The organism is Kribbella pratensis, assembly GCF_004365355.1.
Lineage (GTDB): Bacteria > Actinomycetota > Actinomycetes > Propionibacteriales > Kribbellaceae > Kribbella.
In genome coordinates, this window is record NZ_SODP01000004.1 from 283754 (window position 1) to 340696 (window position 56943).

Genomic DNA, 56943 nt, shown 5'->3' on the forward strand with positions numbered 1-56943 from the left:
GCTGGATCGGGTGGACCCACACGCCACCAGGTGGTTCCGCTTCCCCGGCGGTTGCTACGACACCACCGCGCTCCACGAACTGGCCCCGGCCGGCGTCACCGCGGTCGGCCTCGACGTCCCAGGCGCAGACGGCTTCGCCAAGTCCCCCCAACCCATCATCAAACAGGTCCTGGACCACGTACAGAACGGCTCCATCGTCGTCCTCCACATGCACGGCGGCGACAACGCCCCCTACACAACCCAAGCCGTAGGCCCAATAGTCCGCCAACTCCGGGCGCGGGGCTATCAACTGGTCACAGTGACCGAACTCGTCAGTCACTGACTCAGGGCAGCCGTCGCGCGGCATTGAGGTCGGAGAGCGAACGGAGCTGCAGCGATCCGTCGTCACCCTGCGCCGCGCGGTGCAACGACTGGTAGTCAGGATCACCGATCAGGTGCGCAGCACCCTCGCAGACGGCGAAGTACTCCTCGAGGAAGTCGGCCACCAGCGACCCGTCCACCTTGGGTTCAGGCGCCGAGTTCGTGATCAGTAGCAATCCCTCGACCCGGGGCGTCGTGGGCCGGAGCGACGGCTGGAAGTACGGGAGCGGGAGGAGTCGCCATCCTTCGCGTTGGTAGAAACCGATTCGGCGGGCCGGATCGCCGTACGGTCCGGGCTGGTGGCGTCGTGGATCGTCGATCTCTGCCAGGACCAGCCGTCCCTTCGCAGCGGGGCTGGACGGTGCGATCGTCGCGAGCAGCTCGGAGCCGAGGCCGTGGCTGCGCATCGCATCGGCGACGACGATGTAGGCGAGCAGCAGCACCCGGCCGTCGAGGTAGGGCTCGGTGACGATGCCACCGACCGGCCGGCCATCGTCGAGCAACATCGTCCCGTCGGCAGCCAGATCCGCCAGCTCCGACCGGAGTTCGGCGTACGTCATCAACTCGGCCGGCGGGAACATCGGAACCATCAGCTCCGCGTGGAATCGCGCGAGCGTGGCGTCGTCGACGTCGCGCAGCGACAGCGCGGTCAGGCCGGGCAGGGACATAGCTCGATCGTGCACCGACGGGGCGTTCCTGACCAGGCCCCGGGTGCTGGACGGCCGCGACTCCGGAGCGCATTCTGGGAGGGGGGTTTCACGGGGCCGGAAAAACGGGTGCCCCCTGTACCAGGGGGGTAGGGGATTGTGTTTGTTGTGCCACGGTCCGAGATCGAGGCCGGAATCTTGACAGTCGACAACGAGCGACGGATCGGCATCCTGGCGGGGGTAGCAGGGGCCGGAAAGACAACGGTTCTGGCCCATCTGCTGGCCAAGCCGCGCGAGAATCACAAGCCCCAGCGGGTGTCGCTGGAGAACTACGATCCCGGACATCACGGTGAGCGGGGCCCGCGCGCATCGGTCGGCGCGGTGCAGGGCAGTTTCCAGCAGTACCGCGCATTGCTCGAGAAACTGCTGGTCTGCTACGCGCCGGGCGCTGTCGACGATTTTCGCCGAGAGGCGATGGGCGCCCGGAACAGCGAAGTCACCAATGCCCGGATCTCGACGCTCGAAGACAGTATGAAAGAGCTCAGCGCTCCGCTCCGGCCGACCGACCTCGCGGACGCCTGGCGGGCAGCGGCCGCGGTGATCGGTGACTGCTTCTTGCGGCACTGGAACGCAGATACCGGCGACAGCATCCGGCTGCTGCTGCTCGACAACGCCGACGCGATCGCCGACCAGGACATCGGCGACTGGCTCGGGACGCTCCTGCCGCAACTCGAGAAGACCATCGTGGTGGCCACCCAGCAGCCGGACGCGAAGATCATCGGCGAGTCCTCGGACGACATCCTGGCCGAGCGGATCAAGCAGCCCTCCGCTTCGGGCCTCCGGGTCAGCGCGCTGGACAACTTCGAGCAGTCGACCGTCATCAAGGAGCTGGCGCGCCTGGGCGTCCGGGGGCAACTCGCGCAGCGGGTCTTCGACGTGAGCGCCGGCCATCCCGCCACCCTGTCGCTGGTCTACGAACTGCTCTGGAGCGATCGGGCCGTCCGCCCGGACAATCCCGAATCCCTACTGACCGACCTGCCGGAGCCCCAGCACGAACGAATCGCTGTACTGGTGGATCGACTCGTCGAGCGGTCCGGCCGGCCGGTGCTGCGAACGGCACTATGGGCCGCGGCGGTCCCGAGGACCTTCGATGCCGACCTGCTGCGGCACCTTCTCGACGGTCAGTCGCTGAGCGCCGATGAACAAGCCGCGATCTTCGAAGACCTGGGAAAGATGTCGCTGCTTGTCGAAGACGTGTCCGCGGATGACTCGAGCGAAGCCCCACGGCACTCGTTGCGGCTCCACTCCTACATCAGAAACGCGATTCTGGACCGCATGACGAGGCTCCACAGCGACCTTTTCACCGACCTGAATCGGAAGGCCGCCGAGTATTACCGGCAGCAGGTTCTGGAATACAAGTCGTCGACAGCCACCTACTCCGACGCCTCGGTTTACGAGGACACCACGTGGCAGGGCTACAAGCGGGAATGGCTTTATCACAACGGACTTGCCGTCACCAGCGCCGACAAGGAGGATGCGCTGGTTGAGTTCGCCACCGTGTTCGCGGAAGCGCACTGGTGGTGGGCGAACTACATCCATTTCGACTTCTGCGATGAATACCTGACCGACCTCGCCCAGCTCGCCGTACATCGCGGCGACAAGCGAATCAAGCAGACGTACTGGCCGGAACTCGGCGTTCTCTACGATTCCTTGCGGCTGGTACTCCGGGAGTACCCACCACGCTCGGTGAAACCGGCCGACGCCGATTGGCAGGGTATTCGCGACGCGTTGGCAATGGTCGAGGACGTGTGCGGCCTGACCAGCAAGCCGGCTGGATCGCTCAGTGAGCGGCAACAGCGACTGGCCGGTCTGCTTGCCTTGTTCACCGCTCACACGTGGCGCTACCCGCCCACCGACAGATCACAGGCGGACCCGTGCTACGTCCAGGCAGCCGCGGCGCTCGCCGACCCGTGGGACGTCGCCTGGGTCGAGTACGAGCGCGCGGATCTGCATCTGGAGTGCGGTGAGCTGACCGCTGTGCAGCTCCCGTGGGAGAAGGCGGCGGCCTTCGCGCAACCCGGCGACGAGCCGCAGTCCGCCCCGGACGACGAACTGATCAGCAACCTCCACCGAGTCCGGGCCGACTATTGCTGGACGATCGGTGACTACCCGCGCGCCGCGGCGTCGTACGGCAAGGCGGTGCTGCACGCCTATCTGTTCCATCTCGCTGGTCCGGCGCCAGATGAATACACGTTGCAGTTCTACGTCGACGTGCGCGCACGGGCACTAAGCCGGTTGTTCGGGCTGGATCCTGATCAACGGCCGAACGCACTGAAGTACGCCGCGATCATGGCCCGAGCAATGCCCATCGTTGTGAGTGCCGACCCCTCACCGGCTCAGGTCCTCCGGTCGACACTCGAGGACGACGACGGCGTGCCCCGGGCGGAGGAGGCGATAGGCCGGCTGCTCGACAGACAGCAACCGCTGCTGCTCGCCCAAGAACTCTTCCCGCGCGGTCCTCAGGTGGAAGAGCTGCACATGCGCCGGTCCGACTTCAGCATCGAATGCCGCAGGTACGTCGCGGCCGTCAAGCGCACTGGCATTCTGACCGACCTCACCAGCGAGGTATGGCCGTGAGCAGCCCGATCCGTCCGAGATGGCAGAAGGTCGCTACCGCCATCTCGCGGTACCCGACGGTCTGGATCCTGCTGCTCACCATCCTGGTGATCATCGCCATCTGGCCGGTCCCTACCCTGCTGGTCCAGAGCGGCCGGCTGAGCGAGACCGACCGCCTCAAGGCGGTGGCCGACACCAGATCCGGCGTTATCGCCACGCTGACGGCGCTCGCCGGGGCCGGCGGTCTGGCCTACACCATCGCCACCTACAGACTCGGCGTCGCGGATCGTCTGATCGAACGCTTCGAGAATGCGGCCGCACAACTTGGACACCGGAACGAAACGATCCGGTTGTCCGGCCTGCTTGCGATCGCGCAACTCGCGGACGAGTCCCGGCATCAGCGACAGGCTTGTATCGATGTCATCTGCGCACATGCGCGGCTCTCCTCGTCGCGACAATCCTCGTCGCCGTCCCGAGCGGCGGCTCTCCGCGTCATCATCGACCATCTCCGTTCCGACGCGCGGGTCAGCTGGTCCGGCCACGACTTCGACCTGTCGAACATCGCTGTGGTGGAGGCCGACTTCCACGGTCTCGATCTGACCGGGGGTTCGTTCAGCTTCGACGGCGCGACGTTCGCTGTCTCCGGTCCGGACATCGAGCCCTGGCTGGACGAGACCGTCTCGTTCGCCGGCACGAAGTTCGCCGGCGCCAACGTCACCTTCCGCGGCGCAACCTTCGGGACGGAGTGTCGTATCAACTTCGACGAAGCGGAGTTCACCAGGGGGCGGGTCTGCTTCGACCACGCACGATTCGAGGCCGGTGCGGTCTCGTTCCGGGCCGCGAAGTTCGGTCCCGGCTGCGCCGTCACCTTCGACCACGCGACGATCCGTGACCAGGCCGAGCTCAGCTTCACCGATGCCGATGTGACGGGCCCGGGCCTGTCCTTCGCGTGGACAGACTTCGCCGAGAGTCAGAGCGCCGGCAAGGTCGCGTTCCAGCAGGCGACGTTCCGTGGACCGATTGCCTTCGACCACGCGATCGTCGATCGCGTCATCGATCTGAGCCGGGCCGAGTGGGACGACGCGACGATGCGGCTCGACCATGCCGAGTTCCGGTCCGGCCAGCTGGATCTGCGGTTCGCCCGCGGGACAGGCGCCACGATCTCGCTGACCGACGCAGAGCGGGGCGCCGGTCAGATCATGCTCTCCGAGGAGTCGGCGTCGCTGTTCCGCACCACTGGTTACGCCCGGCCCGCGGACTTCTTCGGGAGCGACGTGTGGCCGCCGACCGCTCTCTCGACGCCACAGGCAACATAGAGCAACCACCGAGAAGGTGAACGCAATGGAGATCGTGTTGTTCCACATCCGCACCAAACCCGGCATCGATCAGGACGCGTACCAGAAGGCTTTCGAGCGGATGCTCGAGCTGGTCTCGGCGATGCCCGGGTTCGCCGGGATCGAGGGTTTCGCCGGAGAGGACGGCAGCGAGTTGGCCGTCGCCCGGTTCGAGTCCCGCGAAGCGATCGAGGCGTGGCACCAGCAACCCGAGCATGTCGAGACCCAGGACCGCGGACGCGAAGAGTTCTTCGACGGCTACGACATCACCATCGCCACTGCCTGGAAACATTACAGCTGGCCCAGTTCGGCCTAGAGACTGACGGCGACGTACTTGAGTTCCAGGTATTCGTCGATTCCTACTGTGCCGCCTTCGCGGCCGAGGCCGGATTGTTTTACGCCGCCGAAGGGGGCGGCCGGGTTGGAGACGATGCCCTGGTTGAGGCCGATCATTCCGGCCTCGAGGCGTTCGGAGACCCGGAGGGCGCGGCTCAGGTCCTTGGTGAACAAGTAGGAGACCAGACCGAACTCCGTGTCGTTCGCCATCCGCACGGCCTCGTCCTCGGTCTCGAACGCGGTCAGCGGCGCGACCGGTCCGAAGATCTCCTCCTTCTGCAGCCGCGCAGTGACCGGTACGTCGGCCAGCACGGTCGGCTGGAAGAAGTATCCGTTGCCCTCAGCAACGGAGCCACCGGTCAGCGGACGCGCACCCTGGGCGATCGCGTCGGCGACCAGGTCGGCGACCTTGTCCCGTTGCTTGCCGTCGATCAGCGGACCGACGTCGACACCGGCCTCCGTACCGCGGCCGACCTTGAGCGCAGTCATCCGCTCGGTCAGCCGGGACGAGAACTCTTCCATCACGGCCGAGTGCACGTAGATCCGGTTGGCCGACGTACAGGCCTCGCCGCCGTTGCGCATCTTGGCCAGCATCGCGCCGTCGACCGCCTTGTCCAGGTCGGCGTCCTCGAACACCAGCAGCGGCGCGTTCCCGCCGAGCTCCATGCTCGTCCGCAGTACCTGGTCGGCCGCCTGCTCGATCAGCTTGCGGCCGACCGAGGTCGAACCGGTGAAGGACAGCTTGCGGGCCCGGCCGTCGCGGATCAGCGGCTCCATCACGCCGCCCGCATCGTTGGTGGTGACAACGTTCAGCACCCCTGCCGGGAGACCGGCCTCGGTCATCAACTCGGCCAGCTTGAGCATCGACAGCGGCGTCTGTGCGGCCGGCTTGATCACCATCGTGCAGCCGGCGGCGACAGCCGGTCCGATCTTGCGCGCACCCATCGCCGCCGGGAAGTTCCACGGGGTGATCAGCAGGCACGGCCCGACCGGCTGGCGCATCAGCAGGAAGCGGCCTGAGCCGTTCGGTGCGATCTGGTACCCGCCCTCGATCCGGACCGCTTCCTCCGCGAACCACCGGAAGAACTCAGCTGCGTAAGCGATCTCGCCCTTGGACTCGGCGACCGGCTTGCCCATCTCGAGCGTCATCAGCAGCGCGAGGTCGTCGGCCCGCTCGGTCATCAGCTCATAGGTACGGCGCAGGATCTCGCCGCGCTCACGGGGTGGCGTGGCGGCCCACTCCGCCTGCGCAGCAACCGCTGCGTCGAGCGCTGCCTTGCCGTCGGCCGGACTGGCATCCGCCACGTCGCAGAGCGTCGCACCGGTGGCCGGGTCTTCGACGGCGAGGGTCTCGCCGCCGTCGGCCGCTACCCACTTGCCACCGATGAACAACTCGGTCGGACACGCCTCGACGACTTCCCGCTCCGATGACATGGATCCGCCTCTCGTCTGGTTCGCAGTACCCAGATTAGGCGGTGGCTATCAGCGGGGGTGCGCTCCTCGGGACGGTACGGACGATGCGGGTCAGGCCGGCTGCGACGGTGCGGAGGATGGCCGAGCGGATCAGTCCGTCGAAGGCCAGTGGGACCAGCATGACCTCGTCTGCCGTCGTACTCGCGACCAGTTCGCCCAACTGGGCCGCCACCGTCGCACGGGAGCCGACGACGTACCCGTGGTCGTCCATCAGCCGTTCTGCGCGGCCACGCTCGCGACCGGTCAACGGCGGGTCCAGAAGCGCTGTCAGCTCGGCCGACGTGACACGTGGTCCCGCGGCGGCCAGCCGGGTCTTCACTCGGACGTACTCCGCGAACCGAGCCATGGCCTCTTCCTCGGAGTCAGCTGCGACCACGCCGGCCGTGACAGCGAGGTACGGCCGCACCTTCGGCCCTGTCGGCTGGAAGTGCTCGCGGTAGGCCTCGACCGCGGCAGACGTCGCCGCTGCTGCGCAGTGGTGCGCCAGGAACAGAGGCAGTCCGCGTACGGCGGCGGTCACCGCAGTGCGCGGGTGATCGGCCAGCACGAACACCGGCGGCGGCAGTCCGGCCAGTGACAGCCGTACGTCGCCTACCGGCACCCGACCGGGCGTTCCGTCGCGCAAGAACCCGCACAGCTCGTCCAGCCGCTGCGCGAACGAGTCACGTGCCCCGCCGGCGAGTGCTGCCGCAGTACTAGGTGCGACCGTGCGCTGCTCTTCGACCCCAAGGTCGATACGACTCGGGTACGCCGCTGCGAGTGCGGCGAACTGCTCCGCGACGACCAGCGGTTGATGGTTGGTCAGTAGGACCCCGCCGGCCCCCAGGCGGATCCGGTCGGTCCGAGCGGCCAGCACTGCCGCGAGTACTGCCGGTGCTGCCCCGCCGACGCCTCGGACACCGTGCTGCTCTCCTAGCCAGAACCGGCGGTATCCGAGGTCGTCGGCAGCGAGTGCTACCTCCGCCGTTTCCCGGAGCGCGGCCGCAGCCGACTGACCGGGCAGCTGCGGTACAACGTCCAGCACAGAGTGGGCTGAGACGGGAAGTCCGGGAGCGACAGTGAGCACGCGCCCACCGTGACAGTGCGGACACGGTTCACGCATGGGGATTCCGCACCCAAGTTCCGGGCGGCGTGCCCCCATCCTCGACGGGCCCGCCGACACCCGAAAATGGGGGTTCGGAGCCCTTGCCCGGCCCGCTCCGCCACGGGCATCGTTCCCGGCGTGCCGACGGCCTTCCACCAAGGGCCGGCCGGCCCGGTCCGCTGTCGCGGGGTCGTCAACCCCCCAGTCGTCACCCCGCGGCAGACACCGATCGACACTCAGCTACGCCGACCCGGAACGGCCAAGAATATGGGGGCTGAGTACCCATGCCCGGGCCCTGCCCCCGATGGCAGCCTGAGCCCGTGCTCAACTCAGCGACCGCGGGAACGGCCCGGATCAACCAGCGCAAGAGCTGGTGGTCGGCGGGCGTTCGACCGCACGAGTTGACCCACTCCGCGCCGGCCTGGGCCGAGTACGTGGAGCGCAGTACCTCTCTCCCACCGAGCGCGCCTGCCGCCGGTCGAGACCCTGCAGGGACCGGTGTCATTGGCGGCTACACGTCAGGTGGAGCGGCCGCGGCAACGGATGGGTCCGGCACGGACTGGCGGCAGGCGCTCATGCGTTGCCTGGAACCGCTGCTGGACTCGGCTCGCCGGGATCTGGCCGCAGCCGGGCACACCGGCGTACTCGCCGAGCAATTCCTGCAGCGGTTAGGACTCCGCCTGGTGAAGCTGGCCGCCCGCACGCTGGTCCTGGAGCTCGCCCGGGCCAGGGACCGCGGCGAGCTGGCCGGCGACACCCCGGCCGCAAGGTTCCTCGACTTCACCCACCGGCTCGTGGGAGGGAGCGAGCTGGCGGAGTTCCTGGCCGCGTATCCGGTGCTGGCCCGGGTTCTGGGCGAGTCGTGCCGACAGGGCGTCGAGGGTCACCTCGAGCTGCTGGCCCGACTCGCCGAGGACCGTGAGTCACTCGTCACCGGACTGCTCGACGGCCGCGACCCCGGCACGCTGACCTCGATCGACCCCGGAGGCGATCCCCATCGGGGCGGTCGGTGCACCGCGATCCTCACCTTCGCGGACGGCCGGCGGCTGGTCTACAAGCCCCGGTCCCTGGAGCTCCACCAGCACTTCAACGCCTTCGTGGACTGGCTGAACGCAAAGACCGCAGTGGACATCCGCACGGCCCGCCTGCTGACCCGGGACGGTTACGGCTGGCTCGAGTATGTCGTGCACGAGCCGTGCGCGGACTTCGCCGGCGTACGTCGGTTCTACCAGCGACAAGGTGCTCTGCTGGCGTTGCTGTACGTGCTCGACGGCACCGACATGCACTTCGAGAACCTGATCGCTGCCGGCGACCAACCGGTGCTGGTAGACGTCGAGACGCTGTTCCACCCCAGTCGCCTCCCGGCGACGGCGTCGAGCCACGATCCGGCCGACCGCGCACTGGTTGCCTCGGTGTACCGCACGGCGCTCCTGCCGCTGCTCGTGCCAGGAGAGTTCGGCGTCGCGGATGTGTCCGGTCTCGGCGGTGGGTCGACCGCGCCGATGAGCGTGGTCGACTGGGCCGACGCCGGACTGGACTCGATGCACCTGGTACGTCGTCCCGGACAGACGCCCATCGCCGCCAACCGGCCGATGCTGGACGGTGCGACGATCGAGCCGCGCGAGCACGAAATCGCTGTGCTGACAGGGTTTCGGGCCGCGTATGAGGCGATCGCCCGGCACCGCGAGGAGTTCCTCGGACCGGACGGAATGCTGACGCAGTGCGCCTCGGACGAACTCCGGTTCGTGCCGCGCAGCACGTCGCTGTACAAGGGTCTGCTGGACGAGTCGACCCACCCGGACGCACTGCGTGACGCGGCCGGCCGGAGTCAGCTGCTGGACCTGCTGTGGGACGCGGACGAGTCGCTGCACGCGATCGTCCCGCAGGAGCTCGCCGACCTGTGGGCAGGCGACGTACCGCTGTTCACTGCTCGCCCGGACAGCACCGACGTGTGGGCGTCGGACGGCACCCGGATCGCCGATGTCCTCGCAATGACAGGGCTCGCGGCGGTCGAGGCGAAGATCGCAAGCCTCAGCGACGTGGACGAGCATCGGCAGACCTGGCTGATCTCCGCGTCGCTGGCCACCCGTCCGGAGCCGATCAAGCACGCCAGTACGAGGACGAGGCAACATGTCGGCACGACCGAAGCCGACCCCGATCAGCTCCTCGCCGCGGCTACCGACATCGCCGACGAGATCGTCGCGCAGGTGATCGGTGAAACCGGCGGCGCGGCCAACTGGCTCGGTCTCGAACTGCTCGACGACCACCACTGGGCTGTGCGTCCCATGGGCGCCGGCCTGTCCAACGGTTACACCGGTGCGGCGCTGTTCCTCGCACAGGTCGGCGCACTCACCGGAGCCGGCAAGTACTACGAGTTGGCCCGCGACGCGATCCGTCCGATCCCGCTGCTGCTCGAAGCGCTGGCCGGTGACCTGGAGTCGGCTCACTTCGTCGGACCAGGCTTCCACGGCCTCGGCGGTATCAGCTACGGCCTCCACCGGCTGTCCACCCTGCTCGGAGACTCCGGGCTGACCAGCTGGCTGGCAGCGTCGCTGGAGCTCACCGAGCAGCTCACGACGGACCCCACCGAGTTCCCGTCGTACGTCGAAGGCGCGGCCGGCGGACTGGCCGCGATGCAAGCAATAACAGGACTTCCGGCCGCCGGCCGACTGGCCGAGCGGTACGCGGATCACCTGGTCACCACAGTCGAGAGCGGCCTCCGTGGCCGGGTAGCAGCGGAACACGGCTTCGCTCGCGGCTTCCAGGGAATCGCATGGACCCTCGGGCAGTACGGCGTACCTGGAGACAGGTACCTGGATGCCGCCCGGACGGCAGCCGACCTGGACCGGCGGAACGCACCCGCCGGCCACGGCTGGTGTTCGGGCGACGCCGGGACAGCGCTCGCCCGGGCGGCGGCCGGAGTACCAGCGGATCTCGACAGCTATCTGAGGGCCGCGGCAGAACGCCCGGTGCTCGCCGACCTCAGTCTGTGCCACGGCGAGCTCGGCGCGGTGGAGTCACTGATGTGGCTCGCCGCACGTGAGTACCCAACTGCAGAGGCGGCACGGCGACGTCGTGCCGGGTTGGTGCTCGCGGCAGTACAGCAGTACGGACCGCAGTGCGGAACACCACGCGCCGTACCGTCTCCAGGCCTGCTGACCGGCCTGGCAGGGATCGGGTACGGGCTGCTTCGTCTTGCGTACCCCGAACGGGTTCCGTCCGTCCTGTTGCTCGAACCAACCGCCGGGTCGAGGTGTGGCACAGCGCCAAAGCCCACACTGTGACAGGAGAGCAGCATGACCGCCCAGCACCACGATGTTCAGCACGAAACTCCGGCAGACGAGCACTTCACTGCGCCGGACCACACCGACCCGATCACGATGCCGAAGCGGTACCGCGTCGTCGCCCGGGTGATGGGCCTGATCGGCGTCATCGGCGTGAGCACGATGGCGGCTGCCATCGCCGTGCCCAACGGCAGCCCGTGGGTCGTCGGCGGGTAAGCAGCTTGCCGGCAGCAGCGAACGTTTGATGGAGTGACCGGCCGCCCGTTGCGGGCGGCCGGTCCTCGGTCGGGCTCCTGCGGCGACAAGCATCAGTAGTTACAGTTGGCAATCATGCAGACCCGTTCGCCTACCGTGGTCGGCAGAGCGCGGGAGATCGAGAGCCTTCACCGCCTGCTGGCCGGAGCCCGCGGCGGACGGGGTGGTGCGATCTTCCTCGTCGGCGAACCCGGCATCGGGAAGAGCCGGCTGGCCGCGACCGCCACCACGCAGGCCCTCGATGCGGGGATGACGACACTGCGCGGACGGGTCGGGGCGATCGGCACGATGGTTGCCTTCCGCCCGTTCACGGAGGCGCTTCTGTCGTTGATCCGGCGCGGTGAGATGCCCACGACCGAAGGTCTCGGCCCGTACCGGCACGTGCTCGGCCGCCTCGTTCCGGACTGGGACGACGGCACCGCACACGACACCGCTGCGTCACCGGTCGTGCTCGGAGAGGCAGTACTGCGACTGCTGGCCCTGGTCGGCAGGGACCGCGGCTGCCTCCTGGTTCTCGAGGATCTGCACGGCTCCGACCCGGAGACGCTGGCCGTGATCGAGTACCTGCTCGACAACCTTGACGAGCAGCCGATCGCGCTCGTCGCGACGATGCGCGCCGAGACGTGTCCGGCGTACGAACTGGCACGGTTGTCGGCACAGCGAGGGATCGCCGAACTGGTCGAGCTGCCACCGCTGGAGCGGAGCGAGGTCGCCGAACTCGCCGCGGGCTGCCTGGAGGTTCCGGCCGACAACGTACCGGAACAGCTGACGGACCAGCTGTGGAACGACAGCGCCGGAATCCCTTTCATCGTTGAGGAATTGCTGCAGGAGGCGAACCGCAGCGGGCAGCTGGTGTCCGGGCCGGACGGCAGCGTGGAGGTCGTCGACGACCTGCACACGATCGTCCCGGCCGCGGTGGTACGCAGTATCAGCAGCCGGACCGCGCAGCTCGGGCCGCAGTCGCGGGACATCCTCGTGCTGGCCGCGGTCATCGGGCACCGGTTCCCGCTGAGCATCGTCCGCGCGGCGACCGGGACCGACGAACGGTTGCTGCTGGCCACACTGCGGGCCGGCGTGGCCGCCCAGCTGGTCGGTCCGGACGAGCCGGCGCCGGACTGGTACGCGTTCCGGCATCCACTGACCGCCGAATCGCTGCTCGCCGGGCTGACGCCGACCGAACGCTCCGCCATGGCCCGCCGGTGCGCGGACGCCGTCGAGGAACTGCATCCGGGACTGCCCGGCGAATGGTGCCCGATGGTCGCCGAACTCGCCGAGTCCGGTGGCGACACCATCCGCGCCGGCCAGTTGTTCGCCCTCGCCGGACGACGATCGTTCGACGACGGCTCTACCGGCTCGGCGGCCAATCTGCTGGACCGCGCGAACACCCTGCTGGCAGCCGATCCCGACATCGGCCACCGGGCCGATGTGCTCGGTGCCCTGCTGCTCGCACTCACCGCGACCGGCGGCTTCGAGCAGCTGGCCGTCCACACCGCGACCGTCGACGAACTGGCCGACCGCAATCTCGACAGCCGCAAGGTCGCCGCGCTGCACGTCAAGCTCGCGGACGCCGAGATGGTCGCCGGCCGTTGGGCGGCCGCGCTCCAGCATGTCGCGACCGCCCGGTCGCTACTCGGCAGCGACGCCGGCGACGCCGACCTCGCGCCGATCGACGTGGTCGCCGCCAACCTCGAGTTCGCCCGGACGAACCCCGGCCGGCTGAAGGCGGCCACCGAGCTGGCCACCCGCGCCGCCGCGGCGGCCGAACGCGCCGAGCTGCCCGAGGTGGCCTGCGAAGCCCTGCAGCTGCTGGGCATCCTGGCCCGCGAGCACGACCTCGACCGGTCGATCGACTACTTCCATCGGGCCCGGCAGATCGCCGAGGACCACGGGATGGCGCTCCAGCGGGTCACCTCGCACATCCTCCAGGCGGTCAGCCTCTACCTCGCCGACGGAAGCATCGTCGAGCTGGAGCGGTCCCGGCAGCAGGCGCTCCGCATCGGCGCCATCTCGCTGGTCTACGACGTGGACGGCATGCTCGGCCAGCAACTGATCCTGCAGTCCCAGTACTCGCGGGCCGCCGAGATCATCGACGAGTGCGTCGAAGTCACCCGGCGGATGCGGCTCGGCCGGTCGGCGACGTTCTTCCTGGCCACGAAGGCGATCCTGGAGGCGCACCAGGGCCGCCGGCCGGCGATGGAGGCGACGCTGGCCGAGATCGCGAACTGGGGCGGCGAACGGGCGTCGTACGAGTTGCCGTACTCGTACGGATTGGCCCGGACGTTCTGCGCACTCCTGGAGGAGAACCGGGAGCTCGCCGACTCCGAGTTGGCGCAGGCGCTCGCGTACGACGCGCAGAACCCGACCACCTTCCAGCTCTCCGGGAAGAACGGCCTGGCGCTGCTGCTCGGCGTACTGTCCGGCCGCAACGGCTGGGCGCACTTCGAGGCGGTCACCGCGACCGCTGCGAGCGGGATGCGGTGGAACAAGCAGTTCGTCCAGCTCGCAGAGGCCGTACTGCTCGGCCGGGACGGTCGGGTCGAAGCGGCCAACGCCAAGGTGCAGGAAGCGACGGAGACCGCGTCGCTGTTCCCGATGGCGCGGCACCTCGGTCTGCGCCTGGTCGCCGAGCCTGCCCACGCGGACGGCTGGGGTGATCCGGTCGGCTGGTTGCGGCTGGCGGAGGACTACTTCCACACCGCGGGCATCTCGCCCGTGGCGAGTGCCTGCCGCAGTCTGATGCGGCAGCTCGGTGCGACCGTGTCACAGCGCCGGAACGGCTCGGAGCAGGTGCCGGCGCATCTGCGGCAGCTCGGGATCACCACCCGTGAGTTCGAGGTCTGCCAGCTGCTGGTGGACCGGATCGGGAACAAGTCGATCGCGTCCCGGCTGCACATCTCGCCGCGGACGGTGGAGAAGCACGTGGCGAGTCTGATGACCAAGACCCAGCAACCGGATCGGGAGGCACTGAGCAGTTTCGCCCGCACCGCACTCCAGGGCTGAGCCTGGAGCCGACCCGATTCCGGGCAGCGATGCGTGTGCTGGAACATCTGGCACCTGTTGGGTGATAGTTGTCGACTCACGCATCGGCATCCGCCACCCGACGCGGCCAGTGGACAGTATTTACGAACGCTCGCTATCTATACTGTGCGAGTGGCAGGCAAGGGGTCGGACATGAGCAAGGGAACGGTCGGCGGCGGCGGTACGACGATGCTGCGGCGGATCAATGTCGCCTCGGTCCTGGATGCGGTCCGACGATCCGCGCCGGCACCGTTGCGCGTCGCTGAACTGGTCGAGCGGACCGGTCTGGCCAGGCCGACGGTCGCACAGGCTGTCGACGAGCTGCTCGACGCCGGTTGGCTGCAGCAGCACGGCCCTGATTCCGCGGACCGATCACTGGGTCGTCCGGCGATCCGCGTCTCGCTGCGCGGCCGCGCCGCGCCCGTGCTCGGCCTCGATGTAGGCCCGCACCGCGTGACCGTCGGCGTCTCCGACCTGGCCGGCCGCAAGCTGTCCTTGGTACGCCGCTCCGGACCGGGCTGGACCGCGCAGGAGCTGCTCGGCGTCATCGGTGAGGTGATCACCGAGGCGCTCGCGGAGGCCGAGGTGCCGGCCGAGGATGTGGCCGCTGCGGTCGCTGCGAGCCCTGGCATCGTCGACGAGCACACCGGACGGGTCCAGCTTGTCCCCAGCGTGCCGGGCTGGTCGGCGATCGACCTGATCAAGCACGTGCGCGGGCTGCTCGACTGCCCGGTCATGCTGGACAACGACGCCAACCTGGCCGCGCTCGCGATCGCTGCCGCGCGAGGCGGCACTGGCACGCTGCTGGCCGTCCAGTGGGGTGAACGGCTCGGCGCCGGCATCGTGATCGACGGCCGGCTGCACCGGGGCACCGGAGCGGCCGGCGAGATCGGCTTCATCGCCACAGGTCCGGATGACGTGATCAACCCCGAGGACAGCCGCGGACCGCTCGAGCGTGCCGTTGGCTCGGAGGCGATCGCAGCACTCGGACGTCAGGCCGCGCTGGACCACCCGGAGTCGCGTCTGGCCGAGCTGGGCGGTGACCAGCTCGACACCGCGGACGTGTTCGCGGCTGCGGCGGATCGTGACCCGGTCGCGCAGGCCGTCGTACAGCAGGTCGCGCGATCGTTCGCGCGCGCTCTGGCTCCGTCCATCCTGGTGCTGGACCCGACCGCCGTGGTCATCGGCGGCGGTGTCGCGCGCGCCGGCGCCGTACTGCTCGATGCGATCTCCGACCAGCTGCGCCTACTGACCCTCAACCACCCGAAGCTGGAGCTGTCCGCGCTGGCCGAGGACGCCGTAGTCACCGGCGCGATGCGCATGGCCCTGGACGAGGTGTGGCAGCGCAAGCTCCCCACCCCCGCCATGACCAGCACTACCTAGGCCCCTTCACTACCTTCGCCCCGGGCGCACCACACCAACAGGTGTAGGTGAGCTCGTACAACACGTGCCCCGCCAGGTCGATCCGGCGATCCAACCCGTTCACCATCGTGAGCGGCAGCAGCGATCGCCGGTCACACACCGAGCAGGTGATGACGATCATCGCCTGTCCCACGTGTACATGCGGCTGGCGTAGAGCCGCCAGATCAGGCGCGAGTGTTCCCGCACGTCGTCGAGGAACCACCGCCACCGCAGACTGCGGCTCACCTGCATCTGATCGCTCATTGCGCACATCCGCCACGGATCGTTACTGCCACGACTGTTTCAGTAGAATGAGCGTAGAGCATCCGGTCCGCGGAGTGGAAGGGGTTTACCGCAGTACGGCGGCGGCGACCGCGTCCGGGCGGTCGAGGTGGACCAGGTGGGCCGAGTCGGGCAGCACCTCGACAGTGCCGCCGAGCTTGTCGGCCAGGCGGCGCTGGCCCGCGAGCCAGCGGGTGGCGGTGAAGCGGGAGCTGCCACCGGTGGCGACGAGCAGCGTCGTCGGAGCCAGCGCGCCGACCGGTCCCGCGACCAGCTTCTGCACTTCGGCGGCCAGCTCCCAGCTGCCCGCCAACTCGTCCCAGAACAGCAACCACGACGAGTCCGCGCCGTACCTGCTCCTTGCCGTTGCCTTCGACAACAGCTCGTGGTTCGACATGCTGCCGACGCGGACGCTGAGCCGGCGCAGTCCGGTGCCGATGACGCTCGGCAGGCCGAGCCGCCCGAGGAACCGCGCCAGCGCCCGCACCGCCCGGTCACCACGCGTGCCCGGGTAGAACGCACGCCATCCCGTCTCCGAGGTCAGACTGGTGTCGACCAGCACCAGCCGGGTCACCTCGAGCGGCCGGGTCAGCGCCCACCGCAGTACGGCGAGTCCGCCGATCGAGTGCCCGATCAATCCGATCTCCGCGTTGGACGGTACGTCGGCAGCCGCGCGCAACGCATCCACATCCGATGTGATCGGCGTGAGCCACGGGTCGATCACGCGGACATCCTCGTCCGGCAACAGCTCGACGACCCGGCCGAACTCCTCCGGAGTCTCCGCCAGGCCGGGCACCACGATCCAGATCACGCTCATCGAGACAAAGCTTGCCTCAGACCTGGTAGCAAAGTCCCCAACATTAAGCAGAACAGCACGGTAGAAGCGCGTTGCAGGATGCCCGGCGCAGTTACCTCCTGGCCACTCAGCGTCTCGTATGCGACCACCGACCCGAGCCAGACCTGCGTGACCAGGACTCCACCAGCCAGTACGGCGAGCAGTTTGCTCAACCAACCGCCCCAGCCACGGCGGCGCAGTGCCATCAGAGCGAAGACGGCCATGGCAATCGTGCCGGCGCCGGCCATGGTCGAGGTGGCCTCGTGTAACACCAACGCGGCACCGGCCTGCCCGTTCGCCTCGCTCGCACGGCACGCGGCACTCGCCGACGGCGCGCAGTCCATCGGCGAGAACGAGTCGAACATCGTCCCGACTGCGAAGACCGCCGTGCTGATCAGCAGCCATCTCAGCTCACGACTCCGGCGGGCCAGGACGACGGCGAGCAGTGTCAGCACGCTGCTCGACAGGTCCATCGCCCGGCCGTACAGGCTGGTCGACTGGTCCCGGGCGCTGAGCTCGCTGAGGAACGACGTATGGACGTTCAACGGGAACCCGGCCGCCGCCTCCAGCAACAGGCTGCAGTAGAGCGCGGCCGCGGCCAGCAGCAGGTTGCGGACCGGACGGTACGGGACGGAGTCCATGCCAGTCAGCGTGGCATGACAACCAAAGTATCGGCTGTGGCGTCAGGGGTAGGGTCGAGGTAGTGCTAGGTCGACCGAAGTCTCAGCGAACTAATGGGATGATCGGCTGGTGCGGTCGGAACAAGCAGTAGCGATACCGGTGTGGCAGCACCGAGCCGCGGTCTGGGTCGGCCGCGCCGTTGTGCTCGCCTCGGTGTGGTCCTTCGTTGCCATCCCGTTGCACATCGGAGCGCCGGTCCTCGTCAAACACGTGGACATGGCGTTCGATTTCGTCGGCATCCCGGCCGGCCACACGTTCTTCTCCGCCGTCTACCTCGCGGTGGTCGGCAGCGCCTTGCTGCGCGGTAAGCGAGCCGCGCTGCTCTGGGTGCTGTGGGTCTTCGAAGCGCTGTGGCTCCTCGGCCTGACCACCTACATCGCGTTCAGCTTCGTTCGCCTGAGCAGTCCCGGCGGCGCCGAGTGGCTGTCCGACCTGGACCGCACCACGGTCGCGGACGTCGAGTGGGCCATCGTCCAATGGGTCGTCGTCGCCGCGATCATCGTGTTGTTGTGGAAGATCCGCGGTGCTTTCCCGGCCCGCCTCGCACCCGGGACGCGCCGGCTCGCGGTCGGCGCGCTGGTCTTCGGCATGCTGATCTCGATCGCGGTCAGCATCACGCTCACCCAGATCTTCCCGCGGACGCTGGAGGGTCAGCGACAGAAGATCGGCTGGGCGATCATCGCCGCCCTCGGCCAGTCCCGGAGCAAGCTCGGCGGGCACGAAGGGCACGGCTGGGTCGGCCTGACGGTCGGCGCGATCTCCGCGGCCTCGCTGGTGATCGCGTTCTGGATCTTCCTCCGCTCGGTCCAGCGCGTCCGGTACCTGACCCAGGCCGAGGAGCTCGAAGTACGACGACTCCTGCTGCTGCACGGAGAGCGCGACTCGCTCGGGTACTTCGCGACCCGCCGCGACAAGGCGGTGGTCTTCTCGCCGGACAACGACGCCGCGATCGCCTACCGGGTGGTCAACGGCGTCAGTCTCGCGAGCGGTGATCCACTGGGCGATCCGGTCGCCTGGCCGGCCGCGATCCAGCGCTGGCTCGCCGAGGCCCGGCTGTACGGCTGGTCCCCCGCCGTCCTGTCCGCGAGCGAGGAGGCGGCCCAGGCGTACGTCGACGCGGGTCTGCGCGCGTTGTCGATGGGCGACGAGGCGATCATCGATGTCGCGGACTTCACACTCGAAGGCCGGACGATGCGCCCGGTGCGGCAGGCGGTGACGCGCGTACAGCGGGCCGGGTACCACGCGGAGGTTGTGCGGCACGGGGATCTGTCGCCGGAGACGTTGTCGCAGTACGTGCAGCTGGCCGAGCGGTGGCGGGGCGCGCGGACCGAGCGTGGGTTCTCGATGGCGCTCGGACGGCTCGGCGATCCGGCCGATGCGCGGTGCGTGATGGTCATCGCGCGGGATGCGGACGGCGTCGTCCGCGGTCTGTTGTCGTTCGTCCCGTGGGGCGTGCGTGGTGTGTCGCTGGACCTGATGCGGCGCGACCCGGAGTCCGCGAACGGGTTGATGGAGTTCATGGTCACCTCGCTGATCGAGGCGGCCCACGATCTCGGCGTACACCGGATCTCGCTGAACTTCGCGATGTTCCGGGAGATCTTCAGCGATGCGGAGCGGGTCGGCGCCGGTCCGGTACTGCGCCTGACCAACGCGCTGCTCACCGGCGCCTCTCGCTTCTGGCAGCTGGAGAGTCTGTATCAGTCGAACGAGAAGTACCTACCGCGCTGGTCGCCGCGGCTGATGTGCTACTCACGGGGTGCGTCGCTCGCACAGGTCGTGCTGGCGGCCGGTACGGCGGAGGGCTTCCTGCCCGCGCCCCGGCCGTGGACCCGCGTCGACACCGTCGAAGCGGCCGAGCGGCACGCGATCATGGCCGCAGACGGGCGTGCGTTCGCGACCGCGGTACGCGCACAGGAAGAGGAACTGCTACGGCCGGCGTTGCCGGAGCGCAGGTTGACCGAGCAGGAGCAGATCCGGCGGACCAAACTGACCGAACTCGTTGCCGCGGGCATCGATCCGTACCCGGTGAGCGTGCCGCGGACCGAGACACTCGAGCGGGTGCGGGAGCTGTACCCGAACCTGCCGCCGGATCACCACACCCATCACCTGGTGTCGGTGACCGGGCGCGTGATGCGGATGCGGAGCCACGGCGGGCTCGCGTTCGCGCAGTTGCAGGACGGATTGACCCAGCTGCAGGTGATGTTCACGGCCGAGGCGTGCGGCGACGTACCGCTCGAGCAGTGGCGCCGGCTCGTCGACATCGGCGACCACGTCAGCGTGACCGGCGAGGTGGTGACGAGCCGGCGCGGTGAGCTGTCGATCGCGGCGACGTCGTGGATGATGGCGGCGAAGTGCCTGCATCCGTTGCCGGACAAGCGGAAGGGCTTCACCGACCCCGAGGCGCGGGTGCGGCAGCGGCACATCGACCTGGTCATGAACCCGGACTCGCTGCGGATGATGCAGCAGCGCAGCGCCGCCGTACGGGCGATCCGCAACGGCTTCGAGACGCGCGGGTTCATCGAGGTCGAGACGCCGATGCTGCAGGCGGTGCACGGCGGCGCGAACGCGCGGCCGTTCGTCACCCACATCAACGCCTACGACACCGAACTGTTTCTCCGGATCGCCCCGGAGCTGTTCCTGAAGCGACTCAGCGTCGGCGGGATGGGCAAGATCTTCGAGCTGAACCGGAACTTCCGCAACGAGGGCGCGGACGCGACCCACAATCCGGAGTTCACCTCGGTCGAGGCCTACCAGCCGTACGCCGACTACCACGTGATGCGCGAACTGACCCGTGAGCTGCTGATCGAGGCCGCGACCGCGGTCTTCGGCAAGCCGGTGGTACGCCGGGCCGACGGCGAGATCGACATCTCCGGCGAATGGCCGGTCGTCACCGTCCACGATGCCGTCGGCCAGGCAGCCGGTGCGGACGTCGATGCGAGCACCCCGGTCGAGCGACTGCGGGAGATCTGCGCGGAGCACGGCGTACACACGACGTTCGAGATGTCGGCCGGTGAGCTGGTGCTGGAGCTGTACGACGAGCTCGTCGAGCCGAACACGACGTTCCCGACGTTCTACACCGACTTCCCGCTGGAGACCTCGCCGCTGACCCGCAACCACCGCTCAGATCCGCGGCTGGCCGAGCGCTGGGACCTGGTTGCCTTCGGCGCGGAGATCGGTACGGCGTACTCCGAGCTGGTCGACCCGGTCGAGCAGCGCCGGCGCCTGACCGAGCAGTCGCTGAAGGCGGCCGCGGGCGATCCCGAGGCGATGTCGCTGGACGAGGACTTCCTGTCGGCACTCGAGTACGCGATGCCGCCGACCGGCGGTCTCGGCATCGGTGTCGACCGGGTGATGATGATGCTGACCGGCCAGAACATTCGAAGTACGTTGGCGTTCCCGTTCGTTCGTCCCGCCCCCAGGGACTGACGGGTACCCTGGCTGCTTCAGGGGTGAGGGGCTGCTGGGGGGTTGGGGATGAGGCGCTGGGCTGCGCTCTGTGTCGGGGTGGGACTGCTGGCGGGGTGCGCCGCGAAGCCGGGGCCTTCGCCGACTGCTCCGTCGTCGGCTCCGGCCAGTGCTGCACCGGCGCCGGCGTCGTCCGTTCCGCCGGCGGGGCCGTTGGGTACGGCGGCGTACCAGGCCGAACTGACCCGGATCGACCAGGTGCTGGCCGCACCGGCCTCACGGCTGACGCGCGTCCGCACCGCCGAGGGACTGAGTGACGCCATGAATACGCTGGCGGAGACACTCAACACGGTCTCGGTACGGCTGGCCGCGATCAAGGTGACACCGCGACTCGACGCAGCACACTCGTTGCTGCAGGTGCGCATCGGCGTGGCCGCTACCCAGCTGACCGGCCTGGCGGACGAGACCGAGGACGACGCGCGGTGCGGAGGTGTCGCGTACACCTCGCAGAACGTCCAGCGTCAACTGCGCACCAATCTCAGCTCCGCGCTCACGCTGCTGCAACAGCTCAAGCTGACCTTCGGCAAGACGCTGCCCGACCCCGGCCCCGCACCGAAGCAGGTACGCCCGGACAGCGGCGACGTCCTGGTACAGCGGGGTCCGGGCGGCACCGGACAGCTCAAGATCACCAACGGCACGGCGAAGGACGTCGCGGTCTCGATCGTCACCGACGGCCAGCCGCCCAGCCGCCCGCAGGTCATGATCTATATCCGGGCGACCAAGTCCACCGCCGTGAAGGAGATCGGCGGCGCCTACCACCTCTACTTCAAGAGCGGCACCGACTGGGACCCGGACAAGCGCAAGTTTCGCGCCGACTGCGCCTTCAAGAAGTTCGACCAGACCTTCGGCCGCAACCAGGGCTGGCAGGTGAACCTCCAGCCCACGCCCGGCGGCAACGCCGACACGACCGAGGTCGAGGCCTACTGACCCTACAGCCCCAGCTTGTCCAGGAGACCGCCGAGGAGACCGCCGAGGCCGCCACCACCCGGGTGATCGGGTGGGCTGGTCGGGGTGCTGCTGGTCGGCGGCGGCTCGGTCGGGGTGGACGTCGTCGGTCGCTCGCTGGGCACGGTGGTCGGGTGGGCGCTCGGCAGCGTGGTCGCCGCCGTCGGGGGCACGGTCGGCGGCACAGTCGGGGGCCGCTCGGTCACCACCGTCGTCGGCCCGGTCGTCTCCAGGATCTGGGGGGTCGGCGTACCGGCGGTGATCGCGGGATAGCCCGTGGTCGTGAGACCGGTCGGCAACTGGATCTCGCCCGGCTTGGTTGCTGTCGGCAACTGCGTCGGTACGGCGCTGGGCGTCGTACCCGTCGACGGCGCCGCGGTGCGCGGGATCGCCGGGAGGTTCTGCGTCGGCCGGCCGGGCTCGATCCCGGCGACCGGACTGGCAGGCTGCGGACCACGGCTCCAGAACGAGAGCAGTCCGAGCACGAGGCAGCCGAGCAGCACCAGGCCCGCGCCGGCGGCGGCCTGACGACGGCGCCGCGGGTTCTGCCAGGGCGGGCGGCGGGAGGCCGTGGCAGAGATGGGCTTCACAAGGCCCGCAGATTATCGGTCGAAGAGCCGATTCAAACAGCCCTTGGAAGAAATTGAACGAAAGAACTTCATATTCCAGTAATTCCGAACCGCCTACGCGACCGTAGGAATGCAGTGCGTTAGCTGACTGCTCAGGTCAGCGCCTGCAGGCCGATGACCGACAGCAGCCGGAGCTTTTCGGCCGCCTCCGTATTCGGCGCGGCCGTGTACACGACCATGCGCAGATCGCTGCCCGGGACCGCAAGCACGTCGCAGTCGATCGTGAACGCACCGACCTCGGGATGCCGGATCGTCTTTCGCTCGGACCGGTGGAAGCCGACCACCGGCCGCTCCCAGAGTCGCGCGAAGTCCTTGCGCCGAGCGCGAAGCTCGTCGATCAGCGCCCGGAGATCGGGGTCGTGCGGGTAGCGGGCGAGCGACGCCCGCAGATCCGTCACCATCGCGGTCCGGAAGTCCCGCTGCTGCTCGGGTGTCTGTACGACGCGATCGCCGGGCGCGACGAAGTGGCGGTAGATGATGTTGCGGTCCCGCCCACGCCACTCCGATGGATCGCCGATCACGGCGGCGAACAGCGGGTTCCAGGTGATGATCGTCCAGGCGGCGTCGCACACGCACAGCGGTGCGCCGTCGAGCTGGTCGACGATCCGCTGCACACCGGGCGGGATGTACGCCGACAGCCGGCCGGGCGACGGCTCGACCTCGCCCGCTAGCAGGAACAGATGGTTGCGCTCGGCATCGGACAGCCGGAGCGCCCGGGCCAGCGCGGTGAGCACCTGCGCGGACGGTGAGTCCGACCGGCCCTGCTCGAGCCGGACGATGTAGTCGACCGACAGCCCGGCGAGCTGGGCCAGCTCCTCGCGCCGCAGCCCCGGCGCGCGCCGCTTTCCACCAGCCGGCAGTCCGACCTGCTCCGGGGTCACGCGATCGCGCCAGGCGTGCAGCGTCCTACCGAGCTCAGCCATACCCCTAGTATTCCGCGTTGATTCCGCCGCAGCCTGGTACTGCCATTCCCTAGGACATTGCGGGTACTACCTGCACGATCCCCCCGGCGGGAGGGTGAAGGCATGACCACGACACTCATCACCGGGGCGAACAGAGGCCTCGGATACGAAACCGCCAGGCAGCTGATCGCGGCGGGACACACCGTCTACCTCGGCGCCCGCGACCCTGAACGCGGCAAGCAGGCAGCCGCGGACCTCGGAGCGCAGTACGTGCAGTTGGACGTCACGAGCGACGAGTCCGTCGACGCGGCCGCGCAACAGCTGGATTCACTCGACGTGCTGATCAACAACGCCGGTATCCCCGGTCCGCGCAAGGAGATCCGGGAGCTGACCGCCGACGTCTTCCGGGAGGTCTTCGAGCTGAACGTGTACGGCCCGGTGCGAATGATCCACCGCTTCCTGCCGCTGCTCGAGCGCAGCGACAACCCGGTCATCGTGAACGTCTCCAGCGGTCTCGGCTCGATCGCCACCGCGGTGGATCCGGACGTGGCGAGCAACGTGCCCGTCTGGGTGCCCGCTCCGGCGTACGGCTCTTCGAAGGCAGCGCTCAACATGCTGACGGTGCAGTACGCGCGGCAGCTGCCGAACCTGCGGATCAACACCGTCGACCCGGGCTACACCGCGACCGACTTCAACGGCCACAGCGGCTACCAGACCGTCGAGGAGGGCGCGGAGATCATCGTCCGGCTCGCGCAGATCGATCAGACCGGCCCGACCGCGGAGTACCTGAGTCTGCACGGCACCGTTCCGTGGTGAGGAGAACGGCGATCAGCACTCGATGACGTTGACGGCAAGGCCGCCGCGGGACGTCTCCTTGTACTTGATCTTCATGTCGGCACCGGTCTCACGCATGGTCTTGATGACCTTGTCGAGCGTGACCACATGGACGCCGTCACCGTGCATCGCCATCCGGGCCGCGTTGATCGCCTTGACCGACGCCATCGCGTTCCGCTCGATGCACGGGATCTGGACCAGGCCGCCGACCGGGTCACAGGTCAGCCCGAGGTTGTGCTCCATCGCGATCTCGGCGGCGTTCTCGACCTGTTGCGGCGTACCGCCGAGGACCTCGCACAGACCGGCAGCGGCCATCGAGCAGGCGGATCCGACCTCGCCCTGGCAGCCGACCTCGGCGCCGGAGATCGACGCGTTCTCCTTGTAGAGCACGCCGATGGCGCCGGCGGTCAGCAGGAACCGTACGGCGCCGTCCTCGGTCGCTCCCGGCACGAACCGCCGGTAGTAGTGCAGTACGGCGGGAATGATGCCCGCGGCACCGTTCGTCGGCGCGGTGACGATCCGGCCGCCGGACGCGTTCTGCTCGTTGACCGCGAGAGCGAACAGGTTGACCCAGTCCATCACCTTGAGCGGATCCACCGACCACGGGTCCTGGCTGAGTTTCTTGTGCAGGGCATGCGCCCGGCGCGGTACCGTCAGCCCGCCGGGCAGGATGCCCTCGGTCTCGCAGCCCTCGCGGACGCAGTCCTGCATGACCTGCCAGATCCGCAGCAGGCCGTCGCGGATCTCGTCCTCGGTCCGCCAGGCCAGCTCGTTCGCGAGCATCACCTCGCTGATCGACAGCTGCGACTCGCGGCAGCGGTCGAGCAGCTCCGCGCCGGTTGTGAACGGGTATTTCAGCGGGGTCGTGTCCAGCACGATCCGGTCACCCGCCGCGGCGTTCTCGTCGACGACGAATCCGCCTCCGACCGAGTAGTACGTCCGCTCCCGCAGTACTGCGCCGGTCGCGTCGCGGGCGCTGAAGATCATCCCGTTCGGGTGGTACGGGAGGGCCTTGCGGCGGTGCATGACCAGATCGGTGTTCTCGTCGAACGCGATCTCGTGCTCGCCGGCCAGCACGATCCGGCCGCGCTCACGGATCGTCTCGACCCGGGCATCGACCGAGTGCGTGACGACGGTCTCGGGGTCGGCGCCCTCGAGGCCGATCAGGACGGCCTTGTTGCTGCCGTGACCGTGCCCGGTCGCGCCGAGCGAGCCGAACAGCTGGGCGTGGACGGTCGCCGTCGCGGCCAGCAGGCCGTCGTCGGCCAGGCCGCGAGCGAAGGTGCGGGCGGCACGCATCGGTCCCACGGTGTGGGAGCTCGACGGGCCGATCCCGATACTGAACAGGTCGAAGACGCTGATCGCCATCGTGTGGAGGTTCCTTCCGGTCGTCGTTGACCGTTTGGTGTCCTCCCCGCTCTGTTGGACCCAACGTCCTCCAGAGATGCCTCGCCCGTGCGGTGAAGGTGCCTGAGAGATTCTTGGGGAGAGTTGCTCCTACGGCGCCCGGGTCCAGAGTTCGTCTACCTGGCCCGGGACTCTCCCGCACGGGTTCATGCGGCTGTTGAGTTGACTGACGCTGTGGACGGTACGGCGGTCCGCCCGCCAACGTCAATCCGGCCGCGGCGGACCTGTCCGACCGGTACCCCCAACAAGCCCCGGGCCGTGCTCGGGGTCTGGCGGGGTTCGTCCCGGATGCCTGCAGCAAGCGATTGCCGAAGGATCGTTCGCATGAAGTTCATCCGACGCGCCCTGGCCGGCGCTGTAGTTCTCGGCGTCGCCGCGGCGGGGCTGACGACGTCCGCCTCCGCGACCACAACCCAGGTGCACTGGGCCGACTGCAAACCGGAAGGGCACGACGATCCCGCTCTGGTGAAGGGCTCGCAGTGCGCGACCCTCCGACTACCTGTCGATTGGCGGAACCCGAACGGACCGACCTTCGACCTCGCGATCGCCCGCCGTACTGCGAAGGGCGAGCGGGTCGGGGTGCTCGTGTTCGGACCCGGCGGGCCCGGGGACTCAGGGGTCGACCGGATCAAGACCGGGATGACACGGTTCAGTGCGGACCTGCAAAACCGGTTCGACATCGTCAGCTTCGACCCGCGGGGCGTCGCGCGGAGCAATCCGGTGCAGTGCTCGGCTGCGCTGCTCGCGAAGCAGCCGTCACCGATCATCACGAGCACGGCCGAATTCACCGCGACGATCAGTTACAACCGGCAGCTCGCGAAGGACTGTCGCGAGAACACCGGTCCGCTCTACGACCACATCGACACCTGGCAGACGGTGCGCGACGTCGACGCAGTACGCCGGGCGCTCGGCGAGTCCACGATCTCGTTCCACGGCAGCTCGTACGGCACGCTGCTCGGAGCGCAGTACGCCGAGACGTATCCGAACCGGGTCCGCGCGATGGTGGTGGAGAGCGTGATCGACCACGCCTCACCTACGACGAAGTCGTTCCTCGACGTCCAGGCGGCCGCAGCACAGGACTCGTTCGACGAGTTCGTGCAGTGGTGTGACGCGTCGGCGAGCTGTGCGCTGCACGGGCAGGACACTCACGCACTGTGGGCTGGACTGCTGGCTCGGTCGAGTGATCCGTTCAAGCTGAGCTTCCAGGTGTTTCGGATGCTCTACGACCCGGAATGGTCCGCCCTGGCCCAGACGCTGAAGGAGATGGACGCTCCTACGGTTACCGCCGCGCCGACCGGGCTCGCGCAGTACCCGCTGGCGGTGTTCTGTCAGGACTGGAACCTTCCGGTCAAGGACTACCGCGAGTACGCCGCACATCTGCAGCGGCTGGCCCGCAAGAACCAGGACATGCGCTACCCGGGTCAGCTGATGGCGGTGTCGATCTGTCTGGGTGCGCCGAAGGCGAACAACCCGCAGCACGTGCTGAAGGTGCACGGGCTCAAGACGCCGGTCCTGCTCGCCAACGCGATCCACGACCCGGCCACGCCGTACGCCATGGCGCAGAGCGTGCAGCGTCAGCTCGGCCGGTCCGGAGTGCTGCTCACGTACGAAGGCTGGGGACACGGCAGCTACAACTCGAGCCCGTGCATGCGGACCACGATCGACGATTACCTGATCTCGCGTGAGGTGCCGAAGCGCGGCAGCAGCTGCGCCGCCGTACCGCCGGTCGGCTGAAGCTCAGACCGGTACGCCGGTGACTTCGAGGACGCGGTCGAGCTGGTCCCCGCGGACCAGCCGGCCCGTCATCAACCGGAGCTCGCTGCAGGCCGTCTCCAGCGCCTGCGCCTGGGTCCGGCAGTTGTCGACGAACCAGAACGGGTCGTCGGGCTGCGGATCATCGGCGTCGTCGATGTCGGCGTACCAGTGCCGACTGCTGTAGTGCACTACTCGCACCCGTAGATTCATGATGACTACTCCCCGTACCCAGGGATCCTGGGTCCCCCCTGGCCCCAGTCGGGGCCGCCTCGGCCTGGCGCGTGCTACGCGGCCCCCCACTAGCCACGCGCCCGGCCGAGTTCGACCCTCCCCCGCTCTTTACATCGTGCTGGGCGGGCGAGTGTTACCGGTTGTGACGGTTAATTTTGAGCGATCGCTTGATCACTTCAGGTGTGATTTGGTCCACTGCTCCAGGCCGTCGGTGGTGATCGGCAGGTCCTCGGTGAGGATCTCCAGCCGGTCGGAGTGCACGACGACGTTGTCCTCGATCCGAATCCCGATGCCCCGCAGCTCCGGAGGCACGGTCTCGTCGTTCGGGTGGAAGTACAGCCCCGGCTCGACCGCGAGTGCCATCCCGGCCTCGATGGTGCCGGCGAAGTACGCCTCCGGCCGCGATGCGTCGCAGTCGTGTACGTCGAGGCCGATGTAGTGGCCGGTCCCGCAGACGATGTAGCGACGGTGCTGCTGGCCGTCCGGGCCGAGCAGTTCGTCCATCGACGCGTCGAGCAGACCCCAGTCCCGCAGCCCTTCGGCCAGCACCCGCAGCGCTTCGTACTGGAAGGCGCGGTACGGCGCACCGACCTTGACCGCGTCGAGTGATGCGAGCTGTGCCTCGTGCACCAGGTCGTGTACCTGCCGCTGGGCAGCGGTGTACTCGCCGGTCGCCGGGAACGTCCGGGTCACGTCGGCGGTGTAGAGCGTGCGCGTCTCGACGCCCGCGTCCAGCAGGATCACGTCGCCCTCGTTCACCGGGCCGTCGTTGCGGACCCAGTGCAGCACCGGCGCGTGGTTGCCAGCAGCAACGATCGACGCGTAGCCGACGCCGTTGCCGGCCGTCCGCGCGCGCCGGTCGAAGGTGCCCTGCAGCCAGCGCTCGCCGCCGCCACGGATCGCCTCCGGCAGCTCGCCGGCCACGTCGCCGAACGCGAGCACGCTGGCCGCGACCGCCTCCCGCAGCTGGTCGAGCTCCCAGTCGTCCTTGATCCGGCGCAGCTCGGCGAGGGTCTGCCGCAGCGCGTTGCCGTCGGTGGGCGACGTGCGTACCAACGCGTCCAGCATCGGCTCGACGCCGGGCACCGAGAGCATGAACGGAACCGCGCCACGCACTGCCGCGGGCAGCTCCTCGAGCGGGCGGCAGGCGATCTGCAGCGCGTCCGACCAGTCCTTCAGACCCGGCACCGGGCCGATCCACAGCTCACCGTCGCGCGCGTTCGCGAAGAAGTCGGCCTCGTCCGGACCGGCCGTCTCACGCAGGTACAGCGTCGCGTCGCCGTCGCCGGAGATCACCAGGACGGCGCCCTCGGCCTGGCAACCGGTCAGCCAGACGAAGTCGCTGTCGGCGCGGAACTGGTAGTCGGTGTCGTTCGACCGGACCGGCGCGCGGCCGGCCGCGAGCGCGATCCGCCGTCCCGGCAGCGCCGCGGCGAGCTTCCGCCGGTGCTCGGCAGCCGCCTCGGCGAGCCCTTCCGGTACCGAAACCGAGCGGTCCACCGGCCCCCAGCCACGCGAGACGAAGTCCCGGAACCCCTTGGCGTCGATGGGGCGGTACGACTTCGGCGTCTGGTCGGTCCGGGCGTCATCGGACATGAGTGAGCTCCCCTTTACGGCTGACGTTGTCAGTTCATCAACGCAGGTACGCACCACGCGGCGCAAGCCCTTATCGGCTACCGGGATCGGAAGGCGGCGAGGATGGCCCGCTCGGAGTGCAGCAGGTACTCGTTCAGGTCGGCCGCGGCCTCGTCGTACTTGCGCGCCTCGAGGAGCTCGAACAGCCTGCGGTTTCGCTCGATGTACGGCTCGTGCAGCTCGCGCGGGGTCGCGATCACGTGGAAAAGGAGCCTCAACTCCGCGAGCAGCCGGCCGGTCATCGCGTCCATTCGGGAGCTGTCGGCCAGACCGATCAGGTGCTCGTGGAAGCGCATGTTCGCCGTACCGACGACTGGCCAGCGGTCCGCGCGGGCGGCGGCTTCGGCTGCCTCGACGTCGTCCAGCAGCGGCTCGAGACGGCTCGCCGGCAGCTCCGGGTCGCGGTCGGCCAGTCCGCGTACGACGTCCACCTCCAAGACTCGGCGGAGTCGGTAGAGGTCGATGACGTCGTGCTCGTCCAGCTCGGGGACGAACACTCCGCGGTGCAGCTTGTAGACGAGCAGGCCCTCGTGGGTCAGCAGGCGGAAGGCCTCGCGCAGGGTGTTCCGGCTGACCTCCAGGACCTCGGTCAGCTCGATCTCGGAGAGTTGGGCGCCGGGCGGCAGCGCACCTTCGGTGATACTGCGGCGAAGGATGTCGGCGGCACGCTCCGCGGAGCTGCTCCGGTCCAGTCGCGCGACGTCGGCGGCGACAGTTCGCAGCCACGCCTGCCGTTCGGTCTCGGCCCCACCCGTACTCATCTCCGCATCATCCCGCACGGCAGCGGCGAGGAAAAGTAGAACAAGGCTCTTGCAGGATTGTTGAACAATCTCTAGGCTCGGTCGAGGGAGGTGGCCGCATGGACCTCAACGCGGATATGGGTGAAGGATTCGGTTCCTGGTCGATGGGCGACGACTCGGCCTTGCTGGACGTTGTCACCAGCGCGAACGTGGCCTGCGGGTTCCACGCCGGCGATCCGTCGATCATGCGGCGGGTGACGGCCGAGGCGGTCGAGCGCGGCGTCGCGATCGGGGCCCACGTCGGGTACGCCGACAAGCCCGGCTTCGGGCGGCGCTTCCTCGACATCGAGCCGGCCGCATTGCGCGACGAGGTGGTGTACCAGATCGGTGCGCTGGACGCGTTCGCGCGGATCGCGGGCGACCGGGTGCGGTACGTGAAACCGCACGGCGCGCTGTACAACACGATCGGCCATCACGTGGAGCAGGCGACCGCGGTGGTCGCCGCGGTCGCGGAGTACGACAAGACCCTCCCTGTGCTGGGTCTTCCCGGCTCGGTGTGGCTGCGGCTCGCGGAGGAGGCTGGTCTGACGGCGGTGCATGAGGCTTTTGCGGATCGTGCCTACACCCCTGAGGGGACGCTGGTTTCGCGGCGCGAGGCCGGGTCCGTGCTGCATGATGCGGACGAGATCGCGGCCCGCTGTACGGCGATGGCGACCGGGCAGCCCATCCGGGACAGCTCTGGCGGCTCGCTGCTCGTCGATCCGACCTCCATCTGCGTTCACGGCGACACCCCTGGGGCCTTCGACATCGCTCGGCGAGTGCGTGGCGCGTTGGAGGGAGCGGGCGTCACCTTGCGCCCGTTCACCGGCTGATGCGAATCCTCCCGGCGGGCGACCGGGCGCTGCTGGTCGAGCTCGACGATCTCGACCAGGTGCTCGGTTACTACGCCGCGTTGACCGCGGATGCACCGGCGGACGTCGTGGATATCGTCCCGGCAGCGCGGACCGTGCTGGTCACGACCACCGGCGACCTCGCCGCCTTGTCGCGGACCCTGCACGAACTGACCCCTACCCGGGACAGCCGGACGACCGGGGATCTGATCGAGATCCCGGTCATCTACGACGGAGCGGATCTGGGGGACGTCGCCGACCTCATCGGCTGCTCCCAGGACGACGTGATCGCCCGTCACACCGCCGACGAATGGACCGTCGCCTTCTGCGGCTTCGCCCCGGGCTTCGGCTATCTGACCTCCACCGACACCTGGAACATTCCGCGCCGGTCATCACCCCGCACGAAGGTCCCCGCCGGCGCGGTCGCGCTGGCCGGAGAGTTCAGCGGCGTCTACCCGCGCGAGTCTCCCGGTGGCTGGCAGTTGATCGGTCGCACCACGGCGAAGATCTTCGACCAGGAGCGCGATCCGGCCGCACTGTTCCACCCGGGCCGGAGGGTCCGGTTCGTCGACGCGGGCCGTGGATGAGCAGCCTGACCGTTCTCGAACCGGGGCCGTTGGCAACAATCCAGGACCGCGGGCGAGCGGGTCAGGCGGCACTCGGCGTACCGGCGTCGGGCGCCTGCGACCGGTCTGCCTACGAACTCGCGAACCGTCTGGTCGGCAATAGCCCCGGCGCGGCGGCGCTCGAGGTCACCTTCGGCGGACTGGTGATGCACGCCGACGCGGACCTCGTCGTCGCCATCACCGGCGCCCCCTGCACCGGCGTGCCTTTGAACGCTCCCGCCACGGTGCGCGCCGGCCAGGTACTCCGTCTCGGTCCGCCGGCCACGGGTCTGCGGACGTACCTTGCGGTCCGCGGCGGGATCGACGTACCGGCAGTCCTCGGCTCTCGTTCCACCGACCTGCTGTCCGGCCTTGGACCCGCACCGCTGACGCCCGGGGAAACACTCCCGGTCGGTCGCGCTGTCGAGCCGATGCCTGGAGTCGACCAGGCCCCCGTCGCCCATCCGGCCGGTGGGAAGGTCACACTCCGCGTGACTCCAGGACCCCGCCGGGATTGGTTCACCGACGCCGGTTGGGAGTCGCTGCTTTCCCAGACCTATCAGGTCAGCAGCAACAGCAACCGCGTCGGCGTACGCCTCGACGGCTCGCCACTGGAACGCGCGCGAACCGGCGAACTGTCGAGCGAAGGCATGGCCCTCGGCGCCATCCAGATCCCACCGTCCGGCACCCCAGTCATCTTCCTGGCCGACCATCCCGTCACCGGCGGCTACCCCGTCATCGCGTACGTCGCCGACGCCGACCTGGATGCCTGCGCGCAGCTGAGGCCCGGCCAGCCGGTGCGGCTCGTCAGCTGACGTTCACGCTGTCTGGAAGCGACGCAGGTACTCCGTCGGCGTGATGCTGAGATGTCTGGCGAAGGCGCGACGCAGGGTCTCGTCACTGCCCAGCCCGCTCAGTCGAGCTGCTTTGGTGATGCTGTGGCCGTCGAGCAGCAGCTGCTGGGCCCGGTCGAGTCGCACTCGCTCGACCCAGCGGCTGGGCGTGGTCTGGAACTCGCTCTGGAACAGACGGGTCAGATGTCGCGGACTCACGGCCGCAGATGCCGCCAGGTTCGGCAGGGTGTGATCGCCCGCGGGGTCGGCCACAACGGTCTCCGTCACCACCCGCAGCGGATCGCTTCGCGCCGGCGGCGTGTCCAGCGCTGTCGAGAACTGGGACTGCCCACCCGGCCGCTGCAGGAAGACAACCAGTTCGCGTGCTGTTGCCCGCGCGAGTTCGGCGCCGTGGTCGGCCTCGACGAGACCGAGCGCAAGGTCGATGCCGGCGCTGATCCCGGCCGAGGTCACGTAGCGCCCGTCGGTGATGTGCAGCGCGTCGGGCTCGACGTTCACCGTCGGGTACTGCCGCGCCATCGCGGCCGCGTGCCGCCAGTGCGTCGTCGCCCGCCGCCCGTCGAGCAGACCGAGTCCCGCCAGCACGAGCGCGCCGCTACAGACCGACGCCACCCGCTCAGCTCCGTCCGCAAGCGCCCGCGTTATCTCGGCGACCTCCGTAGGCACCCCATCGACCAGGTGATCGGCACCGGCCACCACCACCGTGTCGACCGCTCCAACCTCCGCCGCCGCGACCACCCCGGCAAGCACGACGCCAGACGCCGTCGTCACCTGCCCACTCTTCTCGGATACCAAAACCGTGTCGTATCGGTTGCTGCCCTGCGCCCGGTTGGCCTGATGGAGGACTTCGAGCGGACCGGTGACGTCGAGGAGCGTCACGCCGTCGTACACCACGAACGCGACTCGGTGTGTCCGAATCTGTGGTTGATGTGGCGAATTGGACATGGCGACAGTGTAACCCGGACCCCGAATCTGGAGTCATGACCGAAACCATCGCCGGGGTGCGGATCCCCGACAGCACCCTGGCCCGCGAGGCCACCGAACTCGTCCGCGACGTCGCCTCCCCGCTGCTGTTCGACCACTCCCGCCGGGTGTTCCTGTTCGGCGCGCTCCGCGGCAAGGACCTCGAGTACGACCCCGAGCTTCTGTACGTCGGCGCGATGTTCCACGACCTCGGCCTGACCGAGCGCTACCGCCGGATCGACCAGCGCTTCGAGATCGACGGCGCCGACGAGGCCAGGCGTTTCCTCCACCAGCACGGCGTCACCGGCGAGGCCGCCGACCGGGTCTGGACAGCGATCGCGTTGCACACCACACCGGAGATCCCGCTCCACATGGCCGCCGAGGTCGCGCTCGTCACCCGCGGTGTCGAACTCGACGTACTCGGCCTCGGGTACGACGTCATCACCGACGCGGAGCGCGACGCCGTCACCGCCGCGCACCCGCGCCCGGACTTCAAGAACCGGATCCTCGAGGCCTTCGCCGAGGGAATCCAGGACCGGCCCGCGACGACGTTCGGCAACGTCAAGTCGGACGTCCTAGAACACTTCGTGCCCGGCTTCCACCACACCGACTTCGTCGACATCATCAAGAACTCCGCGTGGCCCGAGTAGGACCTTGCTTGTGAGGGGGGCGGGGACCGGCGAGGATGTGCGGTATGACGGAGAGTTCTGGAATCCCGGGCATCGACAGTTCTGTCCCTCCGAGCGGCACCGGCTGTGTCGAGTGCCTGGCAGCTGACGGCTGGTGGTTCCACCTCCGCCGCTGCGCGGAGTGCGGCCACATCGGCTGCTGCGACTCCTCCCCCGAGCAGCACGCGTCCCGCCACGCGGCCGAGACCGGTCACCAGATCGTCCGCAGCTTCGAACCGGGCGAGGACTGGTTCTGGCACTACGGCGAGTCCGAGTACTACAACGGCCCCGAGCTGGCCCCGCCGGCCGCCCACCCCGAGGATCAGCCTGTCCCCGGCGGCAACGTCCCCACCGGCTGGCAGAGCAAGCTCCACCGCTGAGGCCGCGTGACTGAGCTGTCCGCCGATGTCGTCGTCGGCGACTTCACCACGCCCACGCCGGGACGGCAGGTCTCGGCACCGTTCGTCGTCTCCCGGCCGTACCTGAACTTCCAGATCTGCGGCGGCGACTACGAGTACAAGACCTGCCTGAACGTTGTTGTGAACGGGCGGGTCGTCCGCACCGAGACCGGGCGGGCCACCGAACGCCTGCACGCGGCCACCTTCGACCTGACCGACTGGCTCGGCCGGGATGCGTACCTGGATCTCGTCGACGAAGCCGACGGTGAGTGGGGCTACGTCCGCGTCGGCGACATCGTTCTGAGCTCGACGCCGGCCGTCGTCACCGCGAAACCCCCGCTGTATCGCGAGGCTCTGCGACCACAGCTCCACTTCACGGCACGGCAGTGGGCGATGCACCGGCTGAACCCGGTCGAGCGTGAGGAGGGCTGGCTCAACGACCTCAACGGGCTGGTCTTCCACGACGGCGAGTACCACCTGTTCGCGCAGCGCTGGAACAAGTGCTGGATCCATGCCGTCAGCAACGATCTGGTGCATTGGACGGAGCTGGAGCCGGCGTTCTTCGAGGAGTCCCTCGGCAGCGGCGTGCAGTCGGGCAGTTGCGTCGTGGATGTCGACAACACCTCGGGCCTTGCTGGGCCGGGCGAGGGTCCGGCGATGGTTGCCTTCTGGTCGCGTAACGACAACCGGTCGCAGTGCGTCTCGTACAGCCTGGATCGCGGGCGGACCTGGACGCACTATGCCGGCAACCCGATCATGGACCTGCCGGAGCGGGATCCGATGGTGTTCCGCGATCACCGGCGTGCGCAGTGGATGATGGTGTTGTACGGCGACGATCGCTACCAGCTGCTGCGCTCCGACGACCTGTTGCACTGGGAGCCGCTGGACAGTTCGATCTCGGACAGCTTCGAGTGTCCGGACTTCTTCGAACTCGGCGTGGCCGGCTCGGACGAGTCGCGATGGGTCCTCGTTCGTGGCGACGGGCGCTACTCGATCGGCTCTTTCGATGGGCGGACTTTCGTCGAGGAGACGTCTCAGTTGCAGGTCGACGGCGGTCCGCACTTCTACGCAACCCAGAGCTGGGCGGCGCCAAGCAGTGGCACCGCTCCACGCCGGGTCCAGGTCGCCTGGATGCGCGGCGGCCGCTACCCGAACATGCCGTTCAACCAGCAGGTAAGCATCCCGTGCGACCTCTCCCTGCACCACACCGCAGACGGCCTGAGAATGCTCCGCAACCCGATCCCCGAACTGGCCACCCTGGAACGTACCCGACACACCTGGCCCACGCGCGTCCTGTCCCCGAACACCCCGTGGCACATCGGCACAACCTGGCCCTTACTCCGCATCACCTGCAACGTCACCCTCCCGCCGAACGCCAAGCTAACGCTCAACATCAGCGGCACACACGTCACCGCAACGCCAGGCACAATCGCCATCCTCGCGTCAGCCCAGCCAACAACCACCCCAGCCGAACAACCAACCACCACCCCCGCCGGGCAACCGCCTGCCTCTCCGGCCGAGCAGGTGGCTGTCGGCGCGGCCGAGCAGGCGACGATCACCGCAGTCCGCAAGCTCGACATCCTCGTGGACACGACGTCGATCGAGGTGTTTGCCAACGATGGCGAGGCCTCGTTGACGGCGTGCGTGCTGCCGGGGCATTTCGAGCTGACGTTCACCGCGTCCGGAGCCGACTGCACGCTGGGCGAGCTCGAGGTCGTCGAGCTAGCTTCGATCTGGCCGACGATCTAGCGCACGAACTGGCCGTTGGCCTACAGCACGAAGCCGGTTGGGAAGGGGTCGTCGGGGTCCAGCAGGTAGTTGGCGGTGCCGGTGATCCAGGCTCGGCCGGTGACAGTAGGTACGACGGCGGGGTGCGGGCCGACTGTCGTTTCCTCGATCAGGCGGCCGGTGAAGCGGGTGCCGATGAAGGACTCGTTGACGAAGTCGGTGTCGAGCGGGAGCTCGCCGCGGGCGTGGAGCTGGGCCATGCGGGCCGACGTACCGGTGCCGCAGGGTGAGCGGTCGAACCAGCCCGGGTGGATCGCCATCGCGTTGCGGGAATCGGCGCCGTCGTCACCAGGCGCGGTGAACTGGACGTGCTTGCAGCCGTTGATGCCCGGGTCGAGCGGATGGACCGGGCGGTCGGCGGCGTTGATCGCGTCCATGATGTCCAGGCCGGCCCGCAGGATGCGGTCCTTCTCGGCGCGATCGAACGGGATCCCGAGCTGCTCCAGCGGCAGGATCGCGTAGAAGTTCCCGCCGTACGCCAGGTCGTACCTGACCTTCCCCAGTCCGGGCACGTCGACCGAGGCGTCCAAGGCATGCGAGTACGACGGGACGTTTCGCAACGTCACATGCTCCGCCCGACCGTTGCTCACGGCAACATCTACGACGACAAGTCCGGCGGGCGTGTCGAGCCGCACCTGCGTGACCGGCTCGGTCACCTCGACCATGCCGGACTCGACCAGCACGGTCGCGACGCCGATCGTGCCGTGACCGCACATCGGCAGCAGGCCGGAGACCTCGATGTACAACACGCCCCAATCCGCATCGGAACGCGTCGGCGGCTGCAGGATCGCTCCGCTCATCGCGGCGTGACCACGCGGCTCGTTCATCAGGAACAACCGAAGGTCGTCCAGGTGCTTGATGAAGTACTCACGCTTCTCGGCCATCGTCGCCCCCGGGACAACGCCGACCCCGCCGGTGACGACGCGGGTCGGCATGCCCTCGGTGTGCGAATCGATCGCGGAGATCGTCCGGACGGACCTCATCGCAGAGACTCCACGGCTTTCTTCATGTCCTGCTCCAGTTGGGCGACGTGCTCGGGAATCAGCGGTCCACGCGGCGGCCGGCACGGTCCGCCGTACCGACCGACGTAGTCCATGCCGTACTTGATCGCCTGGACGAACTCGGTCCGTGAATCCCAGCGGAAGGCTGCGACGAGTGGCTCGTACAGCGCGCGGGCCTCTTCCAGCTTGCCCTCCACAGCCAGGTCGTACAAACGGACCGATTCCTTCGGGAACACGTTCGGGAAGCCGGCGAACCAGCCGGTCGCACCCATCAGCAGCGCCTCGAGCGTGAGGTCGTCGGCGCCCGCGATCACGGCCAGGTCCGGCGCGAGCTCGCGGATCTCCAGGATCCGGCGGACGTCACCGGAGAACTCCTTCACCGCGACGATGTTCTCGATCCCGGCGATCTCGGCGAGCAGGTCCGGGGTCAGGTCGACCTTGGTGTCGATCGGGTTGTTGTAGACCATCACCGGCAGCCCGGCCTTCGCGACCTCGGTGAAGTGGTTGATCACCTCGCCACGGTTCGCCCGGTACATCGTCGGCGGCAGGCACAGTACGCCGTCCGCTCCGTCCTCGGCCGCCTTCTCCGCCCACGCGCGCGCCTGGTGCGAACCGACACCGTGGACGCCGACGACCACGACGCCGTCGTCACCGACCGCCTCGATCGCGGTCCTCGCCACGGCGCGCCGCTCGTCGTCCGTCAGCGACGAGTACTCGCCGAGCGACCCGTTCGGCCCGACGCCACGGCAGCCGTTGTCCACCAGCCAGCGGCAATGCTCGGCGTACTTGTCCAGGTCCGGCCGCAACCCCGCCGGCGCCGACGCGTCCTCGGCGTACGGCAACGCGGTCGCAACGATCACGCCGTCCAACTTCTCGCTCATGGGTTCTCCTCGACTTGAGCCAGATCGCGCAGCCGCACTGGTACGGCGATCGGTCGTTTCATGCTTGGTTTCGGTACGTCGCCCGGCGCGGCCAGCAAAGCGGCGACGGTGCGCGAACACACCCGTCCCTGGCACATCCCCAGCCCCGCGCGACTGCTGAGCTTCATTGCCCGGCCGTCGTCGAGACCGCGCTCCCCGGCGACGGTCTCGAGCTCTCCCCGCGTGACTTCCTCGCAGCGGCAGACGATCGTGTCCGCGTCGCTCCAGCTCTTCCATCCGTCCTGGACCGGATAAGCCTTCGCCAACGCCACCGCAAACCGCCGCCCCCGAACCACAGCCGCCGAATCCAAGGAAGACGAGCCCGCTGCATCGGGGTGTCGTGCGAGGGCGTGCTGGGCTGCTGCGGCGCCGGCCAGGGTGCCTTCTGCGGTGGAGAGGGCGGCGCCACCGATTCCGGTGAGCTCGCCTGCGGCGTAGACACCGGGCGTGGTGGTCTGCTGGTTGGCGTCGACGGCAACCGCCGGCCCGCCATCGGGACCAGTGGTGAGGTTGCAGCGAGCCGAGACCGCCAGCTCCAGGTTGGCGGTAAAGCCGAAGCCGACGCACACCGCGTCAACCTCCACACGTCGCTCACTACCGGGGATGGGCCGCCACGTCGAGTCGAGGCGCGCGATAGTCACGGCCTCGACGTGGCACGTGCCGTGCGCGGCAATCACCGTCCAGCCATGCCGGAGCGGCACGCGATGCCGAGCGAGCAGAGCGCCGTACCCAAGCGCCTCTTTGAGCTTGCCAGGGGCAACCAATGGGTCAGTCGCCCAGCCCTTGCGCACGGTCTTCAGCGAGTTGGCCTCGAGCAACGCAACGACCTCCGCACCCACACCGAGCAGCGACTCCGCCACCGGCAGCAGGAACGGACCGGTGCCTGCGACCAGGACGCGTTGCCCGACCGCGATGCGTTGTCCCTTGGCCAACGCCTGCGCTGCACCTGCTGTGTAGACACCGGGTAGATCCCAACCAGGGAAGGGAAGCACACGGTCGTAGGCGCCGGTCGCCAGCACTACGGCCCTCGCATCGATCGGGAACGGCTGGCGACCGGCCGCGTCCGCAGGGCCTTGCTGCGCCCAGAGGCGAAGGTCCTCGATCGCCCAGATCGAGGTGTCCGGGAGGTGAGTGATCCGCGGATGACTACCGAGCACGTCGCGCTGAGCCGCGAACGTCTTCCACTCATGCTGAAGCCGGTCCGGCCGATGCGCGGCGAACTCCTCGGGAAGCTGCCGGTTGTACTGCCCGCCGATCGACCGGCCGTTGTCGACCAGCAGCACCTCAGCGCCGGCCTCCGCAGCAGCAAGCGCGGCCGCGACACCCGCCGGACCAGCACCCACGACGACAATCTCCGCCGACATCGCAGAATGCACGACGGTCTCAGACTCCGACGTAGCAGGCAGAACTGCGCCTGTCTGCGTCGTGATCGCGTCGCCGGTCGCGATCGTCCGCTGACAGGCGCGCACGTCGGCAAGACCGTTGACGGTCACCAGACAGTCCTGACACGCCCCGATCCCGCAGAAGATCCCGCGAGGACGGTCGTGGACCCTAGTCGTCCGCCACGTGTCACGACCGTTCGCAAGCAGTACGGCGGCCACGGTCTGACCGGCATGAGCCGTGACCGGATGTCCGTCGACCGTGACGTCCACCGCAGACGGCGCACCGACCTCAGCCGGATCGCCGGAGCGGGAGCGAAGATAGGCACTCATGATGCGATCACCGCCGGTCGGTCGACGCGGAACGGTGATGGGTCGACGTGTGGCGTGAGGCCAAGGAACAGCTCGGTGATCAACCGACCCGTCGAAGGTGCAAGTCCGATGCCGGCGCCCTCGTGCCCGGTCGCGTGCCACAGCCCGACCACTCGCGGATCCGCACCGATGACCGGCAGGTGATCCGGCGCGTAGGGGCGGAACCCGCCGTACGCGCGCATCACCGGCACATCGCCGAGGAACGGGAACAGCCCGACTGCCTTCCGCGCCAGCTCCCGCAGCACCCGCACCCTGACCGCCTCGTCGAACCCGATCCGCTCCCGGCTCGACCCGATCAGCACCGTCCCGGCGCCCGTCGACTCCACCACCGTCGAGGTCTGCAACTCGGCATCGCCGCTCCCGACCGCGCCGACATAGTCCGCGTCGTACACCTTGTGGCGCACGGACTCCGGCAACGGTGCGGTCACCAGGATCATCCCGCGCCGCGGCAGCACCTCGATCGGCGCGCCCGCCGCCGCGCCGAAGGCTCCGGCCCACGGTCCGCACGCGTTGAGCACTGCCCCACAAGCGATGTCGCCGTCGGAGGTATCCACGCCGACCACGCGTCCGCGCGACTGCCGCACCCCGAGCGCGGTGACCCCCGATCTCACCTCGCCACCGCGCTCGCGGACGGCCGCCAGCAGAGCCGTCGCAGCCAGCACCGGCTGCACCTGCGCATCGTCGGGGTAGTGCACCCCGATCGTCACTCGGCGCGTGATCAGCGGCTCGAGGTCGAACACCTCAGCCGGCGTGATCACCTGCGCCGCGACACCGGCCTCCTGCTGCTTCGCCGCGAAGGCGGTCAACGGCTCGGGATCACCCGTCGCCACCACCACGCCACCCTTGGCTTCCCACTCGATGTCGGCGACCTGCTCGGGCAGGCGCCCGCGCACGACGTCCCACTCCGCACGCGACGCGACTGCCAGATCGAGCTCGGGCCCCGGCTCCTTGTCCGACACCAGCACATTGCCCTCGCCCGACGCCGTCGTCCCCGCGGCCGGTCCGTCGCGGTCGATGACCAGCACCCGCACGCCGGCCGCCGACAACGCCTCTGCGCACGCCGCCCCGACCATGCCCGCGCCGACCACCACTACATCGGGTGTCGCGGACCGGTGCATGGCGGCTCTCCTCGAAGACGTTCGCTAAAATGAACGATATCGAGAGTACGCGTGGTGCCGACGACCGGTCAATGCACTCAACCGGACCTCTCCTGGACTTCTCCCGGAACTATCCCGGCAGATGCGGCCCACCGGCCGCCGTCGGGTACACATCCGGCGGATATTCGAGCAGCAGCACCGACCGCACCGGACCGTCGACAGCCTCGTAGCCGTGCGGTCCGGCGGCCCGGAAAGCCAGGTAGTCACCCGGCCCCAGTTCCTCGGTCTGCCCATGTGTACTGACGCGCAGCCGACCAGTCAGGACGATGTGGTGCTCGGTCCCCGGATGCCCGTCGGAGTGCTGGACCGCATCCGGCCGGATCTCCTGGTTGTAGATCTCGAACAGCCCGCCCGGATGCTCGAGCCGCCGCAGCATCCGCAGATCAATCGCCTCACCGGACAGTACGTCGACATCCGCGGACCGCACGAGGACCAGGTCGGACGCCGGTGACTCGGCCAGAAGAGCGGACACCGGTACGCCGAGAGCGTTCGACAAACTGAACACTGTCTCGATCGTCGGGTTACCCGCACCGGACTCGAGCTGCGAGAGCGTGCCCTTCGCGATCCCGGACCGCCGGGCCAGTTCGGACAGCGAGATGCCCTGCTCGTCCCGCCGCGCCCGCAGGTTGGTCCCGAGCAGCTTTCCCGCACCCATCGCCGTCACAGCCCGGAGCATGCCATATTGAACGGCCGCGCCTCCGGCACGGCGGGTCGCGGGGCCTTGGCTCCCCGTCCTTCCCTCGTCGCTCCGGTCGCTTCGCTCCCTGCGCTCCTCAGTCCAGGACGGGAGGCCCCGCGACCACTACGTCACGGGATGACGCGGCGTTGCCGTAGCTCGGCGAAGACGTCGTAGAACATCTGCTCCGTCTGGACGTACTCGTGGAAGCCGGCTCGCCGCGACTTCGAGGAGTCGGCGAAGAAGTCGTAGTCCCATCCGAACACGAAGTCCGCGAACGGCCACGACGACACCTCGGCGAAGGACGTCGTGGTCAGCCCGTGGCCGGCCTGCATCTCCTTCCACAGCGGCTCCTTGTCGGCCATCACGTCCTGCAACGACATCTGCAGCGGCGGCGCCGCTTCGAGTCCGAACCAGGCCGCCAGCCGGGGCCACAACTCCCTCCACCGGAACAGGTCGCCGTTCGTGATGTTGAACGCCTGGTTCGCCGCGGCCGGCGCGGTCGCCGCCCAGACCGTTGCCTTCGCCAACAACCCCGCATCGGTCACTTCGAGCAGGGCGTCGTACGCACCAGGCTTTCCAGGAAAGCGCAGCGGTACGCCGAGCTCCTTGGAGATCGACGCGTACACAGCGATCGCGACCGCGAGGTTCATCGGATTCCCCAACGCCGCGCCACCGACGACGGACGGCCGCAACGCCGACCAGGTCCACGCCTTGCCCTGCTGCCGCTCCTCCAGGAACCGTTGCTGGTCGACGTTGAACTCCGGCGGCAGATGCGGCGGGTCGTCCTCCCGCGCCGGCGTCTTGAACGGCCCGAGATGCGCGCCGTACACCTTGTAGCCCTGCATCAGGCTCACGTGCCGCAGCTCGCGCGCCACCGGCTCGATCGCGTCCACGACGTTCACGAGCATCGCGAGATTCGGCGCCACGAGTTCGGCCCAGGTCGGCCGGTCCTGGTAGGCGACGTAGAACACGTGCGTCACGTCGGACAGTCCCGAGAGTCGGGTCCGCGTGTCGTCCGGATCGAGCAGGTCGACAGCAACGTGACGGACGCGACCGGGTACGTCGACACCGCCGCGACGGGACAGGCCGATCACCCGCCAGTCCGGCAGCGAGGCCAGATGTTCGACCAGATTCGTCCCGATGACACCCCGGGCACCCACGACCAACGCGACGTTCTCCATGTCCGACAGCCTTGCTGACCTGCGCGAATAAAACCAAGGCATAGTTTTCACCAAAGCCATAAGCTCAGATCATGGCAACGCTGAGGCAGCTCGAGTACTTCGTCACGGTCGTCGACGAAAGCTCCTTCACGAAGGCCGCCGAGCTCCTGCACGTCACCCAGCCGGCGCTCTCACATCAGATCCGCACGCTCGAACGCTCAGCCGGCGGACCGCTGCTCGAGCGGCTCCCCCGCACGGTCCGCCTCACCCCGACCGGCCGCGCGATGCTCCCGCACGCGCGCGCTGCCCTCGCCGATGCCGAGCGCGCCCGTTGCGCCGCCCGTCAGGCCGCAGGGCTCGAGGTCGGCGAACTGCAGATCGCGACGCTCTACTCGCTCACCCTCGGCGTCCTCCCGGCCGCACTACGCCGATGGCGACAGACGCATCCGGACGTCGGCATCCGGCTCTTCGAGCACCGCCATACCGAGGAGCTCGTCGAGGCTATGAACGCCGGCGAAGCCGACGTCGCTGTCGGAGCTGAGCCGACCGACTGGTCTGGCGTCACCCGCACGCTCGGCACCGAAGAGCTCGTCGTCGTGGTTGCTTCCGACGATCCCGCCGCCACCGGGGACACCATCAAACTGCAGGACCTCGCTGACCGCGCATGGGTCCACTACGCGCCCGGCCACGGACTCGCAGACGTCCTCGACCACGCGTGCGCACAGGCGGGCTTCGAGCCGCGGATCGCCGTACGGACGGAGCAGACCGCTGCCGCGCCGGCTCTTGCCGCCGCCGGTCTCGGACCTGCTCTGGTCCCCGACAACATCCTGGACGGCAACCTGCCGAGAGGTAGCCACGTCCTCCGCCTGGATCCACCGGTCCGTCGCACGCTCACGGCGTACACCCGTGGCGAACCCGATCCGCTGGCCGCGGCGTTCATCGATGTCCTCGTTTGGGGTGAGCACGCCGCGGGCACGCGGAGGTGATGGCTGACGAAGAGTCCGACGCAACAGTCCTTGTGGCCGGTACGGCGAACCTGGCGATCGCAATCGCGAAGATCGTCGCCGGGCTGCTGTCCGGATCGACCGCGCTGCTCGCCGAGGCAGCGCACTCTGTCGCGGACACGCTCAACCAGGTGTTCCTGCTGGCGGCGCTGCACCGCAGCCGCAAGCCGGCCGATGCCCGGCATCCGTTCGGCTATGGCATGGAGCGGTACTTCTGGTCCCTGCTCGCCGCGGTGGGCATTCTCGTCCTGGGCGCCGGCTTCTCGATCACCGAGGGCCTGCGCTCGATCTTTGCGCCTTCGCCGATCGCCGCGCTGGCCGTGATCTATCCGGTGCTGGCGATCTCGTTCGTGTTCGAGGGAAGCTCCTGGCTGCGAGCGGTGCTCCAGCTCCGGCGGGAGGCCCGGGAAGCCGGCGTACCGATCCTCACGCACGTGCGCAGTGCCGAGCCGGCCGTGAAGACCGTGGCCTTCGAGGACTCGGCGGCGCTGATCGGACTGCTCATCGCAGCGGCCGGCGTGACGTTGGCAGTCGTCACCGGCCATCACATCTGGGACGGCGCGGCGTCGATCGCCATCGGCCTGCTGCTGATCGTGGTCGCCTTCACGCTCGGCCGGGACAACATGACCATGCTGATCGGACGTGCGCTACCGGCCGACACCCAACGCGAACTACGAGAGCTGATCACGAGGACGCCGGGCATCGACGAAGTACTCGATCTGCTCACTCTGCAGCTCGCACCCGACCAGGTCCTCGTCGTCGCGGCGGTTGACCTGGACGACTCCGAGACGACGGGCGCTGCCGTCGAACAGCTCGCCGAGAAGATCGACGCACAGGTCCGGGAGGCGTTCCCGATGGTGCGGCACCTCTACCTCGACCCGACGCCCGCGGACGCACACGTCAGCGCTGATCGTGACCCCAGTTCGCGACGATGACGGCAATCGGCGGCAGTACGGCGGCTACCGCGCTCATCCCGATCGCGACCGGGATCGAGAACAGCCGGACGACGAACCACGCCAGCCCGATCAGCGCGAGGCAGCTGCCCATCAGCCAGTAGTAGGCCTTCCGGTTGTTCCACCCGCGCGCCATCTCACACCGCCAGCGACAGCTTCCCGAGGGCGTCGACCAGCGGCGAGAGCTCGGGCAGCTCGGAGGCGTTCTTCAGGGCAGACGTCAGTACGGCGTCGTGGGTGGGCTGCGCCTTGTCGAGCAGCTCGCGGCCGGCCTCGGTGACCTCGGTGTAGATGCCACGCCGGTCTGTCGGGCACAGGTACCGCTGCAGCAGCTTGCGGTCCTCCAGCCGGTTCACCAGGCGGGTAGTCGCGGACTGGCTGAGCACCACAGCATTGGACAGCTGGTTCATCCGCAGGTGGTAGTCGTCCTGCCGCGCCAGCACGTCCAGCACGCTGTACTCACTCACGGACAGGCCGTGCTGCTTCTGCAACGCGCGCTCGAGCTCGTCCTCGATCCGGGCATGCAGCGCCGCCAGGGTGCGCCACCCCTGCGCCCGCGCCTCCGCGGCGTCATCCGGTAGTCCCACGACACCTCCACTTGAACATCACGCTTGCATGCGCAATCATAGCGCTTATGCAATAGCCCGCGTGTGCAACTATCGCGCACGCCGGTAACAGTCATAAGGCTACATTCAAGGAGATTCCGCGTCATGCCTGCTGCCCTCCTGGCCCTGGCGATCGGTGCGTTCGGGATCGGCACGACCGAGTTCGTCATCATGGGTCTGCTGCCCGACGTCGCGACCGATTTCGGCGTCAGCATCCCGTCCGCCGGTCTGCTCATCTCCGGCTACGCGCTCGGCGTCGTGATCGGTGCTCCGCTGCTCACCGCGATCGGCTCGAAGGTCTCCCGCAAGACCGTGCTGATCGCGCTGATGGGCGTGTTCATCGCGGGCAACCTGGTGTCCGCGCTCGCTCCGTCGTACGGCGTTCTGATGACCGGGCGGATCGTTGCGGCGCTGTCGCACGGCGCGTTCTTCGGAGTCGGATCGGTTGTCGCCGCGTCGCTCGTACCGAAGGCGAAGCAGGCAAGTGCGATCGCGCTGATGTTCACCGGACTCACAGTGGCCAACGTGCTCGGCGTACCAGGCGGGACTGCGCTCGGACAGCACTTCGGCTGGCGATCGACGTTCTGGGCCGTCACTGCGCTCGGCGTGGTCGGTCTGCTCGGCATCGTGTTCTTGGTACCGCGACAGGGCACCGCTGAAGGGCCGGGGTTGCGGACCGAGCTGGCTGTGTTCAAGAACGTTCAGGTGTGGCTGGCACTGGCCATGACTGCGCTGGGCTTCGCTGGAGTGTTCGCGTCGTTCACCTACATCGCACCGATGATGACCGGCGTCGCGGGCTTCTCTGCGGGCTCGGTGACCTGGCTGCTCGTGCTGTTCGGCGCTGGGCTCGTCGTAGGCAACCTGCTGGGTGGCAAGGCAGCAGACCGGTCGCTGATGCCGAGTCTCTACCTGATCCTGGCACTACTGGCCGCTGTGCTGGTCGCCTTCGTGTTCACGGCCCACGCCAAGCTCCCGTCCGCCGTGACGATCGCCCTCTTCGGCGCAGCGGGCTTCGCCACGGTCGCTCCGCTGCAGAAGCGCGTGATGGACAAGGCCAAGGGTGCTCCAGCGCTGGCGTCCGCAGCCAACATCGCCGCGTTCAACCTGGGCAACGCAGCCGGCGCATACCTCGGTGGACTGACCATCGAGCACGGCCTCGGCTACGCCGCCCCCAACTGGGTCGGCGCCGCCCTCGCAGTCTCCGGTCTGCTCGTTGCTCTCGTCTCCGGCCTACTTGACCGCAAGGACGTCACGCAGCCAGGTGAACGCGGCGGCCTGCATCGCCCGGTCGAACTTGTGGGGCCCGTCGAAGAACTGACCGACGTACGACGCTGAGGACCCGGCGGCGGCGTAGTGCGCCGAGATGCGCTCATGCGCCGCCTCCTCACCGCCCAGCGGAAACAGCTCGTCATGCCGGTTGTACTGCACCAGGAGCGGCGCCGGAGCCTGGCAGGCGGCGACGTCCGACCAGTCGACCTGCGGCGGGAACATGCGAGGCATCAGCATCCAGGTGTGCGACACGACGTTCTGGTCGAGCAACGAGTTGTACGTGCCCATCATCCCGACCACGACGGCAGCAGTCAGCTCGCTGCTCGTTGCCCGTAGCAACGCAGACCGGCAACCGCCGCCGGACAGTCCGATGCTGGCAGTCCGGTCGGTGGTGTCGTCGCGGCCGCGCAGGTAGTCCAGCGCGATCCGGTCCTCCCGCGCCACGACGGCGGCGAACGTCGTACCCAGCAGGGTGCAGTACTTCTCGACCAGGTGCTCGTGACGGCCGGCTGCTGCGTTGTACGCGGCGGCGTCTCCGTCCACCGCGTCCTCCCGGACCTGCGGCGGCATCTCCGCCAAGGGGAAACGGCGGCTGCCCCAGCAGAAGGCATCCGGCGCCATGACGACGTACCCCTGGGCCGCGAGGTCGTTGGCGTAGGCGCGGCCCTCGTAGTACTGCTCTCGCAGCGCCCGCACTTCGGCAGCGGGCTCCTCGTCGGTGTCGGCGATCTTCTCGCGGCCGTAGTACTTGAAGCCGTCATGACCGTGCAGAGCGAGTACGCCGGGCAGCGGGCCGGTAGCGTCTGCGGGTTTCAGCACCCGCGCACGAGTCCGCGGGCCGAAACCGACGGAGTACGAGATCTCCTCGCCCACCAGCCCGTCCGCCGTCCAGCGCCGCTCGATGCGCACGTCCGACGGCCCGTCGTCGTCACCAGCGGTTGACACCATCCGCCGCACGATCTCGCGAACCTGATCCGCGGCCGGCTGCGCGGACTCGCGCACAGCCGGCGCGCTCGCGTGCTCGATCCAGTCGCCGTAGACACCCAAGTGTGTGGAGCTCATCCCCGCAGCCTGTCACGACCTTGGTCGGCTGAAACGGTGTGTTTGATTGTGACACACTGTTTCAGTGCGAGAAGCTGATCGGCGATCGGTGCTGGGATCGGTGTGGCTGCGGGACGAGCCGGAGCCGACGCGGGCGCGACTGAGCCGGGACGACATCGTCCGGACCGCGATCCGGGTGCTGGACCGCGAGGGCCTCGACAGGTTCTCGATGCGGATGATGGCGGCCGAGTTGGACGCGGCCGCGACGTCGGCGCTGTACTGGCGGATCGCGACCAAGGACGACCTGCTCGAGCTCGTGGTCGACGAGATCTTCGCGGACGCGCTCGTACCGCCGCCCGAGCGCGGCGATTGGCGCGACCACGTCACCGTCGTCGTCCAGGCGGCGTACGACGCTCTGTGCGAGCACTCGTGGGCTGCGCGACTGCTCGCCTCCCACGGCGCGCTCGGGCCGAACTACAACGCGCTCATCGATCGGGTGGAGTCCGTCCTGGACGCGGCCGGCTTCAAAGGGACGCACCTGGACTCCGCGGTGTCCGCGATCTTCCACTACCTGGTCGGCTCCGCGGTCACCGATTCGGCCTGGCTCTCCGTCGTACGCCGCAGCGGCATGGACGAATCGCGCTGGGCCACCGAGTCGGCCGGCCGGATGGGCGTCGACGCCACCCACCTCGCTGCATACCTCAACCGCAAGAGCCGCTCCGGCCCGGAGGCTCGCTTCGCCTCCGGACTCCGGGTCATCCTGATCGGCCTGAGGCCGCGTCAACTCTCCTAGAGGTCCGCGAACACCGAGGCCGGGTTCTCGAAGGCGTCGGCGACGAAGCGGAGGAAGGCGGCTGCAGTGCCGCCGTCGCAGACGCGGTGGTCGAAGACGAGGGACAGTTGGGTGAGCTTGCGGATGGCGAGCTCGCCGTTCACCACCCACGGGCGATCGATGATCCGGCCGACGCCGAGAATCGCGACCTGTGGATGGTTGATGATCGCCGCGCTGCCGTCGACACCGAAGCTGCCGTAGTTGTTCAGCGTGAACGTCCCCGACGTCAGCTCCTGCTGGGTCAGCTTGCCGTCCCGTGCCGATTCGGTCAGCCTTCGGATCTCGACGTCCAGCCCACGGGTGGTCAGGGCGTGCGCGTTGGCGACGGCGGGTACGACGAGACCGCGGTCCGTCTGCGCAGCGAGGCCGAGGTTCACGCCGTCGTACTGGACGAGCTCCTCGCGCTCGGTGTCGACGTACCCGTTGAGCTCCGGGTACTTGAGCAGGCCTGCGACGACGAAGCGGGCCATCAGGGCAAGCAGGCCCGGTCCGGGGTCTGTTGCTGAGCGCAACGATGCGCGCAGGTCCATGAGTGCGGTCGCGTCTACGTCGACCCAGGTGGTGGCCTCGGGGATCTCGGCGCGGCTCCGGGTCAGCGTTGCGACGACGGCCTTGCGGAAGCCGCTCATCGGCGTACGGCGCAGCTCCCGCAGACCCGTTCGCGTCGACGCGGGCTGGGTCTCCTGTGCGGCCTGCGTCTGCTGCGCGGCCGGGGCGAGTTGGGTGCGGCGGGCGATGGCCAGCTCGACATCCCGGCGGACGATCAGCCCGTCCGGACCTGAGCCCTCGAGCGCACGCAGATCGACCTCGGCGTCCCGCGCCAACCGCCGTACCAGCGGCGAGATCACCAACGGCACCCGCCTGTGCTCCGGCCCCTCGCTCTGCGGAACATTTTTCGCAGCAGGCGGCAGATTGTTTCCGTAAACCGCCGACCGCGGCTTCCGCCGTCGCCCCGCACCAGAGATCTCGCTGGTCCCGTAGCCCACCAGGACGTTGCCCGAGCCGGCGCGTTCTTCCTCGCGGTATGCCTCTCCCGCCGGATCGCCAACCGTGATGAGCGGCTTGCCGACCGGGATCGTCGTACCGGGTTCGCCGTGGAGCTCCTCGATGACACCGGCGTACGGCGACGGCAGCTCGACGATCGACTTCGCGGTCTCGACCTCCGCGACCGGCGTGTCGACGACGACCACGTCGCCGACCTTCACCAGCCAGCGAACGATCTCGGCCTCGGTCAGCCCTTCACCGAGGTCGGGGAGAAGAAACGTGTTCACGAGTCCTCCCACTGCAGGTCGTCCACCGCGTCGAGGATCCGGTCGACGCTCGGCAGCTGGTACTTCTCCAGCTTCGGTGGCGGGAACGGGATGTCGAACGCGGTCACCCGCCGCACCGGCGCCGCCAGCGAGTGGAAGCACTTCTCGGTGACCCGGGCAACGATCTCGGACGACACGCTCGCGAAGCCGCTCGCCTCGGCAACCACGACCGCCCGGCCGGTACGCCGTACCGCCGCGCACACGGTCTCGTCGTCGAACGGCACGACCGAGCGCAGATCCACCACGGTCAGCTGACGCCCTTCGGCTGCCGCGACCTCGGCCGCTTCGAGCGCGACCGGCAGCGCGGGGCCATAGGCAATCAACGTCGCGTCCGCGCCTTCACGCCGTACGACGGCCGTGCCGATGCCCGGCTGGTCCTCGGTGAGGTCGACCTCTTCCTTGGCCCAGTAGAGCTTCTTCGGCTCCATGAACACCACGGGATCGGGGAACTCGATTGCCTTGCGCAACAACCCGTACGCGTCCGCGACCGTTGCCGGGGTCACCACTGTCAGCCCGGGCGTGTGCGCGAAGTAGCTCTCGGACGAGTCGCTGTGGTGCTCGACGCCGCCGATGCCTCCGCCGTAGGGGATCCGGATGACCATCGGCAGCTGAACGCGTCCGCGGGTCCGGTTGCGCATCTTCGCCACGTGCGAGACGACCTGCTCGAACGCCGGGTACCCGAACGCGTCGAACTGCATCTCGACGACCGGGCGCATCCCGTTCATCGCCATGCCGACCGCCATACCGACGATGCCGGCCTCGGCCAACGGGGTGTCGAAGCAACGATTCTCGCCGAACTCCGCGGTCAGCCCGTCGGTGATCCGGAAGACACCGCCGAGCGCGCCGACGTCCTCGCCGAACATCACGACCGTGTCGTCCGCGTGCATCGCGTCCCGCAACGCCTGGTTGAGCGCCTGGGCCATCGAGATCTTCGTGTGCGTCATGGCGTCAGGCCTCCTCTCGCGCCAGCTCGTCACGCAGGAACGCCGCCTGCTCGCGCAGCTGCTGGGTCTCCTCGGCGTACAGGTACTTGAACAGATCCGCCGGGTCCACCTCGGGCTCCGGCATCAGGCCGTCGCGCAGCTGTGTCGCTACCTCGGCGGCCTTGGCCTCTGCCTGCCGGCGTACGTCGTCGTCCAGCCAGTCCTGCTGCTCGAGGTACGTCGTCAGCCGCTGGATCGGATCGCGGTCCAGCCACGGCGTGACCTCGTCGTCCTGGCGGTAGCGGGTCGCGTCGTCGGCGTTGGTGTGCGCCTGCACGCGGTACGTGTGCGCCTCGACCAGCTGCGGGCCTTCCCCTGCGCGGGCCTTCTCCACAGCCTGTCCGAGTACGGCGAGCAGGCCGGCCAGATCGTTGCCGTCGGCCCGTTCGCCCGGTACGCCGTACCCGACGCCCTTGTGAGCAAGGGACGGCGCGGCGCTCTGCTTGGCAAGCGGGACGGAGATGGCGTACTCGTTGTTCTGGATGAAGAACACGACCGGCGCGTGGAACACGGCCGCGAAGTTCAGCGCCTCGTGAAAGTCGCCCTCGCTCGTACCGCCGTCGCCGACGAGCGCCATCACCACCGTGTCCTCACCCTTCAGGCGCGCCGCGTGCGCGACGCCGACCGCATGCGGCAGTTGGGTCGCGAGCGGGGTCGACTGCGGCGCGACCTTATGCGCGTACGGGTCGTAGCCCGAGTGCCAGTCGCCGCGGAGCAGTGTCAGGGTCTCGATCGGGTCGACACCGCGGCTCACGATCGAGACCGAGTCGCGGTACGTCGGGAACAGCCAGTCTCCCTCTTTGAGGACCATCGTCGCCGCGACCTGACAAGCCTCCTGCCCGTGCGAGGACGGGTAGACCGCAAGGCGGCCCTGGCGGACGAGCGCACTCGCCTGGTCGTTGAAACGGCGGCCACGGATCAACTCTGTGTAGCCGTCGAGCAGAGCAGCCTTGGTGGGCAGCTCGTACGACGGGTGTTCGTGCGGCAGACCGTTCTGATCGATCAGACAAACGGGTTCCGCGGAGGGGAGCAAACGCTCCTCGACGGTAGTCATGGACCCTCCAGCGCAGGAGACGGACGGTAGCCACATCGTCCTGCCTCCTGGCCAAGTGGATCTATAGCTGGAAGAATTGAGAGACGTTTGGCCCGGGTCGCCGCATCAGGAGGTCGCACAATGTCCGACGAGGCGATGGTCCACCGGGCCGGTCCTGGACAGATTGTCGTCGCTCCCGCGCTCGACGAGATCGATCGGCAGATCATCGAGGCTCTCGGACGCGACGGACGGCTGTCGATCCGGGCTCTCGCCGACGAGGTGCACATCTCCCGGGCGAACGCCTACGCGCGGGTCGAGCGCCTCACGAACACCGGGGTGATCACCGGCTTCACCGTGACTGTCGATCCGCTTCGGCTCGGGCTCGCGACGTCTGCGTACGTCACGCTCAGTCTGCGCCAGAGCTCGTGGCGAACCCTCCGGAAGCAACTCCAGGCGATCCCGGAGATCAAGCACATGGCTCTCGTCGGAGGCGACTTCGACGCCATCCTGCTGGTCCGAGCCGCCGACAACGAAGGCCTACGCCGCCTGGTCCTGGAGAAACTCCAAGCCATCCCCGAGGTACTGGCGACCCGCACCGCACTGATCTTCGAAGACGTAGGAACCCTTTAACAGCCGCACGACCTGCGCAGGATCAGTTCGGTTGGAAAGGTCAGCGCCTCGACCGCTCCTTCACCTTCGATCAAGCGGCGTACTGCCTCTTGGGCGAGGTGTTCGAGGGGCTGGCGGACGACGGTAAGCGGGGGCCAGGTGTACTCAGTCTCACGGGTGCCGTCGAAGGCCACGACTGCGACATCCTCAGGGACGCGAAGACCGGCCTCGTGCAGGGCTCGCAGAACACCAATGGCCTGCAGATCTGAGCTGGCAAAGATCGCCGTTGGGCGCGGGACGGCGTCCACGAGTTGGCGGCCGGCCGTGTAACCACCCTCGCGAGAGAACGCCGCGCGGGCGATCGGTCCCGCGGGAAGGCCGGCTGCCTCGAGGGCGTCCTGCCAGCCGAGTTCGCGTTCTGGGCGGCCGGTGCCGCCGATGACCAGGCCTATTACTTGGTGACCGTGTTCCACCAGGTGCTCGACCCCGTGGCGGGCGCCTTCGCGATACGCGGGGCGGACCGAGCTGACCGTCGGTAGCACGCGGTTGATTGCGATCGCGGGCACCTCGGCGTCGCTCAGGTCTGGGTCCTCGTGGGGCGCTACCAGCAGCAGTCCGCTCACCTGGCGCGCGAGGAGTTCGGCGATCTTGGCGCGTTCGGTGGCTGGATCGCCGTCGGCGCTGGTCTGCAGTACGACGTACCCGCGGGACGCCGCCTCCCGGTCGATCGCCTTGGCCAGCTCTGCGAACAGCGGATTCCCGCCGTCGGGGGTGATGAGGCCGAACGTCCGCGTCGTACCCATCCTCAGCGCGCGCGCCGTCGCGTTCGGGCGGTACCCGAGCGCGCGGATCGCCTCCAGGACCCGCTCGCGCGTTTCGGGAGCGACCTTGCGCGGACCCTCGTTGACCACGTAGCTGACGACGGCCGTGCTGACCCCGGCGTACTCCGCCACGTCGTTGCGCGTGACCGGTTCCTTCGGCATGCACTGATGGTACGACGGTTGACCGCCGTGGAAAGCGGTTGCTAGCGTGTGTCGTCTACACGAGTAGAAGGAGACCGCCGTGGCCAGACGCTATGCCGTCGCCGGAACCGGATCGCGGGCCCAGTCATACATCCGCGCGATGTTCCAGGCACACCCCGAGGAAGCCGAGCTCGTTGCCCTGCTCGACCCGAACCCGGGCCGGCTCGCGTTCCACCAGCGGCTCGTCACCGAGCTCGGCGGCCCGGAGCTCCCGCAGTACGGCGCCGACGACCTGGAGCGGATGGTCAAGGAGCAGTCCGTCGACCGCGTCGTGGTGACGAGCCCCGACTACACGCATGCGTCGGTCGTGTCGCGGCTGTTGCGCGCCGGCGCGGACGTGATCGTGGAGAAGCCGCTGACGATCAACGCCGAGGGGACGCGGCAGATCGTCGACGCGATGAACGAGTCGGGCAAGTCCGTCGTCGTCACCTTCAACTACCGCTACTCGCCGCGGAACAGCGCGCTCCGCCAGGTGATCGCCGACGGCGAGATCGGTAAGGTCACGAGCGTCGAGTTCCAGTGGGTGCTCGACACCCGGCACGGCGCGGACTACTTCCGCCGCTGGCACCGCGAGAAGCTGAACTCGGGTGGCCTGCTGGTCCACAAGGCGTCCCACCACTTCGACCTGGTGAACTGGTGGATAGCCTCGTCGCCGACCCGGGTCTTCGCGTCCGGCGGATTGTTCTTCTACGGCGACGAGAACGCTGCGGCTCGGGGCCTCGGGCAACGACCGGAGCGCGGAACGATCGATGGATCGGCCAACGATCCGTGGTTGCTTGACCTGCGCAACGATGACACCAACCGGCAGTTGTACTACGAGAGCGAGAAGTACGACGGGTACCTGCGCGACCAGGATGTGTTCGGTCCGGGGATCACGATCGAGGACAACATGTCCGTGATCGCGGAATACGCGAACGGCGCGCGGCTGAGCTACTCACTCAACGCGCACTCGCCGTGGGAGGGGTACCGCGTGTCGGTCAACGGCACCCTCGGCCGTGCTGAGCTTGAGGTTGTCGAACGCGCCGCGGTCGTTGACGACCAGATCGACCCGAGCTACCCGTCCGACCGCGTGATTGCCGGCGACGTTCGTACCAACGGCGAGCGGCTGGTTCTGCAGAAGCACTGGGCCACGGCGGTCGAGGTCGAGATCCCGCGCGGCGAAGGCGGTCACGGCGGCGGTGACCGTCTCCTCTACACCGATCTGTTCGTAGGACCGACCAACGACCCGCTCGCCCGCGCCGCGGACGTCAACGACGGCGTACGAGCCGTTGCCGTAGGCATCGCCGCGAACCAGTCCCTTGCGACCGGTCAGCCGGTCACAGTCGCCGACCTGAACCTGGGCGGCTGGTCGTCCTAGCATCGGTGGGGTAGCGGGCGGAATCCGGCCGCTACCCCACTCGATTACTTGCGGAACTGGCCCGGGCCGAGGACCGACCAGCCCTTCGCGGTTGGAGTCTTGATCGAGGTAATGGGCATCGAGAACGTGTGCACCAGCCGGTTCGGGCGGCTGATCGCCCAGAAGGTCGGGTGGCGCGGGTCCGAGCGGTCCCACGCGATGCCCTGGCCCTGGACGTCGGGCAGGTTGACGGTCGCGATCCAGCGCAGCTCGGAGCCGGCCGTCGGCAGCTCCATCACGTACGCCTCACCGAGGTCGTGACCGGTCAGCCAGAGTCGGCCGTCAGGGCCCCACGAGCCGCCCGAGTTCGACATAGGCTTGAACCGGTCCAGGATCTGCTTCGGGATCGTGTACGACGCGAGCGGCTCGAACTTGTCGTTGAGCTTCACGATCTGGGTGTTGTACGTCTGACCGTACGGCTCGCCGGTCTCGTCCGAGACGTCGTCGTAGTTCGCGAACCCGGCCCACCATGCGCCGTCGTGCCGGTCCAGCCAGGTGAGCGAGCCGCGGTAGATGCCGAACGAGTACGAGTCGATGTGCCGCATCGTCCTGGTGTCGAACACCTCGATCGAGCTCTCCATCGGCCAGTCGGAGTAGTTCGAGTGGACGGCGTACAGCTTGTTGCCGAGGACCATGCCGCTGTCCATGTGGATGAACGGGCCGTCCTCATCACCGGCGAACTGCAGCAGCGGCTCGCCTGTGTGGCGGTCGTGCTTGGTGATCGTGGTGTTGTTGACCGCGTAGAAGTACTTCGCGTCGACCGCGACCGCTTGGTTCGCGTCGAAGGCGGGGTACGACTTCAGCGGGATGGCGTCGTACGTCGGCGGCTCGGCAGCGGCGGCCGCCATACCAGACTGTTTGGTATGGACCTGGGCGACGGGAAGCGCGGCCGAGGCGGGCGGGAGCGCGACGGCGGCCAGCACGGTCGACGCCGCGATGAGGGCGGGGAGCTTTCGCATCACAACCTCCGAGGGGATGGATCCTGCTCCCCCGACCCTCGTTTCACCGTTGGAACGGCGCGTGAATCTGATGCGTCAGGAGGCTTGCCGTCGGGCTGTTCGTTGGCGGCGGAACCAGATCGCGAGCGCGATGCACGGCACTACCAGCCCGCCGATGCCCAGCACGAGGAAGTCCCACTCGGCGTTGATGTGGTCGATCAGCCAGCCGAAGTTCTGTCCGAAGAATCCGGTCAGGAAGGTCAGCGGCAGGAAGACCGTGGCCAGCTTGGTGAGCTGTTCCATGGACGCGTTCTGCCGGACGCTGACCTTGGTCTGCTCGACGCCGATCACGGCCATATTCGCCTCGAGGACCGTGGCGAGCAGGTCGCGCTGGGCGGCGACCTCCTCGTTCACCAGCACGAGGTGGTCGTGCACGTCGCGGAAGTACGGCAGCAGGGCGGTGTCGCGGGCGCCGCGCTCGATCGTCGCGAGGACGGCGAGCAGCGGGTGGACCGCGCGGTAGAAGTCGGTGACCTCGCGACGGAGGAAGTAGATCTGCTCGGTCGGCGCGACGGCACCGGCGAACACCGTCTGCTCGACCCGCTCGATGTCGCGTTCGAGTTCGGCGACGACCGGTCCGTAGCTGTCGACGACCTGGTCCAGAATCGCCCACAGCACCGAACTCGTCCCGCACTCGAGCAGCTCAGGGCGTTGCTCGAGCCGGATCCGCGCGCCGTGCAGGTCGCTGGCGACACCTTGACGGACCGTGATCACGAACGACGGCCCGACGAAGACGCTCACCTCGCCGAAGTCCACTTCCTTGCGCTCGTCGTCGTACCGGGCGGTCCGAAGGATGACCAGTTCGACCTCACCGGCGTACGGCTCGACCTTGGGCCGGAGATGGAAGGTCTGCGCGTCCTCGACGGCCAGCTCGTGCAGGCCGAAACTCTGTCTCGTCTGGGCGA

52 protein-coding genes and 1 riboswitch (2 of these 53 only partly in view) are annotated in these 56943 nt (G+C 68.5%); of the genes, 24 read left to right on the forward strand and 28 right to left on the reverse strand.

Going from position 1 to position 56943, the window contains the following annotated elements; all coding sequences use genetic code 11:
- On the forward strand, positions 1-322 hold the 3' portion of the coding sequence (locus tag EV653_RS35735) for a polysaccharide deacetylase family protein (RefSeq protein WP_238160677.1). It extends 533 nt beyond the left edge of the window; the window shows 322 of its 855 coding nt (coding positions 534-855); its start codon lies off the left edge, out of view; the stop codon is at positions 320-322.
- Between the two features lies 1 nt (position 323).
- Here EV653_RS35735 and EV653_RS35740 read toward each other — a convergent pair whose 3' ends face one another.
- Positions 324-1028: a GNAT family N-acetyltransferase gene (locus EV653_RS35740; RefSeq protein ID WP_134110016.1), complete on the reverse strand. Its 705-nt coding sequence runs from the start codon at positions 1026-1028 to the stop codon at positions 324-326.
- Positions 1029-1175: 147 nt separating this feature from the next.
- Between EV653_RS35740 and EV653_RS35745 the strand changes: the two genes are divergently transcribed.
- The 3 genes from EV653_RS35745 to EV653_RS35755 are packed head-to-tail and all read left to right on the forward strand — an operon-like array spanning position 1176 to position 5273.
- Positions 1176-3644, forward strand: coding sequence for a hypothetical protein (locus EV653_RS35745; RefSeq protein ID WP_134110019.1), 2469 nt, complete (start codon positions 1176-1178; stop codon positions 3642-3644).
- A complete protein-coding gene (locus EV653_RS35750) occupies positions 3641-4939 on the forward strand; it encodes a pentapeptide repeat-containing protein (RefSeq protein ID WP_134110022.1) in 1299 nt (432 codons plus the stop codon). Before EV653_RS35745 ends, EV653_RS35750 begins: the two co-directional genes overlap by 4 nt.
- Before the next feature lie 25 nt (positions 4940-4964).
- Entirely contained in the window at positions 4965-5273 is a 309-nt protein-coding gene (locus EV653_RS35755; protein WP_134110025.1) for an antibiotic biosynthesis monooxygenase family protein, read from the forward strand.
- On the opposite strand, the gene EV653_RS35760 is transcribed toward EV653_RS35755, so the two are convergent.
- Together EV653_RS35760 and EV653_RS35765 are read right to left on the reverse strand one after the other, a co-directional pair.
- Complete coding sequence (locus EV653_RS35760; RefSeq protein ID WP_134110028.1) at positions 5270-6727, reverse strand: NAD-dependent succinate-semialdehyde dehydrogenase; 1458 nt, start codon at positions 6725-6727, stop codon at positions 5270-5272. The two genes, EV653_RS35755 and EV653_RS35760, sit on opposite strands and share 4 nt — an antisense overlap.
- Positions 6728-6761: 34 nt before the next feature.
- Positions 6762-7832: an MsnO8 family LLM class oxidoreductase gene (locus EV653_RS35765; protein ID WP_134110032.1), complete on the reverse strand. Its 1071-nt coding sequence runs from the start codon at positions 7830-7832 to the stop codon at positions 6762-6764.
- 338 nt (positions 7833-8170) lie between these two features.
- Between EV653_RS35765 and EV653_RS35770 the strand changes: the two genes are divergently transcribed.
- The 4 genes from EV653_RS35770 (at position 8171) to EV653_RS35785 (ending at position 15790) form a co-directional block, all read left to right on the forward strand.
- Positions 8171-11134 (forward strand): type 2 lanthipeptide synthetase LanM family protein, encoded by a 2964-nt coding sequence (locus tag EV653_RS35770; protein WP_134110034.1) that lies wholly within the window; start codon positions 8171-8173, stop codon positions 11132-11134.
- Positions 11135-11146: 12 nt separating this feature from the next.
- On the forward strand, positions 11147-11350 hold the full coding sequence (locus EV653_RS35775) for a hypothetical protein (RefSeq protein WP_134110037.1): 204 nt from the start codon (positions 11147-11149) through the stop codon (positions 11348-11350).
- A 114-nt stretch (positions 11351-11464) separates the two neighbouring features.
- Positions 11465-14389, forward strand: a complete 2925-nt coding sequence (locus EV653_RS35780; RefSeq protein WP_134110040.1) for an ATP-binding protein — start codon at positions 11465-11467, stop codon at positions 14387-14389.
- Between the two features lie 171 nt (positions 14390-14560).
- Positions 14561-15790: an ROK family transcriptional regulator gene (locus tag EV653_RS35785; RefSeq protein ID WP_233714893.1), complete on the forward strand. Its 1230-nt coding sequence runs from the start codon at positions 14561-14563 to the stop codon at positions 15788-15790.
- 156 nt (positions 15791-15946) lie between these two features.
- Here EV653_RS35785 and EV653_RS42540 read toward each other — a convergent pair whose 3' ends face one another.
- The 3 genes from EV653_RS42540 to EV653_RS35795 all read right to left on the reverse strand — a co-directional run bounded on the left by EV653_RS42540 (position 15947) and on the right by EV653_RS35795 (position 17566).
- A complete protein-coding gene (locus EV653_RS42540) occupies positions 15947-16072 on the reverse strand; it encodes a hypothetical protein (protein ID WP_255511219.1) in 126 nt (41 codons plus the stop codon).
- Between the two features lie 85 nt (positions 16073-16157).
- Entirely contained in the window at positions 16158-16907 is a 750-nt protein-coding gene (locus tag EV653_RS35790) for an alpha/beta fold hydrolase (RefSeq protein WP_134110043.1), read from the reverse strand.
- Positions 16904-17566: a DUF998 domain-containing protein gene (locus EV653_RS35795; protein WP_134110046.1), complete on the reverse strand. Its 663-nt coding sequence runs from the start codon at positions 17564-17566 to the stop codon at positions 16904-16906. The genes EV653_RS35790 and EV653_RS35795 overlap by 4 nt, the downstream gene beginning before the upstream one ends.
- Positions 17567-17675: 109 nt before the next feature.
- Here EV653_RS35795 and lysX point away from each other — a divergent pair, with 109 nt between their 5' ends.
- On the forward strand, positions 17676-21032 hold the full coding sequence (lysX, locus tag EV653_RS35800) for a bifunctional lysylphosphatidylglycerol synthetase/lysine--tRNA ligase LysX (RefSeq protein ID WP_134110049.1): 3357 nt from the start codon (positions 17676-17678) through the stop codon (positions 21030-21032).
- A 48-nt stretch (positions 21033-21080) separates the two neighbouring features.
- A complete protein-coding gene (locus EV653_RS35805) occupies positions 21081-21998 on the forward strand; it encodes a hypothetical protein (RefSeq protein WP_134110053.1) in 918 nt (305 codons plus the stop codon).
- A 2-nt stretch (positions 21999-22000) separates the two neighbouring features.
- Here EV653_RS35805 and EV653_RS41440 read toward each other — a convergent pair whose 3' ends face one another.
- Together EV653_RS41440 and EV653_RS35820 are read right to left on the reverse strand one after the other, a co-directional pair.
- Positions 22001-22606: a hypothetical protein gene (locus tag EV653_RS41440; RefSeq protein WP_166679671.1), complete on the reverse strand. Its 606-nt coding sequence runs from the start codon at positions 22604-22606 to the stop codon at positions 22001-22003.
- Positions 22607-22737: 131 nt separating this feature from the next.
- Positions 22738-23568, reverse strand: coding sequence for a helix-turn-helix transcriptional regulator (locus tag EV653_RS35820; protein ID WP_134110059.1), 831 nt, complete (start codon positions 23566-23568; stop codon positions 22738-22740).
- Positions 23569-23670: 102 nt separating this feature from the next.
- Between EV653_RS35820 and EV653_RS35825 the strand changes: the two genes are divergently transcribed.
- On the forward strand, positions 23671-24363 hold the full coding sequence (locus EV653_RS35825; RefSeq protein ID WP_134110063.1) for an SDR family oxidoreductase: 693 nt from the start codon (positions 23671-23673) through the stop codon (positions 24361-24363).
- Positions 24364-24375: 12 nt separating this feature from the next.
- On the opposite strand, the gene EV653_RS35830 is transcribed toward EV653_RS35825, so the two are convergent.
- The gene (locus EV653_RS35830; RefSeq protein ID WP_134110066.1) at positions 24376-25749 is read right to left on the reverse strand and encodes an L-serine ammonia-lyase; all 1374 of its coding nucleotides are present in this window, start codon (positions 25747-25749) and stop codon (positions 24376-24378) included.
- Positions 25750-25829: 80 nt separating this feature from the next.
- A riboswitch (glycine riboswitch) is annotated at positions 25830-25937 on the reverse strand.
- Positions 25938-26112: 175 nt separating this feature from the next.
- On the opposite strand from EV653_RS35830, the gene EV653_RS35835 reads away from it, so the two are divergent.
- Positions 26113-27522: an alpha/beta hydrolase gene (locus EV653_RS35835; protein ID WP_134110069.1), complete on the forward strand. Its 1410-nt coding sequence runs from the start codon at positions 26113-26115 to the stop codon at positions 27520-27522.
- A 3-nt stretch (positions 27523-27525) separates the two neighbouring features.
- Here EV653_RS35835 and EV653_RS35840 read toward each other — a convergent pair whose 3' ends face one another.
- From EV653_RS35840 to EV653_RS35850, 3 genes are all read right to left on the reverse strand, one after another.
- Positions 27526-27753, reverse strand: a complete 228-nt coding sequence (locus tag EV653_RS35840; protein WP_134110072.1) for a hypothetical protein — start codon at positions 27751-27753, stop codon at positions 27526-27528.
- Positions 27754-27945: 192 nt separating this feature from the next.
- Positions 27946-29370: an aminopeptidase P family protein gene (locus EV653_RS35845; protein ID WP_134110075.1), complete on the reverse strand. Its 1425-nt coding sequence runs from the start codon at positions 29368-29370 to the stop codon at positions 27946-27948.
- Positions 29371-29447: 77 nt separating this feature from the next.
- Entirely contained in the window at positions 29448-30170 is a 723-nt protein-coding gene (locus tag EV653_RS35850; RefSeq protein ID WP_134110078.1) for a GntR family transcriptional regulator, read from the reverse strand.
- Positions 30171-30268: 98 nt separating this feature from the next.
- Between EV653_RS35850 and EV653_RS35855 the strand changes: the two genes are divergently transcribed.
- The 3 genes from EV653_RS35855 to EV653_RS35865 are packed head-to-tail and all read left to right on the forward strand — an operon-like array spanning position 30269 to position 32459.
- On the forward strand, positions 30269-31021 hold the full coding sequence (locus tag EV653_RS35855; protein WP_134110081.1) for a LamB/YcsF family protein: 753 nt from the start codon (positions 30269-30271) through the stop codon (positions 31019-31021).
- The gene (locus tag EV653_RS35860; RefSeq protein WP_134110084.1) at positions 31021-31626 is read left to right on the forward strand and encodes a 5-oxoprolinase subunit B family protein; all 606 of its coding nucleotides are present in this window, start codon (positions 31021-31023) and stop codon (positions 31624-31626) included. Before EV653_RS35855 ends, EV653_RS35860 begins: the two co-directional genes overlap by 1 nt.
- A complete protein-coding gene (locus tag EV653_RS35865) occupies positions 31623-32459 on the forward strand; it encodes a biotin-dependent carboxyltransferase family protein (protein ID WP_134110087.1) in 837 nt (278 codons plus the stop codon). The genes EV653_RS35860 and EV653_RS35865 overlap by 4 nt, the downstream gene beginning before the upstream one ends.
- A gap of 3 nt (positions 32460-32462) precedes the next feature.
- Here the strand turns inward: EV653_RS35865 and EV653_RS35870 are convergent, their stop codons facing one another.
- Positions 32463-33443 carry a GlxA family transcriptional regulator gene (locus EV653_RS35870; RefSeq protein ID WP_134110090.1) on the reverse strand — a complete coding sequence of 327 codons (981 nt, stop codon included), beginning with the start codon at positions 33441-33443 and terminating at the stop codon, positions 32463-32465.
- A 35-nt stretch (positions 33444-33478) separates the two neighbouring features.
- On the opposite strand from EV653_RS35870, the gene EV653_RS35875 reads away from it, so the two are divergent.
- From EV653_RS35875 to EV653_RS35885, 3 genes are read left to right on the forward strand one after another with little or no spacing between them, the layout of a single operon-like run.
- Entirely contained in the window at positions 33479-34111 is a 633-nt protein-coding gene (locus tag EV653_RS35875) for an HD domain-containing protein (RefSeq protein ID WP_134110093.1), read from the forward strand.
- Positions 34112-34155: 44 nt separating this feature from the next.
- Positions 34156-34509 carry a UBP-type zinc finger domain-containing protein gene (locus tag EV653_RS35880; protein ID WP_134110096.1) on the forward strand — a complete coding sequence of 118 codons (354 nt, stop codon included), beginning with the start codon at positions 34156-34158 and terminating at the stop codon, positions 34507-34509.
- A 6-nt stretch (positions 34510-34515) separates the two neighbouring features.
- Positions 34516-36276 carry a GH32 C-terminal domain-containing protein gene (locus EV653_RS35885; protein ID WP_134110099.1) on the forward strand — a complete coding sequence of 587 codons (1761 nt, stop codon included), beginning with the start codon at positions 34516-34518 and terminating at the stop codon, positions 36274-36276.
- 20 nt (positions 36277-36296) lie between these two features.
- On the opposite strand, the gene EV653_RS35890 is transcribed toward EV653_RS35885, so the two are convergent.
- The 6 genes from EV653_RS35890 to EV653_RS35915 form a co-directional block, all read right to left on the reverse strand.
- Entirely contained in the window at positions 36297-37298 is a 1002-nt protein-coding gene (locus tag EV653_RS35890; RefSeq protein WP_134110102.1) for a proline racemase family protein, read from the reverse strand.
- Complete coding sequence (locus EV653_RS35895) at positions 37295-38197, reverse strand: dihydrodipicolinate synthase family protein (protein ID WP_134110105.1); 903 nt, start codon at positions 38195-38197, stop codon at positions 37295-37297. Before EV653_RS35895 ends, EV653_RS35890 begins: the two co-directional genes overlap by 4 nt.
- Entirely contained in the window at positions 38194-39948 is a 1755-nt protein-coding gene (locus EV653_RS35900) for a 2Fe-2S iron-sulfur cluster-binding protein (protein ID WP_134110108.1), read from the reverse strand. The genes EV653_RS35895 and EV653_RS35900 overlap by 4 nt, the downstream gene beginning before the upstream one ends.
- Entirely contained in the window at positions 39945-41105 is a 1161-nt protein-coding gene (locus tag EV653_RS35905) for an NAD(P)/FAD-dependent oxidoreductase (RefSeq protein ID WP_134110110.1), read from the reverse strand. The genes EV653_RS35900 and EV653_RS35905 overlap by 4 nt, the downstream gene beginning before the upstream one ends.
- A gap of 109 nt (positions 41106-41214) precedes the next feature.
- Positions 41215-41799 carry a helix-turn-helix domain-containing protein gene (locus EV653_RS35910; protein WP_238160726.1) on the reverse strand — a complete coding sequence of 195 codons (585 nt, stop codon included), beginning with the start codon at positions 41797-41799 and terminating at the stop codon, positions 41215-41217.
- Positions 41800-41951: 152 nt separating this feature from the next.
- Positions 41952-43004: an SDR family oxidoreductase gene (locus EV653_RS35915; RefSeq protein WP_134110116.1), complete on the reverse strand. Its 1053-nt coding sequence runs from the start codon at positions 43002-43004 to the stop codon at positions 41952-41954.
- Between the two features lie 71 nt (positions 43005-43075).
- On the opposite strand from EV653_RS35915, the gene EV653_RS35920 reads away from it, so the two are divergent.
- Positions 43076-43969, forward strand: coding sequence for a LysR family transcriptional regulator (locus tag EV653_RS35920; RefSeq protein ID WP_134110119.1), 894 nt, complete (start codon positions 43076-43078; stop codon positions 43967-43969).
- The gene (locus EV653_RS35925; protein WP_134110122.1) at positions 43969-44922 is read left to right on the forward strand and encodes a cation diffusion facilitator family transporter; all 954 of its coding nucleotides are present in this window, start codon (positions 43969-43971) and stop codon (positions 44920-44922) included. Before EV653_RS35920 ends, EV653_RS35925 begins: the two co-directional genes overlap by 1 nt.
- Here EV653_RS35925 and EV653_RS35930 read toward each other — a convergent pair.
- Positions 44888-45076 (reverse strand): DUF3099 domain-containing protein, encoded by a 189-nt coding sequence (locus tag EV653_RS35930; RefSeq protein ID WP_134110125.1) that lies wholly within the window; start codon positions 45074-45076, stop codon positions 44888-44890. The genes EV653_RS35925 and EV653_RS35930 overlap by 35 nt on opposite strands.
- Before the next feature lies 1 nt (position 45077).
- Positions 45078-45527, reverse strand: coding sequence for a MarR family winged helix-turn-helix transcriptional regulator (locus EV653_RS35935; RefSeq protein WP_134110128.1), 450 nt, complete (start codon positions 45525-45527; stop codon positions 45078-45080).
- Positions 45528-45650: 123 nt separating this feature from the next.
- Between EV653_RS35935 and EV653_RS35940 the strand changes: the two genes are divergently transcribed.
- Positions 45651-46880 carry an MFS transporter gene (locus EV653_RS35940; RefSeq protein WP_134110130.1) on the forward strand — a complete coding sequence of 410 codons (1230 nt, stop codon included), beginning with the start codon at positions 45651-45653 and terminating at the stop codon, positions 46878-46880.
- Here EV653_RS35940 and EV653_RS35945 read toward each other — a convergent pair.
- Positions 46776-47876, reverse strand: coding sequence for a dienelactone hydrolase family protein (locus EV653_RS35945; RefSeq protein ID WP_134110133.1), 1101 nt, complete (start codon positions 47874-47876; stop codon positions 46776-46778). The genes EV653_RS35940 and EV653_RS35945 overlap by 105 nt on opposite strands.
- Before the next feature lie 64 nt (positions 47877-47940).
- Between EV653_RS35945 and EV653_RS35950 the strand changes: the two genes are divergently transcribed.
- Positions 47941-48648: a TetR/AcrR family transcriptional regulator gene (locus tag EV653_RS35950; RefSeq protein ID WP_134110136.1), complete on the forward strand. Its 708-nt coding sequence runs from the start codon at positions 47941-47943 to the stop codon at positions 48646-48648.
- Here EV653_RS35950 and EV653_RS35955 read toward each other — a convergent pair.
- The 3 genes from EV653_RS35955 to EV653_RS35965 are packed head-to-tail and all read right to left on the reverse strand — an operon-like array spanning position 48645 to position 52034.
- Positions 48645-49958 (reverse strand): dihydrolipoamide acetyltransferase family protein, encoded by a 1314-nt coding sequence (locus tag EV653_RS35955; protein WP_134110139.1) that lies wholly within the window; start codon positions 49956-49958, stop codon positions 48645-48647. The genes EV653_RS35950 and EV653_RS35955 overlap by 4 nt on opposite strands.
- On the reverse strand, positions 49955-50941 hold the full coding sequence (locus EV653_RS35960; protein WP_134110142.1) for an alpha-ketoacid dehydrogenase subunit beta: 987 nt from the start codon (positions 50939-50941) through the stop codon (positions 49955-49957). The genes EV653_RS35955 and EV653_RS35960 overlap by 4 nt, the downstream gene beginning before the upstream one ends.
- A 4-nt stretch (positions 50942-50945) precedes the next feature.
- Entirely contained in the window at positions 50946-52034 is a 1089-nt protein-coding gene (locus tag EV653_RS35965; protein ID WP_134110145.1) for a thiamine pyrophosphate-dependent dehydrogenase E1 component subunit alpha, read from the reverse strand.
- Between the two features lie 120 nt (positions 52035-52154).
- Between EV653_RS35965 and EV653_RS35970 the strand changes: the two genes are divergently transcribed.
- Positions 52155-52643 carry an Lrp/AsnC family transcriptional regulator gene (locus EV653_RS35970; protein WP_134110148.1) on the forward strand — a complete coding sequence of 163 codons (489 nt, stop codon included), beginning with the start codon at positions 52155-52157 and terminating at the stop codon, positions 52641-52643.
- Here EV653_RS35970 and EV653_RS35975 read toward each other — a convergent pair.
- Positions 52640-53605 (reverse strand): LacI family DNA-binding transcriptional regulator, encoded by a 966-nt coding sequence (locus tag EV653_RS35975; RefSeq protein WP_134110151.1) that lies wholly within the window; start codon positions 53603-53605, stop codon positions 52640-52642. The genes EV653_RS35970 and EV653_RS35975 overlap by 4 nt on opposite strands.
- A gap of 79 nt (positions 53606-53684) precedes the next feature.
- Between EV653_RS35975 and EV653_RS35980 the strand changes: the two genes are divergently transcribed.
- Entirely contained in the window at positions 53685-55001 is a 1317-nt protein-coding gene (locus EV653_RS35980; protein ID WP_238160678.1) for a Gfo/Idh/MocA family protein, read from the forward strand.
- A gap of 44 nt (positions 55002-55045) precedes the next feature.
- Here EV653_RS35980 and EV653_RS35985 read toward each other — a convergent pair whose 3' ends face one another.
- Together EV653_RS35985 and EV653_RS35990 are read right to left on the reverse strand one after the other, a co-directional pair.
- The gene (locus tag EV653_RS35985) at positions 55046-55999 is read right to left on the reverse strand and encodes a hypothetical protein (protein WP_134110154.1); all 954 of its coding nucleotides are present in this window, start codon (positions 55997-55999) and stop codon (positions 55046-55048) included.
- 75 nt (positions 56000-56074) lie between these two features.
- Positions 56075-56943: the 3' portion of a magnesium and cobalt transport protein CorA gene (locus tag EV653_RS35990; protein WP_134110157.1), read on the reverse strand. 136 nt of this gene lie beyond the right edge of the window; the window shows 869 of its 1005 coding nt (coding positions 137-1005); its start codon lies off the right edge, out of view — the gene reads right to left on this strand; it ends in the stop codon at positions 56075-56077.

Coding starts and splice junctions, on each gene's coding strand:
- EV653_RS35740 (WP_134110016.1), bottom strand. CDS start 1,028: ATGTCCCTGCCCGGCCTGACCGCGCTGTCGCTGCGCGACGTCGACGAC.
- EV653_RS35755 (WP_134110025.1), top strand. CDS start 4,965: ATGGAGATCGTGTTGTTCCACATCCGCACCAAACCCGGCATCGATCAG.
- EV653_RS35760 (WP_134110028.1), bottom strand. CDS start 6,727: ATGTCATCGGAGCGGGAAGTCGTCGAGGCGTGTCCGACCGAGTTGTTC.
- EV653_RS35775 (WP_134110037.1), top strand. CDS start 11,147: ATGACCGCCCAGCACCACGATGTTCAGCACGAAACTCCGGCAGACGAG.
- EV653_RS35780 (WP_134110040.1), top strand. CDS start 11,465: ATGCAGACCCGTTCGCCTACCGTGGTCGGCAGAGCGCGGGAGATCGAG.
- EV653_RS35785 (WP_233714893.1), top strand. CDS start 14,561: ATGAGCAAGGGAACGGTCGGCGGCGGCGGTACGACGATGCTGCGGCGG.
- EV653_RS42540 (WP_255511219.1), bottom strand. CDS start 16,072: ATGAGCGATCAGATGCAGGTGAGCCGCAGTCTGCGGTGGCGGTGGTTC.
- EV653_RS35790 (WP_134110043.1), bottom strand. CDS start 16,907: ATGAGCGTGATCTGGATCGTGGTGCCCGGCCTGGCGGAGACTCCGGAG.
- EV653_RS35795 (WP_134110046.1), bottom strand. CDS start 17,566: ATGGACTCCGTCCCGTACCGTCCGGTCCGCAACCTGCTGCTGGCCGCG.
- EV653_RS35805 (WP_134110053.1), top strand. CDS start 21,081: ATGAGGCGCTGGGCTGCGCTCTGTGTCGGGGTGGGACTGCTGGCGGGG.
- EV653_RS35820 (WP_134110059.1), bottom strand. CDS start 23,568: ATGGCTGAGCTCGGTAGGACGCTGCACGCCTGGCGCGATCGCGTGACC.
- EV653_RS35825 (WP_134110063.1), top strand. CDS start 23,671: ATGACCACGACACTCATCACCGGGGCGAACAGAGGCCTCGGATACGAA.
- EV653_RS35830 (WP_134110066.1), bottom strand. CDS start 25,749: ATGGCGATCAGCGTCTTCGACCTGTTCAGTATCGGGATCGGCCCGTCG.
- EV653_RS35835 (WP_134110069.1), top strand. CDS start 26,113: ATGAAGTTCATCCGACGCGCCCTGGCCGGCGCTGTAGTTCTCGGCGTC.
- EV653_RS35840 (WP_134110072.1), bottom strand. CDS start 27,753: ATGAATCTACGGGTGCGAGTAGTGCACTACAGCAGTCGGCACTGGTAC.
- EV653_RS35845 (WP_134110075.1), bottom strand. CDS start 29,370: ATGTCCGATGACGCCCGGACCGACCAGACGCCGAAGTCGTACCGCCCC.
- EV653_RS35850 (WP_134110078.1), bottom strand. CDS start 30,170: ATGAGTACGGGTGGGGCCGAGACCGAACGGCAGGCGTGGCTGCGAACT.
- EV653_RS35855 (WP_134110081.1), top strand. CDS start 30,269: ATGGACCTCAACGCGGATATGGGTGAAGGATTCGGTTCCTGGTCGATG.
- EV653_RS35860 (WP_134110084.1), top strand. CDS start 31,021: ATGCGAATCCTCCCGGCGGGCGACCGGGCGCTGCTGGTCGAGCTCGAC.
- EV653_RS35865 (WP_134110087.1), top strand. CDS start 31,623: ATGAGCAGCCTGACCGTTCTCGAACCGGGGCCGTTGGCAACAATCCAG.
- EV653_RS35870 (WP_134110090.1), bottom strand. CDS start 33,443: ATGTCCAATTCGCCACATCAACCACAGATTCGGACACACCGAGTCGCG.
- EV653_RS35875 (WP_134110093.1), top strand. CDS start 33,479: ATGACCGAAACCATCGCCGGGGTGCGGATCCCCGACAGCACCCTGGCC.
- EV653_RS35880 (WP_134110096.1), top strand. CDS start 34,156: ATGACGGAGAGTTCTGGAATCCCGGGCATCGACAGTTCTGTCCCTCCG.
- EV653_RS35890 (WP_134110102.1), bottom strand. CDS start 37,298: ATGAGGTCCGTCCGGACGATCTCCGCGATCGATTCGCACACCGAGGGC.
- EV653_RS35895 (WP_134110105.1), bottom strand. CDS start 38,197: ATGAGCGAGAAGTTGGACGGCGTGATCGTTGCGACCGCGTTGCCGTAC.
- EV653_RS35900 (WP_134110108.1), bottom strand. CDS start 39,948: ATGAGTGCCTATCTTCGCTCCCGCTCCGGCGATCCGGCTGAGGTCGGT.
- EV653_RS35905 (WP_134110110.1), bottom strand. CDS start 41,105: ATGCACCGGTCCGCGACACCCGATGTAGTGGTGGTCGGCGCGGGCATG.
- EV653_RS35910 (WP_238160726.1), bottom strand. CDS start 41,799: ATGGGTGCGGGAAAGCTGCTCGGGACCAACCTGCGGGCGCGGCGGGAC.
- EV653_RS35915 (WP_134110116.1), bottom strand. CDS start 43,004: ATGGAGAACGTCGCGTTGGTCGTGGGTGCCCGGGGTGTCATCGGGACG.
- EV653_RS35920 (WP_134110119.1), top strand. CDS start 43,076: ATGGCAACGCTGAGGCAGCTCGAGTACTTCGTCACGGTCGTCGACGAA.
- EV653_RS35925 (WP_134110122.1), top strand. CDS start 43,969: ATGGCTGACGAAGAGTCCGACGCAACAGTCCTTGTGGCCGGTACGGCG.
- EV653_RS35930 (WP_134110125.1), bottom strand. CDS start 45,076: ATGGCGCGCGGGTGGAACAACCGGAAGGCCTACTACTGGCTGATGGGC.
- EV653_RS35940 (WP_134110130.1), top strand. CDS start 45,651: ATGCCTGCTGCCCTCCTGGCCCTGGCGATCGGTGCGTTCGGGATCGGC.
- EV653_RS35945 (WP_134110133.1), bottom strand. CDS start 47,876: ATGAGCTCCACACACTTGGGTGTCTACGGCGACTGGATCGAGCACGCG.
- EV653_RS35960 (WP_134110142.1), bottom strand. CDS start 50,941: ATGACGCACACGAAGATCTCGATGGCCCAGGCGCTCAACCAGGCGTTG.
- EV653_RS35965 (WP_134110145.1), bottom strand. CDS start 52,034: ATGACTACCGTCGAGGAGCGTTTGCTCCCCTCCGCGGAACCCGTTTGT.
- EV653_RS35970 (WP_134110148.1), top strand. CDS start 52,155: ATGTCCGACGAGGCGATGGTCCACCGGGCCGGTCCTGGACAGATTGTC.
- EV653_RS35975 (WP_134110151.1), bottom strand. CDS start 53,605: ATGCCGAAGGAACCGGTCACGCGCAACGACGTGGCGGAGTACGCCGGG.
- EV653_RS35985 (WP_134110154.1), bottom strand. CDS start 55,999: ATGCGAAAGCTCCCCGCCCTCATCGCGGCGTCGACCGTGCTGGCCGCC.